Raw genomic sequence first — 57,671 nt, forward strand, 5'->3', positions numbered from 1 at the left:
CTATCAAGGCCTCGGACAAACTTTCTAAACGCTTTATTTTTCGGGTTATAACGGCTTAGTCCACCTCCCCATGTCCCCGCCCAAACTACGCCAGAGTCATCGACTAACATGGCGCCCATGGTATCAAGTGGAATGCTGTATTCATTTAAGGGCTCATGGCGAATGTGCCGTTTCACAGAGGCAGATACCGCATCCACCACTGTGATACCGCCACCAGAGGTCCCTAACCAGATCTCATCTGCAGTCGGCTGTGCAATACCATTGACCCAATGATGACTTAGCGACTCGGGATCATTAGGCTGATGAGTTACCCATTGAACGACATCCATCTGACTACCCAGCCTTGCAGCACCATCGTCAGTTGTCCCCACCCATACAGAGTTATCTTTAGCTAAAAAGAGCCGAAACACATTTTTGCCGTTAAACTCCCCATAAGTTTGCCCTGTTAATGCCATCTGGTTGACTGTGAATATCTGAGAAAAATTGTCTGGTAAAGTGATCTTGCAAAGTCCCAATTGGGTGCCAAGCCATAAAGTATGAGGTTGTTCAAAAAGTACAGAGCGCATGCGAGTTGTCTTCAAAGGCATATCGCAGCCTGCAATATTGTCTAGCCTTGCAACTTCACTGGTGTCGCTATTGATATAATTTAAGCCATCATTGGTGGCGACAAAAATATTGCCTTGGTTATCTCCAATTAATGCACGAATGTTGTTATTTGAAAGGCTATTGTTAGTGGCAGGATCATATTTAAAGTGTCGAAATTGCTCTGTTTCAGGTTCAAACACCGAAACGCCGTCAGAAAAGGTGCCAACCCACACTTGACCATTGCGACCAGCCCATAAAGCTCTGACAAAATTTCCTGGTAGAGATGAGGAGTCTTCAGGGCTGTGTCCAAAACGTTTAAATCGATATCCATCATATCGGATCAGTCCAAACTGCGTGCCTATCCATAAAAATCCGCGACTATCTTGCACAATGGCTGTGATCACCCCTTTAGGGATTGTTTCACTATCACCGACATGTTGAAATATTAACTCACCCAGCTCAAAAAATGAGGGAGCCTCTACATGCGAGTTATTATGTTTATGTGCGATGGCATAAGAAGAGAAGTACACACAAAGTGCAATTAATAAATGAGTAAAAATCCGAAAGGTTTCACTGGCGTTCACTACAATATCCGCTTGAAAAGTTCAACGAAGGTAAAGCTCGCACAGTCATTGAGTATAGATAAGGGATGGAAAGTTGAAAAGAAATCAGCAGACAGAGATGTTATATGAATTATTGCAATTTAATCGAGCCCGCTGCCGTCTTTACCCACCACAAGACAACCTAACAAGCGATATAATAAGCGTGAGATCCAAATAACACATTCCATTGGAAACAGAACAATCGCTTCAAGGATATCTAACACAGTACTGCCTTTATCACGGCTTTCATGTCTCGGCCAGATGAAATATGCCCCCACAAAGCTAATCGGGACTAAAAAGCAGAAAAGAAGATTAAAACCTCCTGAAAAGAGAATATAAAGCGCCACAATAGCAACAACAAAAAGCATCGTAGCCACTACTTCACGAATGAACTCAGTCATAGTTATATTCCTTATATGAATAATTAGCGTTTGAAGCTGACAAGACTCTGCAAAACGAATCCCTTCGTTTTTTCAAAACACGAGTCCTGTCGCTTTGCGCCAAATACAAATCCTGTTGCTTTGCGCCAAATACGAATCCTGTCGCTTTACGCCAAATACGAGTCCTGTCGCTTTACGCCAAATACGAGTCCTGTCGCTTTACGCTAAATACGAGTCCTGTCGCTTTACGCCAAATACGAGTCCTATCGCTTTACGCCAAATACGAGTCCTGTCGCTTTACGCCAAATACGAGTCCTGTCGCTTTACGCCAAATACGAGTCCTGTCGCTTTACGCTAAATACGAGTCCTGTCGTTTTACGCCAAATACGAGTCCTGTCGTTTTACGCCAAATACGAGTCCTGCCGTTTTACGCTAAATACGAATCCTGCCGCATAATACTAATATGAATCCTGTCATCGAATTTATAAAACGACCTTGTTTGATTTAAAAAACGCAATAAAAAGCAAAAAATAACACGCTACGAAAATTTTTTTGAAAAAGTTTAATGAAAGTTTCGAGACTTGCTCTCAAAACCTTGTAATAACTGGCTATGGTCAATCAGCCTACCTGCAATAACATGGATAACTTCCCCCTCCTTCTCTACAATTCCTTTGACTTCTAATAACTTTGCCCCTAGATAAGCCTGCTTTTGAGCCCGGGCAGTTCCAGCCCATACCACAACATTTATATTTCCCGTATCATCTTCAAGAGTAAAAAAAGTAACGCCCGCTGCCGTTCCTGGAGACTGCTTACCTGTGACGATACCTATTACAGTGACTAAGCTTTTATGCTGTTTTTGACAAAGCGCATTCATACGCGTAAACGCACTCAATTTGCCTTGTTCATCAAGTAAAGTGATCGGGTGTTTACTCAAGCTAACCCCTGTTGATGTATGATCTTCCAAAAGATCCTCAAATGCGCTTGGCATTTGAATATGCGAAGTTTGCAGCTGTGGTAAGTCACTAAAAAGTGGCAGCGTCGCTTCTTGGTTCATCAACTGCCATCTAGCTTGATATCTATTATCGCTAAACTGTTTTAACGCATTAGCCGATGCAAGACGCTCAAGTGTTCCTTTATCTACCCCTAACTCACACAAGCTCTGGACACTGGTAAAACCCTGCTTAGGACGCTCATCCACTATCAAGGTAGCCATTGTTTGATTCAGCCCTTTAATAATTCTAAGCCCTAATTGAATCGCCCATCGTCCTTCAAACTGGCAAACCGTATGGTCATAACTCGATTGATTCACGCATACAGGAAGAATCGTGACAAGGTGACGTTTTGCATCCTGAAGCAGCTGAGATGCGCTATAAAACCCCATCGGCAAACTGTTGAGTAAAGAGGTATAAAACATGGCCGGATAATAATATTTAAGCCAAGATGACGCATACGCTAGCACAGCAAAAGATGCAGAATGACTTTCAGGGAAACCATATTCCCCAAACCCGCAGATCTGCTCAAAAATACGCTCAGAAAACTGGTGCTCATAGCCTCGCTCTGTCATACCTGTCAGTAACTTATCTTTAAACTGCATCAGCTCACCGTTCTTTTTCCAAGATGCCATTGCCCGTCTTAACTGATCAGCTTCTCCCCCTGTAAACCCAGCAGCCACCATAGCTAGCTTTATCACTTGTTCTTGAAAAATAGGTACTCCTAAAGTCCGCTCCAACACGGCCTGCACAGCCTCCGATGGATAAGAGATCCTCTCTTCACCACTGCGACGTTTTAAATAAGGATGCACCATATCACCTTGAATTGGCCCAGGTCTCACAATGGCGATTTGCACGACCAAATCATAATAACAACGAGGCTTTAACCTTGGGAGCATGCTCATCTGCGCACGAGATTCAATTTGAAATACTCCCACAGTGTCTGCTTTTTGTATCATCTCATAAACTTTGGGGTCATCTTGTAACCGAGTCAGCTTCGCAATACTCAAACATTGCTTGGTGTGTTTTTTAACTAACTCAAATGTTTTTCTAATTGCGCTAAGCATACCCAGTGCCAACACATCTACTTTTAGCAAGGAAAGGCTTTCTAAATCGTCTTTATCCCACTGGATCACAGTGCGCTCAGGCATGGATGCATTTTCGACCGGTACCAGATCATGTAAAGGACCTGCAGAAATCACAAAGCCTCCAACATGCTGGGATAGATGTCTTGGAAAGCCCATTATTTCATTGACCAACTCAATAAACTGCGCACCTTTTAACGAGTCAGGCTCAAGCCCTAATTCAACTATTTGCGCTTGCCAATTCAGACCTCGGTCGCGTCGATTAACATTTTTAATAAAATAAGTCAGCTGCGATTCGCTTATTCCAAGCGCTTTACCGACATCGCGTACTGCGCTTTTAAAACGATAAGTGATCACTGTCGCAGCCAGTGCAGCTCGCTTTCGACCATATTTTTGATAAATATATTGAATTACCTCTTCGCGCCTTTGATGCTCAAAATCAACATCAATGTCCGGCGGCTCATTCCGCTCTCGGCTAATAAAACGCTCAAAAAGAACTGCCACTTGGCGTGGGTCAACCGCGGTGATCTCCAAGCAATAACATACGACTGAATTCGCCGCAGATCCTCGCCCTTGATATAAAATGCCCTGTGCTTTAGCAAACATCACAATGTCATAGATCGTCAAAAAAAAGTACGGATAATCGAGCTCTTCTATTAAATCCAACTCTTTTTCTATGGTCAGTGCAATGTCTTTGGGTACCCCCTTTGCAAACCGACGCTTAGTCCCCTGTTCTACCAGCTCACGTAGGTAGCCCATCGCAGATTGGCCTTTTGGTACTAACTCGCTCGGATACTGATACCGTAATTCATCCAAATTGAAATCACATAGTTGGGCTATTTTATTTGTTTCAACCAGCCATTGTGGCTTATATAACTTTGCGATTTTGTCTTTTGCACGCATCGCACGCTCACAATTAACCAATAACTCTGCTTTGCTTTTTTCAACACTTTGATTTGCTTTAATCGCCCTTAAAACATCTTGTAGCGGCTTTCTTTTGGCAACATGCATGAGCACAGCACCCACTGCACACACAGGAAAATCAAGCTGCTCAGAGAGCATTTCACAGTGCTGGGTATATCGCTTTTCATGATTACTTAACTCTCTTTGAACGCAAATCCAAGTGCGTGTGGGGTGATGGCGCGTGAGTAATTTTCCCCATTCCTCATCTACTTTATTACCTGTCGGTAACCACAAAATGAAGCAGTGTTTTAATGACAGTAAATCCCACTTTTCAAGTTGATATTCTCCTTTGCTCGCTCGGCGTCTGGCATTGCTAATCACACGGCATAACTCGCTATAAGCGAGTTTATTTGGACAAAGCAATACGACCTTGAGCGACTCAAAATGCAGCACACTGCCCACAATCAACTTTAAATTAAGCTCAGTATTTTTAATTAAGGTATGTGCTCGAACGACACCCGCTAATGAGCATTCATCAGTGATTGCCAACGCTGAATATCTTAGAAAATGCGCTTGCTTGACCAGCTCTTCAGGATGGGATGCTCCCTCCAAAAAAGAAAAGTTGCTCTGGCAAAAAAGCTCTGAGTATTGCATCAGCTGAATACCCCATGTATAAACCAGCGTTTTTGCCTATCTCTGAACACCCACAGCTGCCTAAATTGCCTGTCTTGTGCAACAAAATAATCTCGTTCAATGTCATCACCATCCCACCAGCCAGTAGAGATCCGCTCCGGTCCTTGAAGTAAAATCACCTTATCATTGAGCGGTTGAATTTCATTAAATAACAAGTTTGGTCTAAGCAACGGTGCGGTATGCTCAGGTGGCTTTGCTGGTGCTGCATGCAAAGCGGGCTCACTTCGAACTGAGGCATACTCAGGGCGAGCATCTGGTGTGGTTTGAATACCAAATACGGATTCTTCACCTAGTTTTGCTTGTAACATAGAGAGCAAGCCAGCACGTGTCATAGTGCCGATGCGCTCAGAAAATAAGTCTTCGCTGTGCGCCTGTGGCTCACAGAATTTATCCACCTTTAAAGCCACAGCTTGTAATGGCGCTAATAGTTGCGTGCGCGCTAATACCAGCTGACATAAATCTAGCCATTTTTGTGCTCGATACTCTCCATGTGCACAGCCTATGGTTAAGCAAAGCGGCTCGATATCTCTTTGCATTAATACTAATGCTATCGATGATGTAAGCTTATCGCGCAACCTTAAAAACACCTCTAACTGTTTCAGTAATTTGAATAGAGGCTTTATCAGATAGTCGAGATTTTCTAATTCATACAACAAGGTGATCTCGCGCTCAAATACCTCAGGTGGCTGATAAAACTCGACCGGGTGATGTAGCTTACCTTGCAGTCGGCCAACATACTGCACCAGTTCATTATCAAAACGCCTTCCCAGTTCAACCAAAGGAATTCCAAAGAGAGCTTGCACTGTGTGTATACCAACTCGATTAAGTTGCAGTGTTTGGCGTTCACTCAGTAAGAGCGACGAAATAGGTAATTTACCAAGCTCAGTTGCCAGTTGTACTCGGTCGTCACAAAGTCGATTAAAGCCCGATTGCGCGAGCAACTGAGCCGCCAGTGGAGAATAACCGAAGCTGAAGTGATACTGCACATTTTGCGTTACAAGGCGGGCTTTTATAATTCGCCAATAATGTGCTAAATCAGTATGTAAAGACAGCATGTTAGACACTTTGATAAGTAAGCCACAAGGTTTCGAAAGATGAATTTCTGCGGTATCTAAATACAGCCACTGAGCCAGCTCTAGCAATCGTTTTTGCTCATAACTGGCTTTGAATTCATACACATTTAATGACGCACTCATCGACGAAGCAGCACCTAGCCCCATCCCTCGCTTAACACCAAGTTTGTGAGCTGAAGCATTCAATTGCATAACCATATTATTCCTACCGGACACAATAATAGTCGGTACGAGCTGATCATCTTGAACTAACAAACCATCTAGCTGTAGCTGAGGAAAGTGCAAATAAAGCCAAAGCATCGTAACTACCTGCTAACACTCTGCTTAAAGGGCAATACCTGCCCTTGTAAAGACTCAGAATGACTAACAATTTGCGGCCAAAGTAATGACCATGCAAGCGTCATATTTGGCTTTGCCCATCCCCCTTTTAACTTATTTACTTTGATATTTAACCCAGCAGAACTAGGCACCAGCTGCATAGATAGACTGACAGGAAGTGCGCCACCTTGCACCACGTTATGACGTAACAAACAACACATGCTTTGCCCAGTTTGCGCACTTAATAACAGACGTTTTGCTTGATGAATTTGTACTTCTTGGTGCCATAACAACACACTGCTGCACACGCCACTTTTTAAACATTGCTCAGCCGCCCAAAGCGCTTCAATAGGTTTGGAAGTGGTCACCCCCCATATTAATTCTGTGGACATATTTTGATGCATCAATGCATGTGCATTCACATTAGCAGGAGGGTTTATCATCACACACAAACGTGTTTGCGAACGAATAAAGGGCAGCAGTAGTTGCAGCTCACCAACGCCTGTTTCGCTTTGCATATCCACCACCCCTGGGAAAGGAAAGCCGCCATCAAGGTGATTATCTAATGCCTCATAGCCTGTGCTGTGCTTTTCACTCACGCACTGAGACAAGGGCGCATTATCGGTGCCTTGCCAAACAAGGTTCTGATGCTGTAAAAAATCAATTAAATTGGCCATATCACACACTTTACTGTATATATATACAGTATTATAGATCATAACTAAAAGTGCAAGTATGATCATTTCTTATCATTTACCGCTAAACTCAAGTGAGTATCACTGATGTGTGAAGTGGAACTGAGGAGTAAAATATGTGTGGCCGACTCAATATCACTGACGACCCATTTGTGATCCAAATTCTATTGGATTTAGGCATTGAGAACCCAACGGAAAAAATACAGTTTTCACGCTTCAAACGGGCAACAGATAAGATAAGTATCGTATTTCAAGAAAATCATCAGCGTTTTCTCAGCGATGCCATTTGGTGGCTGTTACTATCAGAAACGGCGACAGGATTTAAACCTTCAAAATACACGTCGTTTAACAGCCGATACGACAAACTCAATGTGAAAGGCAGCGCAGCATACTCTTCATATAGGTACCGCCGCTGCATTGTGGTAGCAAAAGGGTTTGGTGAAACCCAATATAAACATGGAAAGCCAATCCATTATCATGACTTTCAAGCGCACAATGCGGGATTGTGCTTCGCAGGATTATATAAAAAGTGGCTGCATCCAGTGACAGGCGAACACACGCTATCTTGCTCAATTATTACTCTCCCACCTCACCCGAAACTCACGCCTTTTCACGATAAAGCCAGTCCCTTGATATTGCCACAACAGCCTGAACTCCTTAATAAATGGTTAGATGAGCGCTATCATGAAGTCAGTGCATTTTCCCACCTACTTACACCATCTATGCCACAAACACTAATCGCTCAGCAAATTGATAAACCAAGTTTGTATAACCCAGTCAGTGAAGAAATTATTATCGAACCTGATAGATAACGCCTATTAACTGCATAAAAAACAGGCCCACCCATCAAAAAAAGCAATACTAAATCAGTATTTTTATTTTTTATTTAGAATAAATACTAAATATTTTATTTAATCTACCGACAAATGCCTTGAAGTTACAACTAAAATAAGGAAAGGAAAATGAAAATTAAGCCTTTAGTGCTTGCTTTGGTCAGCGTATGTAGCAGTCAATCTTATGCTCAATCAGTCGCCCACCTCAACTTTGAACAGTCTCTGGAAAATATAAAGGTTAACTATGGCGATGTAACGTCTATCGCTAGGACAAATATCAGCCCTATCTCTGGAGAATACAGCCTGCAAGTGAACGCGCAGAGCCATTTTGAAATTGAGCGATCTTTCGAGCTTAATCAAACATTTTTACAATCTACGCCATTCAAAGTCAGCTTTGATGTGCAGCTACCAGAGCTTGCAAGTGCGCAATTTGCCCAAAACATTTTATTCTATTCCTCATTTACCATCGAGTTTAGCGATGGCAGTGAAATGCAAGTTTATGATTCTGATGCACATGTTGTCCCGCCACAAGCGCAAAGCGTCCACTCTTTTGACGCTAAAACCACACTGCCAAAAGGCAAAAAAATAAAACAAGTATCAGTGCAATGGAGCATGCATCTACTCGAAGAAATGCCCGTCATCTTTGACAATATTTCAGCCACATTAGGTGAAAACCAAGGTAAAGCCAGTACGGTGATCACTCACTTCCCCATTCAGGGTGACTTTGAGTCTGCTACACAGGCACAGTTGAATAAATATTTTATTGGTGCACCTTCGCTTATTCATCACCCAATAGCGTCAAGCCAAAATGCAGTGCAAATTAATCCAGATGACAATGGGCGCTTCAGACTAAGATTTGAAAAAAACAACCTATTTATTGTCCATTCAACGCCAGACTACTTGGCCACATATATCACTGTACATAACCCAGGCGATGAATCACTTGCAGTCAATTTTTCTGGTCGAGCAGATTTCACCAAAGAACTTTCAGGGACTGCGAATACCATCGCAAATTACAACACCCTCGTACTGGCTGCAAATGAAACAAGACGCGTACCTTTAGTGCTTGACTTCAGTGATGACTATTACACCTCAGCCATTTCATCTGTACATTTTGAAATTGAATCAAACGATCACATTGTGATCGATGACATTGATATGTACAGTGCATCTACCAAAGTCGATGGAGCGATATATCAGGTATTCAATGATTATGAATCTGGCCAAATTGATTTCACAACACGCTATCCAGATGATGTCTCAATCGCCATTAACCAAGACGCACCACTTTATGGCGACAAGAGCCTTGCAATCTCTCTATCACCATGGCGACAAGCAAGTTACTCACATTTTATCCCTTGGGGCCAAGAGATATTTGCAAGTCAGATCCACACGCAATTAGACCTCAATGCCACCCAAGCAGATTATGGAAAACCAATCCAAGTGTGTACGGATGTTTATTACCACGGCGGGGAACGCGCTTCATTTTGTGAAGAGCGCACATTGGGTAAAGGCAACTTCCAAATAAACGAGCTATATCAGCTTGACCAAAGTAAAGCACTATATCGTTTATTAGTTAGAGTCAGATCATTTAGCAGCTCACCAGCTACAGTAAATGTTGATAATTTCTCATTAAAGTACTGGCGTCATTTTCAGTAAAGTATAAACACTATTTTTCTTGAATAAACAAAAATTAGAGCCTGTAAACTTCGTTTTTGTTTTTCTTATATAGGTGTTATTTCACTAAGCGATACGCCTGAGCAAATTGTATTCTTCCAACTTGCTCAGGTGCAGCGTTACAGGGCACAGACAAAACATTATTAGTTAAGCCTGGCAATAAGGGATAACCCAAATGATATGAGTTTTAGCACTTATAAAAGTGATTACTTTCCAATTTTGCAGGGCTTATCAAACTCTGCTTATCAATTCATTTTAAGATCATTTAAAATGCGAAACTTATCTTTGAAGGATCTTCAGTAGCAATATAGACTGCCCTCACTTTATCTTCGTTATCCGGTACATTCTTATATTGTTCGAAGATATAGTTTTTGGCAAACTCAGCGATGTGAGTAAATTGGTTTTCTGGGTCATCGACACTATATGTAAACTCTAGGGCACACACACTGGCCGCACACTCCAGTTCATAACTCGTTATTCCCTCTACTGTCAGCAGTTTGTTTTCCAAAGCTATTTTCCTTTCTTCGGCTTGCTCTGTGTATTCAACGTTGCGCATTTCATTGAATAATTCCTGAAAATCGTTTGCAAAAACATCATCAATTGTTTGCTTTGAAACAGCTGGAAATTGGTGTTCACCGATTAGAAAGCGTTGTTCAAATACAGTTGCCTTTAAATCTTGATTACTTACTTCATCACGCTTAATAGCTTCATTGTCACTTATATTAATAGCTTCATTGTCACTTATATTAATAGCTTCATTGTCATTTATTTTTGGGGTATGGGGTGAAGAAGCAATCACAGCCATATCATCAACAGAATGAGTGATTTGTTGTTTCAAGCTCTCACCAGTGGCACCCCCAGTGTTTTGCTGGGAAGTAACCTCAGGCGTTGAGTTATAAATAAAAACAAAAGACGTTATTGCAAAAATAACCGAAGTAGTGATGACAATTCCCTTCATAAAAACTCCTTTACATTTTATAAAGCCTTACGGCTATATCAAACTAACATATTGAGAATATCTAACTTGATGAGGTTCACATTTGATATTCATGCTTTCGGAAGCGCAAAATATTACATGACTGTATTTGCTTTAAGTAAAGAAAGCACAACAGTTGATATTACGATTCCAATAGATGCAGGCACCATCAAGCTACCCAATACCATCCCATGAATTCTCAAAGTAAACAAAAAGAAACAAGATGTTACTTTTCAACCCGCTTGATGTAAAGATATTATTAGGCCTCTCGGTTTTAGTATGTACTATGTTTTGATTTAGAACAAAGCTCTTAAACTGCCTCAACAGGGTATTTTATATGCATATCAAATTACAAAATATAAATTAATTAGATAAGCTTTGATATTATCATCATCCTATACAAACCTGTTTATGCCCAAAATGCGATCCACCTTTCACCGCCCAAAGCCAAAACATATAATCAAAGTGATAGAATAATAAAAGGCTTGTTCATTGTCGCTGGCTTGCTTACTGGGTCAATTTTGTTCATCATTAAGTAAGTTTTAGAGCAAAGCTGCTTTCAATAAAACAAACTATTTACGCTAACTAAAAGCAAGCGAGATATCGATTATTAGTTATATCAAGATAATTCACCAGCTCACCAGTTACGATATATATTAATAATCTTTCATTAAAATACTGGAATAAATTTTAATAAGCTTTCAGTATTTAATTGGCTTACCAAGCAATTAACTTCGGCATTTAAAAACAAAAAGCGGCACCATCAGGCGCCGCTTTTTAGCAAATTTCATTTTTTTAACACGATAAATTCAAATTAACTTTGACTTATCGTACCGTAACCACTTACACACATTGTGCAAAAATGCTTCCTGCCGACTTGAATTAAACTCTCAATAGGCAAGTCAACTTTCTTGTTATTCAATTAAGCGAATTTGTGATTTTTAGTTTTAACTTATTTGCAAAATCCTTTTATTTTGCAACTTTGTAAAAGTATGCGGAAAATACAATTACCAGCTAAAAATAACCAAAATTAACGACAAACACAAGCAAACAACGAACAAATAAAAAAATAAAAAACGTTTATAAATAAAATAATAAAACCCAAATTTTCATCATGTTACAAACATTTTTTCATCTTTCACAAGTCTAAAAAAAGACCCTAGACATAATTTTGCCATGTTTCTGACAACGCAGTTTCACTTTTGGGAAATACACTGCTTTTTGTCAAGCAGGAAGCACCCCACTTACATATCTCTAAGGGCCAAATCAGCAGGGAGGACGAATAATAATTTTTTAGGAATTACAATGAAGCAATCTAAATTAGCATGCGCAAGCATACTTTTAGGTAGTATGAGTTTACATACCATCGCCGCCCCTGAAGTACCTTATGAGCAATGCCAATCCAACTTTAGCTACCAACTTGCTCGCTATCAAGGCACTACAGATAAGAATAATAGTAATAGCCAGTGGTGCTATTTAAAACAAGCTATCGATGGGCAAACTTGGGGAAATGTTCGTACTGAAACCATCCCTGAATTCAAAACAGTATCTGGAAAATCATGCCAAACACCTTCCATATTTCAAGGTGAGCGCTTTTATGGTTGTGCGACCATTAACAACGATGAGCCATGGTGCTATACCGATGAGCAAGGAAGTTGGGAAGCATGCGCCCCCGTTGAAAATGAACCGCTGTTGTCACATACCCACCCTCAAGCAAGTAAACGCCTAGACAGAGTTGCACTGGGCTCGTGCTTTAAAACCAAAGGTGATATGCCTCAAGCGCTGGCCAAATTAATTTCACATCAGCCAGATTTATTTCTTTGGTTAGGTGACAACATTTATGCTGATACCACAGATATGGATACCATGCGGCAAAAATATGATGATAAAAAGCGTAACATCGATTATCAAAAGTTTTTGGCTGCAAAAATTCCTGTCATGGCAACATGGGATGATCATGATTACGGCGCGAATAACGATGGAAAACATTATCCACAGCGTGTCGCAAGCCAAAAGGAGTATCTTCGCCACTTTGATGCACCAGCAAATGATCCAAGGTTAAATGGACAAGCTGGCGTTTACGAGGCAAAAATGCTCGGCCCTGCAAATGAGCGTACCCATGTGATCACTTTGGATGCCCGTTATTTCCGCTCGCCGACATTTACCAACTATGGTACCTGTGAAGGAGATAAAACCACCATATTAGGTGAGCAACAATGGCAGTGGCTTGAGCAACAGCTCAATACGCCGTCTGAGATAAAGCTCATTGCCAGTGGTATTCAGTTCTTACCACCGCTTTATCAAGGTCGCAGTCGAGATAAATATTGTGCATATGGTGATGGACAACAATTCGAACAAGCCATTGCTGAGCTTAATGAAATAGGTCTGTCTGGAACCAGCTACGAATCTTGGGCAGAAGTGCCGACAGAACGCGCTAAACTACTGCGTTTAGTACAAAAGTCGATAAATTCAGGCAAGACCAAAGCGGTTATATTCCTCTCCGGCGATCAGCATTGGGGCGAGTTGTTACAAAAAACAATTCCAAAAAGCGCAGAACATGGCGATGCTGTCACTGTCTATGAAGTCACCGCCTCAGGTTTTGGTCAAAATTGGCCATATCACATTGAAAACCCGTTAAGACTCCCTGTTTATGCGGATACCAAAGGCAGTGGCCAATATGACCAAGCTTGTCAATTCCCATTCACTTATGGAGGAACCACCTATCGAGGCTGTACCACAAAAGATCATGACCTGCCTTGGTGTTACACCCAAGTGGATAGCAATGGTAAAGGTATTGCTGGAGAATGGGGGAACTGTGCGCCTTCAGGTGCAACTATTCCTACAGGCCAAGTTGGTATTGTCAGTGATAACGTTAGTAACTTAACCACCAGCGACAGGCATCTCATTAATAAGTCTGGTAGCAACTATGGAATGGTTGATATCGACTGGCAAAACAAACAAATTAAGCTGTCGATTCAGACGACTGAAGAAGAAGCGGTATCGACCATCATCAACTTCTAATTCATAAAAAAAAGCTCCCATCACAGGAGCTTTAATCCTTGGCACTTTAACTTACTTCCTATTCACTTGCACTTTCTGCTAACTTGTAAAGGTAAAGTGCTTTTACACTGGCAATCGCCATCGCAATGAACAACACAGCCCCATTACCCCAATCAAGCAGTACACCACCAACAAGTGGTGCAAATGCAAAACCCAATGAACATAAACCAGCAGCACCAAAATAACTCGCTTTTAAATGGGAGGGTGCCATACGGTCAATATGAATATTGATATTTGAAAACATAATGGCTTCACTGAAACTCAATACTGCGATAGCGCCGATCCATCCCCAAAACCCATCAACCGGATTCAGTGCCATCATCACTTGCGATAAAACCAGAATACCACCACCACAATATAGGCGAGACTGAATGCTCCAATTGCGCATCACATGTAATAAAGGAAATTGGAAAATAACAATGACCAATGAGTTGGTAATAATCAAACTTGAAACAAGTACTGCAAGCTCAGGAACCTCAGCTCGAGTCAGATACTGAACTAAGCTTGAATCGCCCTGTCCATATACCAAATACACTAGGAATGTCGCCAATAAAACCCATAAAAAACGCGTGTCTTGACGCAAAATAGCAAGCCAAGATTTAAAGCTCGGCACCTGAGCTTGCTGCGCATTGTCCTCGTTTTTCACTGCACTTGATTGCTTTAAAATTAGTGAAAGTAACAGTCCTAAGTACGCAAATGCAGTGTAAATAAAGCTAAACTGTTCACCATTGAGTCCAGCCCATAGACCAAACAGTGGACCAATTGCCGCGCCCACATTCACTAAAAAGTACAATAAATGCAAGGCAAGCTCTCTATCTTGGCCATTGCTGAGTTCATCACTTAATAGTGCTTTACTTGGTGCATCCCACAACGTTCTGGGCATACATGCAAAAAAGACGGCGAGGCAAAATGTCCATAGCTGATCTGCTAATGCTAGCGCTGTAAAAGCGAGCACACCAACGATAGCTGCCGTGTATAACAACGCAAATCGACCAAATCTATCCGCTAGATTACCCGTATAAAAACCAAGTAATACCGCAAACACCGCAGATCCTGTGAGCAGTACACCGACCTCTGTGGCACTTAAGCCATATTTGCTGTAAAGAATTACCGCGAGAAAGGGCCAAACCATATAGTAGCTGGCTCTTACAAAAAAATTACCAAGTAACATGACCCATACGAGCGGCGTGAATCGACCTATTTGCGAAGAGACTTGAGTGAGTTCCATTTGAATATCCTGCTGTTTATTATTTATTTTTCACGGCCAGACTAAAACCTCAAGTTAAGTTCAGGTAAAGGTGTTTTTTTATTTTTTCTAAAAAATCCCCCGCAGATTAACAAACGGGGGGAATGCGCTTTTACATGCGGCTTTTAACTTTGTTAGTGGCAGTCGCTGTCGCGGGGTCATCAGGCCAAAAATGTTTGGGGTACCTGCCCTTCATTTCCTTTTGTACGTCTTTGTAGCTTGATTGCCAAAAATGTGCGAGATCTTGCGTCAATTGCAACGGCCTTTGCGCAGGTGATAACAGCTCCATCAAGACACTCACTTTCCCCTCGCAAAGTGTGGGGCTTTGTAACATACCGTAGACTTCCTGCATTTTAACGGCCAAGCGCGCAGGCCCCTCTAATTGATATTCAACTCGGATTTGAGAACCACTAGGTACCTTAATTCTCTCTGGTAACAACGTATTTAATTGTTGCTGCTTTTGCCAATCTAGGCGAGTAAGCAAGGCATTTTTCAAATCGAGTTTTTTAAGTTGATTATACTGTTTAACCTCACTCAAAAATGGTGCTAACCACTGGGATAAATCTGCAATTAAGTCTGACTCAGTGCTGGTTGGAAATGTATCTGGACAATGCTGTGCAGCCAATTGCATGCGTATCAGCAACTGCTCAACGTCGCCATAAGCAGAGAAGACGCTTAAGCCCTTTTCTTTAATAATAGACACCCATGCTTGCGTTCTTGCAGCTTCATTTAAAGGTGACGAGCTCGGCTTTGCACTGAGTACCCATTGCCCTAAGTACACTCTGTCTTGATGTAAGAACTGAGTCTGCTTTTGGTCAAACTCACAAACCGTTTTTTGTTCAAATAAGTAAGGTAAAACCGCTTCAAGCAAAGCCGGATGGAACTCAGTTGCACTAAAAATGGTTTGACCTTGTTGACCGCCCAACTCTGCAATGGCCAAATAGTCGCTATCTTGCCAAAACTCACTGTGAGCGTTTACGCCCGCACCATTTGCTAAAACAAACCCATTTCCACGTCGCTTTGCTAACCTATCAGGGTAAGCAAGCGCCACAACAATAGCCAAATGCTCAAGTGCAAGCTCATTGGTCTTATGCGATATATCGGCACGCTTACACCAATATTTCAACTGCTTAGTAAATGTTTGAGGCGCATTGTGGTGCAATTGATTGAGCGCAAGGCTGAGCTCCGGCGCACATTTCACACGGCTATCTTGTAGCGCCATAAAATAACAGGCCAATAAAGTGATGCCTGTTAGTTGTGCTTCAAGCGCTTGTGCCTTAAGCAGCATATGCGCAAACCTTGGCTCACTGCCCATTTGCTGCATGCGCTTACCAAGATTCATTAGCTTTCCTTGACTATCAATGGCCTCTAAATTTATCAGCAATTGCTCAGCTTGCTTGCGCTGGGCACCCGTTGGCATATCCAATAATGGTAAATCAGATATCTGAGTCCCCCATACTTTGGACTCTAAAATCAGCCCACTGATATCTGAGCTCAAAATATCCGGTTTATCATGTGCATCGCGCCGCTCAAACAATGCTTGGCTTCCTAAACGATACACTACGCCCGGCTCTATTCGCCCAGCACGACCCGCTCGCTGCACTGCGGATGCTCGCGAAATGGAGACGGTTTTGAGCTCAGTAACGCCCGTTTTTAAATTGAATACGGCTGCACGGCGCTTTCCTGAGTCGACGACAACTCGGATCCCTTCAATCGTGAGTGATGTCTCAGCCACATTCGTTGTCAGCACGATTTTACGCTCGCCGTCAGGTGATGGCGCAATGGCTGCTTGCTGTGCGCTTTTATCTTGCTCACCGAATAGAGTCGCTATATGCACTTTAGGCTCGCTATCTAGCACGCCTTGCAATGCATTAGCCACGTAACGTATCTCTTTTTGACCGGGTAAAAAAACCAAGATACTGCCATTTTCTTCTTTTAAAGCTTGGCGTATCACCGGAACGATTTGCATCAACCACTGGCTTTCGTCTTTGACTGGAATATATTTTTGCTCGATTGGGAAACTGCGCCCTTCAGAGCAGATCAGCGGGCATTGTAAAAATGTTTGATAACGTTCACTATCAAGCGTTGCTGACATGACTAAAATCTTCAAATCATCTCTCAGCGCAGCTTGCGTTTCGAGCGCAAATGCCAAAGCTGTGTCTGCAGCCAGTGAGCGCTCGTGAAACTCATCAAAAATCAGCAAATCAATACCCGTAAGTTCAGGGTCTTGCTGTATCATCCGCGTCAGCATTCCCTCAGTGACAATTTCCAGCCGAGTTTGTTCTGATACTTTGACTTCTTGACGTATTCTCAAACCTACTTGCTGACCTAACGACTCATTCAGCTGACTGGCTAAATATTGGGCGATATTACGGGCAGCTAAACGCCGCGGCTCCAACATCACAATACGTTGATATTGACCTGACTTCATTAGATTAAGAGGCAACCAAGTGGATTTACCGGCCCCAGGGGGAGCTTGTAATAACACGGTTTCATGGGTATTGAGGTGGTCGACTAACTCGGAAAAAACAGCTTCAATTGGGAGCACAGCGGACTCAAGTTTTAACAGTGTATAGATGCAACTAGTTTACCATGCTACTGGTCTTGTTATGTCAATTTTTACGCTTAATAGCTGGTTGACGCGATCACTTGACCACTATTTATCAAGCTTCGATAGTCTTCATTTAACTGTTTAATAGAGGAGTTTAACGGCTGATTAAGGCTTTGTAATCCAACCCAAGCATTGCGATGCTCTTTTTTCGCCATATATAAGCCATTATCTGCAAGCTCAATAACTTGCTCCCAACTTAAGGTACTCTTCGCCCCATTCATCAGTGGGTATGGCGCAAACCCGATAGAGCAGGTTACTTGAATAGGCTGCTCATTAACCACAAATGGAAAGCACTCAACTTGTCTGCGAACACGCTCTACTGCCTCTATGGCCTCATTGTGCGTCATGTTCGGCATCACGATTAGAAACTCTTCTCCGCCCCAGCGGATCACCAAATCACTTTCCCGAGTACACTGTTTCAAAATGTCGGCAATTGTTTGCAGCACAATATCACCAGCAGCATGGCCATAGGTATCGTTTACTTTTTTAAAGTGATCGATATCTAGCAAACAAAATATCATTTCTTGTTTTTCACTATTAGTAGAAGCGTCTGGCTTAATCTGAGCGTCAATCACACTAAAAAAGTAATGACGATTGTTAAGTCCCGTTAAGCTGTCAGTAAAGCTCAATGCTTGCAGGCGCTTATTGCGTTCGGCAAGTTCTTCTGTGCGCTCTGCAACCTGCTGTTTGAGTGTGATGAGATAACGCTTATTGTGCCAGCGCCAATAACCAAAGCCGACGACTAACACAATTAAAAGTAGCCCGAGTACGCCACGCTGCTGCGCAAGATGTGCATTATCAATCTGTTGCTGATGCTGAATCAGCTGTTGCGCTTGAAGCGCATTGTCCTTCTCTAATACGCTTAACTGCTGCTTTTGTGCCGCGAGAGAATACTGGGCCTCTAATTGTAAGAGTTTATTATTCCGCTTTTGCAAATTAAGCGCTTGCTGAGACAATGCAAAACGTTTTAAATACAAATGTGCTTGCTCAAAATCGCCAAGTTGTGCATGCGCCCCGGCTAAGATATTTTGTAATAAGGATTGCTCAGTTAAAAAGCGAGTGCCAAATGTGTCATTCAATGCCTGTTTGGCTGTATCGATGGCTGTTGCAAAATTACCTGCTTGCAAAGCTGCGGTTGCACTCGTCAATTTATAGCGGACCCGCAAATGCAAATTACGCTTGAGTACAGACTGCTTTACTAAGTCAGAACCGAGCAGCTTACTGGCCTTTTGATACTCTCCAATGCTCAAGTGCGCCCAAGCTCGCGCCAAGGCTAATTTGCTCGTGAGTAATGTATATTCTGCTAATGTGGCGTCATTTAGAGTCACCAGTGCTTGACGATAGCTGCCTTTAAGTAAATATAACGAACCCTGCCAAAGCATATACTCACCCATTAACGCGTGGGCTTTATCGGCTGCAACCTGCTTTGTAATTAAAAAGTAAGCTTGGTCGAGTAGCTGCTGAGCATAGCGGAATCGTTCCAAATCCATTTCAAGCTGCGCCATTGCAAGATAAATTTGTACTTCTAAAGTAGGTAAATTAAGAGGCTTAGCGATATTTAATGCATCATTATGTAAGACTAGGCTGTGCTTGTAATCTCCAAAATGTTGACGGATCAGACCCTCTAACAATAAAGAACGCGCCTGTAAGTCTTTTGCACCCAGCTGCTTTGATTGCTCTCTGAGTACTCGCACTTGAGGTAATAAATTGAGATCATAATCTTCTTTGAGGCTATCAGTTAAATGCATCAACATTTTTGACAAGTCTTCACGCTGTGAGGAATTGGACTCAATGCTCGTATTGGCCCAAGATCCAAAACTCAGCAAGCAATACCCCAATAAAAAATACACGCTTCTTATCATCGTGCAGCCTTACTCGGATAAAGCATTTGCTGATTGACATATTGCCAGTCTTTGACTAAATCACTGATAAACCCGGACTGCTGCAGTGCTTTATCCAACACGCCTTGAGCACGTAATATTTTTAAGCCGCGATTAAGCGCGGCAAAAATCATTTCGCCCTGCGGATGATTTTTACTGACGATGAAATGACGAGAATCAGGCAACATCATTTTAATATTTTGAATAGGTACATACTCTCGGCCTTCAAAATTGAGCAACAGATCCTGACTGACACTAAAGTTAATGAGCATGGCATCTACGACCTCCGTTTCAACCATATTCAGCATGGTTTCCCAAGGTCCTATAAAGCTGACAATATTAATTTCTGTGTTGTTTAAAGCACGCCAATCAACCCGCCATCTCGGATTAGCGACCACAGTCAATTGTTCTAGTTGCTCTTGTGGCAAATTTTGCAAAGCGACATTGCGCCTAGTCACATACAAACCAGCCTCGTACTGACCAAATTTAACCAGTGCGTCACTCACATAGAGCGACCCTCTATAGTTAATAATATCTTCATGCCAAACACTACGCGCCAAAATTAGGCTATCCCCCGAAATCATATCCGAAAACTCAATGATATTTACCGAAGGCTTAGGATTAAAAACGACCTCCCGAGTTTCTCCTCCCAAAAACAGTGCTTGCTGTAGCAATACCATTTCTATAATTTCAATATGGGAACCTTTGGTCGTGGGATAAAATGATTTGACGTCTAAAGGGGAACGACCATTAAGAAACTCATTATAACGCTGACTGAAGTTTTCACTACTCATGATATCAACTACTAATTGATTGTGAGCATAGAGATTACACGTATATAAACTGAGCATTCCCCAAATCAGCCACTTCATGCCTACCCCGCAATTTATTACCCACTCTACAAAGAGTATACTAAAACCAATTGCTAAATGTTAACTTAAAGCAAATACAAAAATAAGCTTTTTTTACTACTTTATGAAATTAGGCACAATAACAAGCACATAAAAATTTAAATTAACTTATGCGAAGGAAGTGGCAGAAGTGATATAGATTATTGAGAAGCACACTCCATCAAAGAAAATGATGACTTTGATGGAGTGTGTATTAGACGCTAAACAGATCGCGTTGCTATTGCAGGGGAAGTATTGGCTGCATTATACGCTGTTGGTATAACAGCTATTAGACTTGCAACAAAGACGCTGAGCCCACCATACAGAAAGTACTCATACGGAACAGCATCTTGTCGAAACAACTCTATCAACTTAACGTTTGCTATTACAGCGCACAAACAGCCTAAGATAACGCCTATACCAACCACTATTAGATTCTCTAAAATATAGAATCGCATAATTTGGAATTTACTCGCTCCCAACGCTCTTCTTGTACCTATTTGACGACGACGCTTCATAAGGGTAAAGCGCGCTTGCCCAAATACTCCCAACATAGTCAACATGATCAGTGCAATCGTCACACTGGTCAAAATAATAAACGATGACTCCATCGATTTATATCCAGTTTCCCGGGTATGTTTAAACGTATTGAGATCTGTTACAAACCGACCAGGTTGCTGCATCAACAAGGACTTAACATCATCCATTGCCTGCTCTAGTTGCCCAGGCTTAGCTCTAACTATGAACCTATTTTCGCCAGTGAAAATATAAGCAGGAAACACTACACTGCGTTCATTACCGTGCCATTCTGGCCATGTAGCAATCAATCTATCTATAATACCGACTATTTGATATGCACGAGCATGGATATAAACTGTGCTGCCTACCGCAGCTGACCAGTCATTAGGTGAAATACGTTTTGCAAGTTCCTTTGTTACCAAAATAGAGTTCGAAAGGTCATCAAAGCTATCACTGGCATATGCAATTTCACTTTCTTCAAACCAGCGCCCCATAATAATTTCGAAACCGAGCGTATCCATATACTCACGAGATCCACTGTAAGCCCCAGCGCTAGCAATATAACTTTCAGGGTCTTCATTCTCCGTTAATAAGTAAAATACCCCCCAACCAGCCAGTGGAACTGAGTTAGTGACGGTGATACGCTCTACGCTATTTAACTCTTTAATATCTCGCAAATCTTGATCTAGTAGCGCGACATAGTCGCTTGACTCAACGGGTAAATTTGCACGAAAAGAGAAAAGTACATCTTCATCAAGACCACTTGGTGCAGTGAGATCATGTAGCTTTGAAGAGGCCATAAACGAGACATTAGTGAGAATAGTAAAGGCCACTGCAATTTGCAAAATCAATAGCATTGGGCCCGTTTTATTTTTCCATAATGTCTTAAATATAGGTGAGAAATCCTTCATCAATGACTCCTAAAGACTTTTTAGTTGGCTAGATAATTGGGTTCGGGTAGCTCGATAAATTGGCCATAAACCAAATAACAGAGATGTTCCAATGGCCAAAGCAACGGTACTGACCATGAGCGTTAAATTCATCGTCATCACATTCGCATGATACTCTGGATACATGTCTGTCAAGGCTGCAAGTCCAAGCTGCGCAAGCGCCAACCCTATTACTCCCCCCAAAAAACCAACTAATATAGATTCACAGCCAAATTGCACTGCGATATGTTGTTTCGTGGCACCAACCGCCCGACGTAAGCCGACTTCACCACCTTTACCATGGAACTTAGTCATCATTAAGCTCATAACATTGCACAAACAAGCAAATAAGAATGCCAACGCATAAACAATACCGAGTTTGTTTTCTTCACTCACTGCGCCCTCTTCTTCTAAAAACTCAGTAACAGTCATCAAACGATTAGGCTCTGGCCTCAAAAAACGACCTACTTTTCTTTGCTCTTCTGTGTAGTCCTCCATGAACTGAAAATACGCTTGTTTGCTCTGTTCTGACTCAAACTCCACCCAAAACCTGATCCATACACATTCAGATGACATTACCTCCTGAAGCGTCGATGATGCATCATCACCCCAGCAATACCATCCCATAGTCGTTGGAGAAAAGAAGTTGTTTCTTATTTGAGACTCAAGTGGCACGAAATAAGGCAACGTAGGAGTATACATATCGAAAGCGTTTACATAGAACTTGGGGGTTGGTTGCCAATCATCTATCACCCCAACGACACGGTATAGTTGGGTACCCAAAATAATATTCTCTCCCACGGAGTTGGCACCATCAAAAAGACGATCATTCTCTCGTTTGGACAATACAATAACAGACTGCCCTTGTTGATCAGCTTCCGCACTCCAAGTTGAGCCATAAATAAACGGTGCACCAAAAACACTAAAAAAATGTCTACTTGTAGAACGAATATTGTGTGTTTGAGCACTTGTTACATCATCAGCTTCAGCCCTAACCGATGTGTTAAATGATACAAATGGAACATGTTTATCAGCTTTGTCTGCAGCTAATAAAGCCATTGCATCTTGGTATGTCAGCATATTTGGTATATCAGGCTCACCATTTTTTCTGTAACTAATTGGCTGACTGGGGTCCCAAGAGTTTAGATGAACCATTGCTACTCGCTCACTTTTATCAGGCAATGGGTTTTTACCCATCATATAACCAACTGTAATTGTGATCATTGCGGCCGCAATACCAACTGAAATGGTGCCTACCATTAACAAGCTCAGTAGAGGCGTCTTTTTGAAGCTGAGCCAAGCCAGCTTAAAATAATAATTGCCCATTTGACTCACCTCTATGCAGTCTTTGCCACTTTTTGCTCATTCAGATAGCCATCTCGTATCTCTACAATTCGACTCGCTTGCTGGGCTTGATCCATATCATGAGTCACCATTAAGATACTGGTACCCTGTTTATTTATATCTTTGAGCAAAGACATAATACCCTCAGCCATTTTCGAGTCTAGGTTTCCGGTCGGTTCATCTGCGAGTAGAAAGGAAGGGCTACCAGCTAAGGCTCGAGCAATCGCAACGCGTTGCTGCTGACCGCCCGACAACTGTTGGGGGTAATGAGATTTGCGACCAGCTAAACCAACTTGCTCTAAAGCATTTAGTACTCTTTCAGAGCGCTCTTTAGCGCTAAAATCCCGATATCTAAGTGGCATTTCAACATTATCAAACAGATTAAGCTCAGGGATCAGATTAAAACTTTGAAAGATAAATCCTATTTTTTGATTTCTTAATGATGATTTAAATTTGTCAGATAATCCAGTTGTCTCTTTTTCATCTAGAAAATATTGCCCTTCAGTATGCTCTTCAAGCAAACCAGCAATATTCAAAAATGTCGTTTTCCCTGAACCAGACGGCCCTACTACTGCAACAAACTCCCCTTGCTGAATCTCTAGATCAAATGGGTGTAATGCCTGCGTTTTGACCGTATCCGTAATGAAAGATTTTGCAACTCCCCGCATTTTTAACATGACATTTCCTTTAACTTTATATACCAAATATTTACAGCCATTTACAATTCTTACTGACGGCGTCGCGTACTGAAAAATATAGTTAACTGTTCCTTATGCTTTTTATTCAACAGCATTGCTAGGATGGGTCGCTAAGTACCCAAAAGAAAAACTTGAATTATTGTAGAACAAAAAAGATAAAAGAAACACAAAATTAATATCACATTCACCAAAAAGAACATAAATTGATAAAACAGCTCTAAAAAATAACGCTAGATAGAGACTGAGATCACTGTGTATAAGCTCTCGGATTGTTAAACTGTTCGTGTTGCTTCTGCAGGTGAAATATTTGCTGCGTTTATTGCCGGTTGAATAGCAGCAATCAGCCCAGATAAAATCACGATGGCGCTACTATATGCTAAGTATGGCCAAGGAACTGGTGAAAGCTCAAGGTGAGCAACTACTAGATTATTTGCTAGTATGGTTAATAAAGCCCCTAGAGTTGCACCACATAAAGTAATAAGAAGGTTTTCAATAGTAAAGTATCTTATAATTTCCATACGACTAGCACCTAAAGCGCGCCTAGTGCCAATTTGTTTTCGACGTTTCAAGACTGAAAATCGGGTTTGACCAAATACCCCCAGCATGGTTATTAGCACCAAACCAACGATAACAAACTGTAAAGTTGTATACGCGGCATTTTGTGCTTGATAAGCCGCTTCTTTAAATTCAGTAAACGTTTTGAGTTCATCAATATGGAGGTGTGGGTCCTGCATCAACAATTCAACGACATCTTTCATAGTTTGCTCACGCAAACCTTCATGGGATCTTACGAGAAAAGTGATATCCGTCATCAAGAATATCGTTGGCAAAATAATGTTGTTTTTCTTGTATTGCCAAAAGCTCCATGGTCCGGCCAAATGCTCTACAACTCCTCGAATGTTATGAGGAACTTGATTTAAATAGATGGTACTGCCTAATGCTTGATGCCAATTTTCAGGGAATAAACTTTGCGCAAGTGCTTTAGAAATGATAACACCTGTCGATCGACCCAAGCCTAAGTCATTTAGCGCTTCTTCATCGACCAAGGAAAAGCTTTCACCCGCAATAAGCTTAACGCCCATTGTGTCAATCAAGTCATAGCTGCCTGTAAATGCAGCGGCTTTACTCACATACACGGGATCATCAGGGTTCATCTTAATATCAAAGCCACCACCTCGATTAGAAAGCGGAATAGAATTAATAATACTTACGCGCTCAACGCTCTCGAGTGCTCTTATTGCCTCTAAATGTTTATACATATTTGCAATTTTTTGTGACTGTTCTTCACCTTGATGTGGTATCTGGAAAGAAAAAAGAACATTTTCTGATAGGCCTGTGGGCGCTGTGATATCCGCATGCTTTTCAACCATCAGATAGACTGAATTTACTAGTACAGTGAACGTTACCGCAATTTGTAAAATCAATAATAATGGTGCCATCTTTGCGCGTAAAAGCGAAGATATGATCGGCTTGAGATCTTTCATACGACGCTTTCCTATAGGCTTTTTAACTGGCTGGATGGTTCGATTTTACAAGCCCTATAAATAGGGTAAAGCCCAAATAGAGTGCTTGTAACAATCGATAGTAATAAAGTTGTTATCACTATCTCTATATTCATTTTCATCAACTCGGCATTCAAGTGACTGTATACTTCAGCGGTTACCAATAAGCCTAAATTGGCGAGTCCTAAACCTATAATACCACCTAGCAAACCCACTATGAACGTTTCTAGCCCGAACTGTAGCGCTATATCCTGCCTACTTGCGCCAATTGCTCGCCTTAACCCAACCTCACCGCCTTTACCATGAAACTTTGTCATCATTAGACTCATGCTATTTAAGAGACAAGCAAATAAAAATGCTGCAGCTAACCACACTGCTACTTTACTGTCATCGCCCATAACGTTGCTATGATTAATCGATTCATTCACATCTAACACTCGATTCATCTGCTCACGTTGAAAACGACCCAATAAACGCTGCTCCTGAGCGTAATTATTTACAAAATCTAGGTATTCATCACGATGCTCGGCGGACTCTAGTTCTATCCAAAAGTACAACCATACACACTCTGAGTTGATAACTGAATGAAAATCACTTAACTCAAACTCCCCCCAACAATATATACTCGAATCTTTACTCGCTACCCACTCATTATTCATTTGGGTACGAAAGGGAACGAACATATCACGCACTTCAGTCAATGCGTCAAACTCTTCTAAGTAAAATCTCGGGATTAATGGCCAATCATCAAACACTCCAACCACTCGATGTAAAATGCCTCCAATTAATACTTCTTTCCCAATAGAGTTTTGGCCACCAAACAATTTCTCATTGCGCTTCTTCGATAAAATGACAACTTGCGCACCTTCTTCATCCTCTGATGCCGACCAACCTGATCCATATATGAAAGGTGTATTAAACATTTCAAAAAACTCATAGGTGGTTGATCTAATATATGTTGACGTTGCATCTTTAACAGGTTGCTCACTGCTGCGAGTCATTGCTTTATAACTACCTATGATAGTTTGCTTGGGTGCTTTTTGTGCATTGTATAAATTCATTGCATCTTGATAAGTTACAAAAACAGGGATTTCTTCTTTGCCATCTCGCATTCGATACATATTATCTATTCCCCATGTACTTAGGTGAACTGTAAATAAACGCTCACTTTTGCTTGGAATTGGGTCTTTATTCATCATATAACTCACGGTATAAGTTATCATCGTTGCTGCAATTCCAATTGAGATAGTTGAAATCATTAGAAAACTTAAAAGAGGTGTTCTTTTTAAGCTATAAATGGCCAGCTTTATGTAGTAGAACAGCATGCTCCCTCCCCAACGCTATTTATTTTTCTTTTTGTAACATCTAAGAACAACAAGCCCACCCGCAAAAGTTGTGCTGTAAGCGGGTAATGAAGCTTGACTCTGAAGCCAATTAGTCACGTTTTCGGTAATCAGATTTGATTTATGTAACATTATTATTCCTGATAGTTCCTTGATTCTTTGTGAACCCATCCTTGATTCACGTATCAGCAGGTTACTCCGCTTTACTCCCAATCTCCTGCAAAAAAGGTAGAGAAAACATTTATCATCCACTTAAACTATCAGATTGAGAAAGCAAAAAGATACATAATAAAAACTAAAAAGTCACCTTAGCAGCCTCTTAAATGTTAATTTAAAGCACAACCTGTTAACTTTGCTGTTTGCAAAGATTTTATGCGAATCAATAAACTCTTTTTTGAAAGTGGATAATGTCTTTACAGTTCGATTCCCCATCGACTTGCATAATGGACAAGACAACGTTCTTTGATTACTCCATCCCTTACCTCAATGACCCGTTTACTCTGTTGAGCTAAATCCAAATTATGCGTTGCCATTAAAATAGTCGTCCCCTGCTGGTTCAAAGTCGTCAATAATGCCATCACTTCAGCGGAGCTGTTTAAATCTAAATTGCCTGTTGGTTCATCCGCAAGAATAACTGCAGGCTCAGTAACAAGTGCACGTGCTATAGCTGCTTTTTGTTGTTGTCCGCCTGATAACTGAGAGGGTTTATACTTTGCAAAATCACTTAAACCTACTTGCTCTAATAATCCCCACACACGTTTTCTGCGTAAATTAGAATGCATCTTACTGTAACGCAGTGGCATTTCAATATTGTCATAAACACAGAAGTCAGGCAGCAAGTGAAAGCTTTGAAAAACATACCCAATCTCTCGATTTCTCAAACGAGACTTTTCCTTGTCATTTAGAGTGGAAACATTTTTTCCTGCAAATACATAATCACCGCTACATGGCGTTTCCAATAACCCCAGCACATTAAGAAGCGTCGTTTTACCTGAACCTGATGGTCCTATAAAGGAGATAAATTCACCCAACTGCACTGTTAAATCAATCGGCTGTAAAGCCTGTGTAATAACGTCGCTATCCCTAAAGTTCTTCGAAACACCAATTAACTCAAGCATATTTGATGACTACCTAGATTGGTTTAATTATTGGGAAATACTACTTTTAGACAATACCTGAGCAATAGCCAGCTCCATTATCTAGTCGTTACCTAAAATATTAACAAAGGTACACCAAGTCTACCTTTAAATACAATTGAGTAAGTTATTACGCATTTATGAAATAAATAAAGCATGTAGTGCGCTCAGCAGGAAAGCAAAGCGCACTTGAGGGATTGATTTAATCGTCATAGCCTAGGTTAGGAGATAACCAGCGCTGAGCTTCTTCCACAGACATACCACTCCTGTGAGCATAGTCTTCAACTTGATCTTTTTGAATCGCGGCAACGGCAAAGTACTTTGAATCAGGGTGTGAGAAATACCAACCTGAAACCGCAGCGCCCGGCCACATGGCATAAGAGCTAGTTAATTTCATATTGATACGGTTTTCTACATCCAATAGCGCCCAGATTTTTTTCTTCTCTGTGTGCTCAGGACAAGCTGGGTAACCTGGTGCAGGACGAATACCTTGGTAATTTTCACGGATAAGCTCTTCATTGGTCAGCGATTCATCCGCCGCAAATCCCCAGTGTTCTTTTCGCACCTGTTCGTGCAAATACTCAGCAAAGGCTTCTGCTAATCTATCTGCAACCGCTTTAACCATGATCTTGTTATAGTCATCTTGCTGCGCATCAAATGCATCCGCTAAGTCATCCTCTTCGAGACCACCTGTCACCGCGAATGCGCCAAAATAGTCATCTATACCTTTTGGCGCGACATAGTCTGCTAAGCAATAATTCGGAAAATCCGTTTTTTCTGTTTGTTGACGTAGCTGACAAGATTTCAGAATGACTTCTGAACGAGACTCATCAGTGTAAATTTCAATATCATCATCCACACGGTTTGCAGGGAATAAACCAATGACGCCAAGCGGTTGTAATTTGCCTGTTTGCTCCAAATCATCGAGCATGGCATTGGCATCAGCAAATAACTTTTTAGCCTCTTCACCGACAATCTCGTCTTCTAAAATACGCGGATATTTACCCGCTAAAGACCATGTCATGAAATAAGGCGTCCAATCTATGTATTTACGCAATGTGGCAATGCTGACATCTTTAAACTCAGTAATACCCAGCTTTTTAGGTTTTGGTGGGGTATAGTTATCCCAATCCAATTTCGTCGCATTGTCACGCGCACGGGCGAGCGTCACCGGCTTTGAACGCGGCTTTTTACGCGCTTGTTGCTCACGCACTTTGACATATTCATTGGCTGTTTTTTCTAGGAACACAGGCTTTTGAGTATCACTTAGTAGGCTAGACACCACCCCAACAGCTCGGCTGGCATTATTCACATAAATAACACCTTTGTCATACTGAGGCTCAATCTTCACCGCAGTATGGGCTTTAGATGTGGTTGCACCACCAATTAATAACGGAATATCAAAGCCGCGACGTGTCATTTCTTTCGCCACATGTACCATTTCATCCAGTGATGGAGTAATAAGGCCAGATAAGCCAATGGCATCTGCTTTTTCATCAATGGCCGTTTGCAAGATCTTTTCAGCAGGGACCATGACACCTAAGTCAACCACTTCATAGTTATTACACTGCAACACAACCCCCACAATATTTTTACCAATATCGTGAACATCGCCTTTTACGGTAGCCATAACGATTTTACCGTTACTTGCGCCCTCTTCTTTTTCAGCTTCAATAAACGGGTCAAGATAGGCTACGGCTCGCTTCATTACGCGGGCCGATTTAACCACCTGGGGCAGGAACATTTTACCGGCACCAAATAAGTCACCGACCACATTCATACCATCCATCAGTGGTCCTTCAATCACTTGGATAGGCTTATCAAAGCTTAAACGACACTCTTCTGTATCTTCATCGATATACTCAGTGATCCCTTTTACAAGGGCATGCTCTAACCTTTTCGCAACCGGCCATGTACGCCACTCTAAATCCTCTTTTTTCTCAGCTTGCGCCATACCTGAGTATTTAGGAGCAATATCCACTAAGCGCTCACCAGCACCTGGGTCAGTATTGAGGATCACATCCTCAACAGCATTTCTCAATTCAAGTGGAATATCGTCATACACCGCTAATTGACTGGCGTTGACTATCCCCATATCCATACCTGCTTTGATGGCATGGTATAAAAAGACTGAGTGGATAGCTTCACGAACTGGGTTGTTGCCCCTAAACGAGAACGATACGTTAGACACACCGCCTGATACCTTACAGTGTGGTAGGTTTTGCTTTATGCGGCGGGTACCCTCAATAAATTCAACGGCATAGTTATCATGTTCTTCAATACCGGTGGCAACGGCAAAAATATTCGGGTCAAAGATAATGTCTTCTGGCGGGAAGCCAAGCTCATCCACAAGAATTTTGTACGAGCGTTGGCAAATTTCAAACTTACGATCTGCCGTTTCAGCCTGACCGACTTCATCAAACGCCATCACAACAACAGCGGCACCAAAACGCTTTAACACCTTGGCCTGATGTACAAAAGGCTCTCTGCCCTCTTTCAACGAGATAGAGTTTACAATGGCCTTGCCCTGAATACATTTCAGGCCAGCGACGATGACATCCCACTTAGAGGAGTCAACCATAATAGGCACTTTTGAGATCTCGGGCTCAGAGGCAATCAAGTTTAAAAACTTCACCATCGCCATTTTTGAGTCCAACATGGCTTCATCCATGTTGATATCAATAACCTGCGCACCACCTTCAACCTGCTCTCTGGCAACTTCAAGCGCTGTTTCGTAATCTTCTTCTAAAATGAGGCGTTTGAATCGCGCTGATCCTGTGACATTGGTTCTTTCCCCAACGTTGGTAAATACAGCTGTAGATTGCGTCATAATGATACTTCCTAATTCAGATTACAGGCTTCAAGACCTGATAAACGCATACGTACTTCAAGCTCAGGGAGCTTACGCGGTGGCACAGTAGTCAAACCATCCGCGAAGGCTTTAATATGCTCAGGTGTCGTACCACAGCACCCGCCAACAATATTAATAAAGCCTTCTTTACCCCAGTCAACAATCTCTTTACTCATATCATCAGCTTCTAAGTCATACTCACCAAATTCATTTGGTAAGCCCGCATTAGGGTGTACGGATGTAAAGGTTTCACATACACGTGATAGCTCTTCAACATAAGGACGAAGTAGATCAGGTCCTAACGCGCAATTTAAACCAATAGAAATCGGCTTGATATGACGAATAGAGTTATAAAATGCTTCTGTGGTTTGCCCTGATAAAGTACGACCAGACGCATCAGTAATAGTGCCTGAAATCATTACAGGCAAACGAATTCCTGCTTGCTCAAATGCCTCTTCTACCCCGTAGGCAGCCGCTTTGGCATTGAGCGTATCAAAAATCGTTTCAATCAAAATAAGATGCGCGCCGCCTTCGATTAAGGCAAGGGTTGATTCAATATATGCTTCCACCAGTGCATCAAAGGTCACATTTCGATAACCCGGATCATTTACATCAGGAGAAATAGAACATGTTTTTGACGTCGGACCAAGTACCCCGCCTACATAACGTGGTTTACTTGGATCTTTGGCAGTAAACTCATCACAGACTTGGCGGGCTAATTTTGCTGACTCGAAATTAATTTCGCGGCTTAAACTCGCCATATCATAGTCTTCCATCGAAATAGTCGTCGAGTTAAACGTATTAGTTTCGATGATGTCAGCACCGGCTTCTAAGTATTCACGGTGAATTTGCTTAATCACATCAGGCTGCGTGAGGCTCAATAAATCATTGTTGCCTTTGATCAACACATGCCAATCTTTAAAGCGCTCACCACGGTAATCCTCTTCCTCAAACTTGTGTTTTTGGATCATGGTACCCATAGCACCATCTAAAATGACAATACGCTCTTGCATGGTTTTTTTCAGCGCTTCAGATACGGCTTGGCCATCGACAGGCTCAAATGGCACACTGTTATTCGGCATAATTGTTAGTCCTTACGTCTTGGCTAACGAGATTAATATCGTACGGAGTTGTTTGGTAAACATAATAGTTTAACCAATTTGAAAATAATAAAAAGGCGTGACTTTGCCACGTTTTGGATGGCTTGGCGTCAGCATCATTATTTGGAAAATAATTGTCAGGCATAGGGGCATCCGGACCATTTTTTAAGTCACGCAAATATTCTTTTTGCAGTGTATCAGCATCATATTCAGGGTGCCCAGTAATATACACCTGACTGCCCGTTTTATTCTTGAGAAGGTAAGCTCCCACTTTGTCGGAACCGGCCAATACAACTAGATCTTCATTATTGTTAATCTTGTCAATGTCGATATGCCCATAACGAGAATGCGGTACTAAAAATTCATCATCAAACCCACGTGTCAAAGCTCCGTGATCAAAATACACTTGATGTTTAAACACACCACACAGCTTTTGCTCTTTGAGATCTCGCTTTAAACCATGATGATGATACAAACCGGCATGAGCAGCCCAACAAGAAAATAAAGTTGAGGTCACGTGATTTTCAGCCCAGTCAAAAAACGCTTGTAATTCTTGCCAGTAGATTACATCCGTATATTCCAAATGTGCCAATGGTGCACCGGTCACAATTAAAGCATCGTAGTTTTCGTCTTTTACTTCAGAAAAGTAGCGATAAAACATATTTAGGTGCTGTTCAGAATTTTCCGAACTACGATGCGTATCGAGACGCAATAAATCAACATTGACTTGTAGTGGGGAGTTAGCCAACAAACGAATAAATTGAACCTCAGTTTCTACCTTATTTGGCATTAAGTTCAATATGGCTAAACGCATCGGGCGGATCTCTTGAGACATGGCGCGGCTTTTTGGCATCACAAAAACATTTTCGTGACGTAGCCTCGCAATGGCGGGTAACTCGTCTTTAACAGTGATCGGCATGAGATCCTCCCCAAATTGGATAAAACTAACAATATTATAGTGGCTGACATTATGAACGAACGCCATAAAATATCAACTTCTAGATGTTCAGACGTCCAAATGTAGATAACTCCGTATTAATAAAATCAAGAGGGAAGAGATAAACCGAAATAAAAGCTATCAGTAAATGTAGGCACATGGATCATAAAAGGACAATTTAAGGAAGAGGTAAGCTACATTCAGCTTAGTTAGTAGGAAGGAATTAGAAGAAAAGAATATAGGGTGCTCAAGCAATAAGCACCCTGTCATGCAAGTAGATGATCAACCGAAATAGCCGTAGCCTAACACAACACTCGCTATCAACCCTGTCACTGCAAAAATGCCATATTCAATGCTCACTTTTAAACGCTGCTCTCCTGCAAATTGCTTTGACTCCGTCAAAGCCATAATGATGCATGAGATAAACATACAAAAGCCCAAAATAATTAAGTTAATTTGGATTGCATCTAGGATCATTTCACTCTCCAGTACGAGGCCATAGGCCGATTTAAGCACACGACTATTTCAACGCAAATGAGTGTAGCAAATTAAGTTTTAAAGTTTCAATAAAAATTGAAACTTTATTTTTGAGTGGAATAAAGTAAAGAAGGGAACAAGATACTCACAGGCGGTTAAACTCAATTTTATTGCATATATATACAAAATAATTACAGTACCGCCACATTAACAAACAAGTAACTAAGTAAATTTGTGGGTATTGGAGAGATCGCTGCATTTTGTGCAGCTGCAGTATGGGCGTTTTCGACCCTGCTCTATAAACGATTTAGTCATCATCTAAATCCATTAGAATTGAACGTCGCTAAGGGAGTTATCGCGGCTGCATTAATGGCGGCCGTACTCCTTTTCACTTGGGATACGCAATTGCCATCTAGCTATACGAGTTGGGGATGGTTGATTGCCAGTGGCATTGTCGGCATTGCCATTGGTGACAGTGCTTATTTTGCGGCACTGCGAAATATTGGTCCAGCTCGCACTCTGGTGATTGAATCACTCGCACCAGCCATCGCAGGGCTACTAAACATCGTTTTGTTAGGAGTTTATCTATCTGCAACAGCTTGGTTCGGCATTATTATTACCACTATCGGCGTCATTATCGCGGTAAAGCCAAGCCAAAAATTGCCAAAACTAGATAAAGATATTTATCGAACAGGCGTGCTCTTCGCACTTGCAGCAGCAACTTGCCAAGCGGCTGGCATGGTACTTTCGAAAGGGGCACTCAATGATAACAGTATCAGTAGCCTTTGGGCTGCAATGATACGACTTGCTTCGGGCACCTTAGTCGTCGCTATGATAATTGCCATACTCAAACAATCGTCATTGACTCGCTCAATCACACTTAAAGGGATTGATGGCAAAGCTTGGTTGTTTGCTGCAGTCTTTTTTGGCACCTTTATCGGGCTATGGCTGCAACTTATCTCAGTCAACAATACAGATCCAGCGATTGCACAGACGATTTTTTCAGCGGCTCCTTTGATGGTGATGACCATGAGCTTGATACGAAGAGAGCATGTAACACGAGGAATGATATTTGGTGGGGTAACCGCATTGAGCGGTATTATTTTACTTTTGAGGGGATAAGAAATTAGGAAAGAGGCCATCTCAGCCGGTTTATGCATAGAGCAATGCACGTGAGAAAACCACTGAGACAGCCTTGGAGGTAGGAGGTTGGGAAGGAAAAGTACCGCATGATCAGCGGTACGGCATGAAATATTTAATATAAGAGACTATAAAAGAGACAGAAGAGGTTATTCAGATAAGGTTTCGCATTGCAAATAGGACAAAAATCCATGCCCATTGATAACATGCCGGACCTCTTTCACAAACCAAGCTTTATCAAGTGCACTTTGCGTGCCTTGCACTTCAACAACTGCACCTGCCACAATATCTGGATTGCCATATATCACCATATTCGCACTGACATGTGCTCGGGCAAGCTGTGCCAACTTACTATCTGCCGCTTGCCGCGCACTCGTTTCACCTGCGTACGTATAAGGTAACGTCAAACTGGGGGTGCCACCGCCTGCTGAAACCGTTTGTAATTGCGCGATATCCAAATCATAATATTTGGCCACCACTTCTTTGGTTAAGCGATAATGTAAGGTATTAAACCTCCAATCGACAATCCATTTAGGCTCAAGGGTTACTTGTGGTAGAGGTTGCCCTGATAACGAACGTCCCGTGCCCTTTTTCATAAACACTAGGTTATCATTAATGATTTTCATCACTGCATCATGCTGCTCAGCAAGCTTGCTCATCAACTGCATATCGCTTTCACTTTGCTCAATATGTGGCAAAGTGATGCTATCAAGCGCAGGTGCGATACGCGGTGTTAGCCCATACTCTTGTGCAATCTGCGAGATCAGATCACCAAGCGTCAATGGGTTGTCTGGGTCACTGGGCCAAGATTTTAACTTCGCCGCTTTTAAATTCTGATCCCAAAACACTTTGTTGCCCACCAGCTCCAGTGCTCGCACCGGACCCACAATTTGATATTCACCAACTTGAAACTCGCCAAGGACAACGCTGGGTGCCTTGCCATCTTCAGTGCCTTGTTTATAGCCCATCGCAATTTCAAGCTTGTCGGTTGGCTCAGGTAAGGTGATTGGCGCTTTTTCAAGATTATCGAATTTAACAACGCACATGTCACTCAACAGCCCTGTACGAAGCGTCACACTGACTTCTGCGATTCTATCACGTAGTTTTTCTGCGACTTCGTTGCCATTGGCCTTCACTGAATATTGTGGCTGTAGTTCCATTGCCTGTTACTCCCAAATATTGATCTCGCGTTGCACTTTTGGTTTAGGTACATCCGGTAAGACAATTTTAATATTTTCAGGGTAAATAGGCCCCAGTTCAGCGAGGCCATAGTTGGCTTCGAGTACACGTTCAACCATCCCTGAGCTGCGGCCATAATGACGAAAGCAAATCAAATCGAGACAATCACCATCTCGTGTAATGTAGCTGACTGCGCTCATTATTTATTCCCCTCATTGCCATCATAGCGTGACAGGCTCATGCTAAATTGAATCTCTCTTGGAATACCGTCATTCAAAAATAGCGTGCGCGTTTCATTTATTGATTTGATGACCCACTTACCAAGTACTCGACCGACACTCGGACTAGACTTACCACTTTCTTCTACATAGGTCAGCGTAAGAGGCACTCCTTTAGTTGCCTCTTCTCGCATAAAGTCCAGCTGCTTTAAGCCGTTTTCAACCAGTTGAGGAAAGATAGTCCCGTCCAGTTCTAAAGTTTGCTCACCAACCCCAATAAATTGCTTTACCGGACTGTTTTTATCAGTTTGCGACTCTAGATCTTTCCAGCGATATTCAGTGTTAAACTGTAATTTTTGAAATGCCGCTGTACTGACAGAAAACTTATACTCACCCAGCTGCATCATGTAATTGGCATGATTGATCTTTGCCATCGAAAGTCCTCTTATAAAGGCTTAAGGGGGCTTCCCCTTAAGCTACCTCGTTATAATATCGCGCGCGGTAATCACGCATCGCTTGTTGCTGTTGTTGATCTAACACTTGTTTCACTTGCTGTGCTATCTCATGTGCTTGCTGCTCAGACTGCGCATTCACAGTAATATTTGCATTCACTGTGATATTGCCCGCGACTTGCTGCGCTTGCACATCGCTACTGATTTGCGAGTTCGATGTATTCTGCTCTGCAAGGGCCTGAGGTGTTGGCGTTGATAGCGGTGCTTTAGTCTTTAAATCGTCCGCCTTTTGCGGTTTATCATCACTAAACAGGCTCGCAAAAAAATCGCCGCCCACTTGTGACATCACGGCATTGGTCAGATACCCTGCAACAGGACCAAGGAACTTGCCATATTTTGGAATTTTTCCAACAAGGTTAGAAACCAATTCAGAGCTAAGTGCGCCAGTGGCAGTGCCACCTATGGTGTGTGCTTTTTCCTTCGTTGATAAATCATCATTAGCTGCTGCCTGATAAATGGTATGGCCATTTAATGCATGCCCGAATAATTGTCCCTGCTGAGATGCTCTATTCCACTTTCCATGGGGCTTACCTGAAGCCTGCTCGACTGCAGCCATAGTGCCAGTCAGCATATTGGTTTCATTGATGACATTGTCTTTAACAAATTGCAGTGGCGAATTCGCTGTTTGTGACGCATTAAACTCAGTATCAACCTGCCCTTGCGCTAAGGTGTTTGATACTGCGGTTGCATCATCCGCTTTCGCCGTTTCTTTCTGAGGTTCATCATCAAAGAACCACCCACCGAGCGTATCGCCTAAGAAAGTGCCAACAGACTCCCCGCCAAACGCGCCGATAGCACCACCTACAATGCCACCTATTGCAGTACCAACCACAGGGATCACTGACCCAATCGCGGCACCAGCAGCAGCACCAGCCATAGCACCACCCATGCCACCTACTGCACCACCTACTCGGCTGGTTTTCTCTTGGTTACTTAAAGAATCATCACTCAGTGCTGAATACGCATCCATAGCGCCCATGGCAACGGTCAAAGGTGTAGTCAGTTTACCTAAATACTTACCAGGCCCCTTTGTTAAGCTTGATAACGCACCGCCTTTCTTGCCCAAAAACTTACCAAGCTTAGAAAAGGCTGAATCATTCGCAGCTTTAGGCGGCTTACCACCAGGGATCCCTTTAGTATGTTGATTTTTTTTAGACTTAGTGACAGGTTCAGATTTACTTTCTCGAAGCTGCTTTTCTACCGGTTGTGACTTTCCACCGTCCAAAATCTTCAAAACGGGCTTTGAGTGCAGCTTACGTTTGCCCTTCTTTTTCTCAGCTTTCTGATTTAGCTTGGTTTCTTTGTGTTGAGCAGAACCGTCGTTATCAGCACCTTGTTTTTTACCTCGCTTAGATTGCTTTTTACGCTTCTTTTTGGAGTTTCTTTTCGATTTCTTTTTAGACTTTTGCTCTTCCTCAGCTTCACTGTCAAACAGTGATTCAAGGCCTATATCACCGAGGCCAAATTCAGCTAATAGGTCAGGAACTGCGCCAGTTAGAGAAGATAAGTCACCGTTCAAAATTCCTTTGAAATCGAGTTTTTCAATCAACGCAGAGTGCTTGGTAAAGAGACTAGCTGCATCTTGCAATCCAAACGCATTGAGCAATTGCGGCGCTTGCTGCATCAATGAACTTAAATCACCTTCCAAAATCGCTTTGGTATCTAGCTTTTGTAAAGCTGGCAAGGCGGCACCCAATGTTGCCCCAACTTCATCTAAACCCGCCGCTTTGAGCAACCCCGGTGCTGCGGACATTATGCTTGAGACATCCCCACTCGCAATACCATTTAAATCAAGCTGACGCAGCGCTGGCAACGCAGCGCCAAATGTTTTTGACGCTTCATTCAAGCCTGCCGAGGCCAACAAATCAGGTGCCGCTGACATCAAACTTGAGATATCGCCATTAGCAATACCCTTCAAATCAAGTTGCTGTAGCGCGGGTAGTGCTGCACCCAAAGTCTCGGATGCTTCATTCAAACCAACCGAGGCTAGCAAATCTGGCGCCGCTGACATCAAGCTTGAAACATCACCACTGGCAATGCCTTTTAAATCAAGCTGCTGTAATGCAGGCATGGCTGCACTGAGCGTGTTCGAAACCTGCTCAAAGCCAGCCGACTTTAATAATTCAGGCGCAATGCTCACAACTTGACTTAAGTCGCCGTCGATAACGCTCGCCAAGTCCAACTGAGACAAGGCAGGAATATGCTGTGCTAAAGACTGCTGAACCGATGATAAATCAACCGCTTTAAGTAGCTCTGGCGCCGCACTTTGTAACGTACTCAAATCACCTTGCATTACCGCTGCAATATCGACTTGTTCAAGCGCGGGCAGTGCTGCCTCGAGTGTTTTTGCTGCCTCTGAAAAATCAAACGCATTTAAAAGTTCAGGTGCTGCACTTGCTAAGCTTGTGACATCACCCTCAAAGACTTCTTTGAAATTAACCGAGGCAATTGCTGGCAACGTTTGCTTAACCACATCACTGGCTTTATCAAAGCCGAACGTTTCTAGTACCTGCGGGGCACTTTGGATTAATGTATTTAAATCGTCGTTGAAAGTCGCACTACTAGTACCTTGGGCAATGCCCTGCGTAGCATTGATGATATCGCCGCTCATTTGCGCAATACCCAGTGCATCAACCATGACAGGTGCAGCTTGGCGTAAGGTATCAAGCTGCAGATCTAATGTATTTTGCGTATCCGCACTTTGCACCTGCGCGGTTGCCGTCGCCAATGATTCGCTCAATGCATTGATGGGCAAGCCTTCATAAAGCTGCGGCAGCGCGGCCTGCAATTGCGCAAGTTCATTGCTTGCTGCCGTTTGTAATTGCTGAAAATCTAACGCCGACACTTGTTGTGCCAAAGATTTAATGGCACCACTTAAACCAGTGCCGTCACCAATTTTAGCATCCACTTGCGCTTTAAGCGTTTCAGCTTGCTGTGCATTTTGAGCACCTTGCAGTGCCTTTGCACTGTGAGTAACCGCATTATTTGACTTTGCTTGTACGCTGGAAAATTGTGTCAGATGCGTGGAGATTATATGGCTAGTGTTACCCAGTAGCTCATTGACATTAACATTAGCTAATTGCCCTATCACAGCCTCTATCGAGCTGGTATCTAATGGCTTTTTAGCTTTAACCAAATTCGCAAGCAAACTGCCTAATTGAACATTTGGATCAACCTGATCCTGCTTAGGTAGGCGATACTTTACTTTGTTCTTTGAACGGTCTTTTGCAGACAATCCTTGATGTTTCATAATCATACCTAGGAAGAGAAATAAGCGGGAGTGTGTGGATTGCACAGCGCAACGAACGGCACTGTGCCAAGGTTGATAGCTCAAGACCCTAAAACTGCGCTTAAGTCCTTGAGCTATCAAACTTGCGCTGGTGAAAAAAAAGGCGGGTTACCCCGCCTCTGTTGCTTCTTTATAATCAACCGCTGCTTCAAACCACTCGATGAGTTCGTCTTCAGTCAGCCCGTTGAGTTCTTGCAAGCCCCACCCTGTGTACTTAGCTAGGGCAATCACCATTGCTTTTAGACGCTTGGGCGGGATACGAGAAAAGCCTGGAGTGCCTCGCGTAACTTAACGAAGTCGCTCCAATCTAGCTCTTCGATGATATCTGGAGACACTTCACACAAATGTGAGAAGTAGCGGATTTCACTTTCAGACTCACTAATATCCGCTTTATCAACCATTAACCGATCGCGCACTTTAGGTCGTCTCATTTTTAGTTCTGCATACTCATGCCCATCGACCGTAACAGGGAAAGTCAGTTTAATGATTTCAGTCATAGATTAAGCTCCAATAGTCTTGCGTAGGTTAGCCATGTGGTCAACACCCGCGATTTCACGAATATCGTTGTACAGGTCAATGTTGTAAATAACTTCATTGTTTATTTCTAACTTGTACTTTTGAACAGCATATTGCAGCGTCATTTTCGCTTCTTCGCCGTCCTTCCAGCTGCCCATGTCTACTTCTTTGAAGAAGCCATGTAATGTGACAACTACAGGCTCAGGTGCAGCACCTTGCTTTTGAATCGCACCACGTGCAGTCAGATTAATTGTTCTGCCAGTACCACCCCAATCACCAAGTAGCTTAAGCACATCTGCGTTGTACTCTAGTAACGTGATTGAGCCTTCAAGCTTTTCAAGTTGACCTACATCTAGCTCGATTGGCGCTTGGAAACCCGAAGTCACTTCACGTGTTTTGACAGTGACTTTAGGAAGCGAAATTTCGTCTGCAATGCCAAGGTAACCCTTACCATCTACAAACAGCTTTGATTTCTTTAGGATTTTAGGAGACATTGCCATTATACGATTTCCTCTAGGTAGTTGTTAGTTAAGATGCTCTTGAACGTGATGTGCTCAGCTGGTGTTGGCGGAGTGAAATCAAAACTGAAGTACACTTTACCCGCTTGAATATTTTCAGGCGTGTTAAGATCTTCATCAGCCCAGATTTGGCCACCTAGGATAGCGCCTTGCGCTTTTAAGCTATCAAGGTATGCTTGTACGCTTTCTGTCACATCTTTGATGTAAGTTGACGTGATGTTACGGTCAACAGCCCACATATGTGCACGAAGTAGCGAGTCGTTAATCATGTCCGCTGTACGAACAACTGATAGGAAAGCCCACTTAGGGTCTGTCGCACAAGTACGGTTACCCCATAGCTTGAAGCCATTTTGACGGATGATTGTAGACACTTCTTTTTCATTCAATAAGTTTGCACGAGCATTCTTATCACCAAGCTGGAAATCAACTGGTCTTGCAGTGCCCACAATACCATTCATGGCAGTGTTACTCGGGCTCCACCAGAAACCACGGTCGTTGTCAGATTTAGCGATCATACCCGCAACACGCGCACTTGCTGGCTCGTTTACAACTGCGCCTGCTTTGAATACTTTCACTTGAGGGTCAACTACAAACACACGGCGCGATGAACAATCGCCACGATATGCAATCGCATCAGCATCATTTGTGTTTGGACCATCCGCAATGATCACAGCGCGAAGGCGCTCTGCAATACCAACAAGTTCTGCAACAACTGGGTTAGCTGCACCAGATGGACGCTGATGTGTAAATCCAGGTGCAACTAGGATGCGAGGTGTTACACCTAATACTGATTCAGCACCCAAGAAAGCATATGCACCTTCATAACTGCCATCTGCAGCAACGCCACCTTGGATGTTAGTCATAACCGCACTATCATCTGCACCGTCTACACGCACTACAACCACGACCGCGCCCGCTTGATCAAATACACCATCAATTGCCGCAGGCAATGTGCCTTGCTCACCTAACAACGCAGCTTCCGCACGTTTACCAGCAATTAAAACCGGTGTGTTAAGAGGAAACTTTTCAGCATCTGCTTGTGGAGCAGTACCAATTAGACCGATTACTGAACTTTTTACTGTTTTAATTGGACGCGTACCAGACTGCGCCTCGATGACTTCTACACCGTGTAGAAATTGCGACATAGATATCTCCTTTAAAGGTATGTCAATTAGCTAATAAAAAAGCCATGCGGCCTAACTTGAAAATTCAAGGAAGTCGCATGGCTTTCGTTGATTATTTATCCGCACAAGATAAGTACAGATGGAAGTTAAAAGTTGACCGATACGCCAACCCGTTTTGATTTAAAGTAAGATCTCTTCAATCATGACCTACTCATTATTAATTAAAGATAGATCTCCTATTTTGCGACTGGCCCATTGCTAATTAAACCTGGATCCCCTCTATTGTGACCGGCTCATTGTTAATGAGGTATAGACCTTCAATTGTTATCTCGACCTTTCCTTCACCTGCCGGATGCACAGACACACCTTCTAGACGAAAGCGAGGCTCCCATCTATCTAGCGCGTTGGCAATCGACATGGTGATATCACCAACTAGATTGTGAGAAAACGGTCTATCGACGAGTTCAAATAACCCACAGCCATAGTCACGGCGCATAACTCGACTACCAAGCGGCGTTGTTACAATGTCGCGTATACTTTGCTTTAAATGCTCAACGCCACCTAAGGGCTTGCCTGTTTGCGCATTCATTCCAATCATGATTTATCCCCCAATAGTAAAACTGCCAACACCAACAGCGATTTTGCCACCACAATTAGTTGGGTCTTCAAGCCTTGCAACTGGTTTTCCTGCAAGAGTAAAAGTAGATGCCCCTGCAGCCACAACCATCCCTGAGTGTTTAACCTTAGGGTCAGCAATAAGCACATGGTCGCTAATACTGTCACCTACTCGTAATGCGGGTATTCCTCCGACGGTAAAAAAGGTCTGAGAAGCAGAAATAACACCCGGAGCAAACCCCACGTGCACATCGGTGATTGCACCGTCTACTGAAATAGCTGGCATCATTTACTCCTGTGCACTGATATGTGCACCATTGAGTTTGAGCGTTGCTGCAGCGAGCACTTCGACATTACTGCCTGTTGACGTCACGGAAACCGAATCTCCAGTCAGATTTAATGCGCCTGAAGCAACAATATCGATATTCGCACCGCCACTCACTGAAACATTATCACCGACAGTAACATCCGCAGTACCTGTTACATCAACCTGCGCAGCACCGCCAACCTCAACCGTGGCATTATTGCCAATGGTAATATTCGTATCGTTATGACACTCAACATTAATATCACCACCTGAATAGATGTTAATCTTCGCCAGCGGATCTGTTTGAGGCACAAAAATATCATAAGCATGGTTTTCGCGGTCGTACTGTACAATGGCGCCATCTTGATAATGTGCACGATGCACATGCTCCCTTGATTCAGGCGCAATTGCGGACAATGCTTGAACAAGGGCTCCACCTGTGCTGGTCGCATCCACCACATGATTCATTTTAAAATGCGGTTGCTCATGGCCATTGGCATACAAACTACCCAGCACAATGCCTTGTGCCATATCTCCGCTGGGAGAAAGTACTAACACTTGCTCACCCACTTCTGGGGCTTGCCATGTCATGTCTTGGGCAGCTTGATTGGTCAGCCAAGGTAATTTTGCGGTCAACCATTCACCGATCCGTACTTTGACCCTCGCCAAATCATAGTCAACTTCTTCAACCGTACCGATTGAAATCAATTTGGCAAAGCGATGCTGCATGTCAGACACAGCCAGTTCTGACTGCTGTTGATTTGCTAACATAAACGCTCCTAAGTTGTAGTCGGTGCTTTATTGATCAGCTTATATTCTCCCCCTTTAGGCCCTAAATACACTTCGGTAATGGCAGGTCCTAGTGGGTCGTCTGGATATTCCACTTGATAGTAAAAATCCCAGTAAAGCTGTGCTTTCGCCAGCGTTGAGCTGACTTGATGACTAAACGATATATCGCTTTTTTGGGCGATAAAGTGCTGCCAATGGATGGGCATTTCGTCCACCATCACAAGTGCCTCACACTGGGTTATCAACTGATCAAGTCTTTGCAGCAACTGTGCGTTGTCGGCATCTTCCAATTCTATGTCTAGCTGTAACTGCAACACTCGTCTGTCGAGTGAGTTTGGACTGAGGTTTTTATTGTACGACGGTCCATATGCGACGGCTTTGTCGGCACCTTTCGCCTGCAGTTCACTGGCTTGACGTTCGCCATTCAGCTTGACTGTAAGTTGGGCTTGCTGCGTCAGATCTGGGTAGGGTTGTGCGGCTTTAAGTAGCCCCACATGTGCCACCCCTTGAAGTCCAGATGATAAGCATTCAAGCACCTTATTGATTAAGGTACATCTTTGCATGAGGTATATTACTCTTTGAAGTTAAAACTTATGATGGTTGTGACTCGAAGGAAAAGGCGAGTCGAAATGGACGAAATGCCCAAATACTTTACGCGGGGAATGGATAACGAGCTTTAATTTCTGCTACTTTATCCTGCCAAGCTTGCTTACTAGCATCCGTTTGATCATATTGCCATTCCATAAATAACGGATCTGACTCCACAAGATAAGCCGTTCTGCGTGCTTCCAGCGCTTCCCCTTGGGAGTATTCAAAAGTTAAGTCTTCCAATGGGACATTGATTTCATTCGACTTCAGAAATTGGGCCACTTGAGCTGAGCTCAAAGCTTCACCAATCGAAGCGATCAAGATGTCATTGTGTTTTATTTGCACAGTATTTACTCCTGTATCACACCAGCTGATTGTAGCGTCAAATCAGCTTGCAATTGCGACATAGCAGAGGATACATCTGCTGGCCTTGCAAATTCAGGATATACACCCCAACCAGCCGTTTCAAAATCCACATAACCGCTGACTGTACCGAATAAACAAATCAATGCTTCACCTTCTTCTAATAGTGAAGTAGATAACGCAAGCTTAGTATGCGGCGCATAAAAAGACTTTGCCGTATTATCCGCTTTTTGGCGGTAACCCAGTAACTGCCATCCGTTGTTAAAACTTTTCACAGGCTGCATGGAGCCACCAACCGTCCCTGAGAGCAACTTAAAATAGCATCCAGAAGTCATTGCTCCTTGTTGATAACGAGTGTTCCAGTTGTTATCTAATCTCGCTGGGTGATTAACGTTGTTTCTTTTCCATTTAATTCTCAATATATGGAAAGCGCCATTTACATAACCATTGTAAATATTCGAACGAAAATCTCGTGCAATGCCATTACCTGTGTGATCAGTATCATTTGCAGCCGCAGCATGAATAGTGGCTTCTTTGATAACTTCAAATCTTTCTAAACCAATAGTGGTGAACCCTTTTATTGCACTGCCGTCATCATTAGGTTCCATGCGCTGATTTTTACTCATCAAAATGTGAGACAGTTCAGCGCGAGCCCCACTCATGTAGTTATCGAACTTGTTCTCTGCACTCGTTACTGCATTATTTATTAATCCAATTTGGCTATTTACAGTGTCGCACAGGGCGTTAGCTCTCGCTGCTACATTAGTAAGGCGCTCAGTGATTGATAAATTATCATTAGACATGCTTATTGTCCCAATCTACTTTAGCGATGGAGAATGAATTTGATTTCTGGCAAATTCACGCTGTGCTTTGATTTCTTCAGGCATGGCAATTCCAGTCTCCGACTCTCTAATCACATACCAATCTGTATCTTTCAAAAAAGCTCTTAGGTCGATGTCGATATCAAATTGACTACGAACTCCGCCAAGCTCATCTTCTTGATTAATAATTTGCTCTAACATTTATTGCTCCCTCTCAAAAACAGGTCTTTCGAAATAGCCCCAACGCCCTTCTGGGACCTTCCCTAATACAACACCAGGCAATGCAATTAAGCAACTAGCGCCTTTACTTAGATAAAAGTGAGGGCCAAAGTTATAGTATGCTCCACCAGATAAGACTGAGCCCGTATACATTCTCTCGTGCCATGTATTGTCATTGGGTAGCCGCGTACTGCCGTCGCTATTAGGGTATCCCATATGAACCTCCCCCTGCTCGACTTTTACCCAAGCGCCAAATGTAAATATGCCATTTTGTGGCAAAGCGCCTTGATAGATTGAATATGCCTTAGACATAATTGTTGGATAATCAGCAACGTCCTTTGCTGTCAATCTGATAATTGCAAACTCTGGCTGGTTATGTGTCGGGATAGTATGATGAACTTCCGACCACATTTTTTGGATTTCCGGATTCTTCTGATCTGGCTCTACACCATGCTGAGTGTGTGCAACAATTTCACACTCATAGTGTCCAGCTCTGTTACCAAACCCACTAGGGGTGCCTTTAGTTCCAGGGGTTAACACGCCATTGATTTTTAATTCTTGGTTTTTCGTCACTCTAAAAAACGGGATCTCTGAACGGAAACCATTTTCTACAAGCGTTTCAATTTTTTCTTTTGACTCAGTAATCGCTGCGTTTGTAAGCGAAGTCAACTCAGTCGTTTTAGCCGCCATCTTTTGCTTTTCAGCGGTCAAAGTGGCATTGATCACAGATAATTGCTCATCAACAGTATTGCAAAGTTCATTAGCTCGTGTCGCGACATTCGCTAAACTTTCAGTAATGGTAGTATGTTCGTTTGACATATATTTTCCTAATTAATCTATTAAAGCTGTTCCAGTGCTGCCAAGCGTAACTCTTGTTTTAATTGCCGATGCATTGTATCCAGCTGCACCAAGGTTAAATCTGCAAGCTCGTTATCAAGCAATACATTAAAATTATCGATACTAGGTTTCACCTCCACGCTACCTGATGGGAGCTGAGCAAGACTCAAGGTCACACTTTGTAGAATTTTTACATCGGGGGTTCTGTAACCTAATGTTCGATTAGGTTCAGAGTACACTCCTAAAAGAATTAAGTTGTCATCGCTACCCACAGGCTCATCGATTTGGATAAACACACCCACTTCACGAATGGCATATTCGGGTGCAGATATGGCTTTATCAAACAGGGCAACCACGGTAACTTGGTGGTTTTCATCTGTTTCGTAATTATCATCCCGAATTGACTGAAGTTCTTTAAGATTGCGCAGACTCGTTTGAGTTTGCGACGGCGTATAACTTGCGTCACCAAATGCCATATGGCTGATCTGTGCTTTTTTACCATTGGCTTTAGCTGCTAACAAAGCATCTAAGCCAACTTGGGTAAACTGCAGCGTTAATGCAGACATTAAGCAGCTCCTTGTAAGTTAAAATGTTGATAAATAATTTGTCTCGTAACACTGAATACCCCCTCATTCCCAGTGCTATTTGGAGGTAGAACGGTTTGGCCGGTGATGTTTACATGGTGCGATTGATTCATTTTAGACAGGCCAAATACACCATAGAGGCCTTTACTATTTCCGGGCTTTATGCCGCCCCCTGCCACTTGCCAGCTACATAATGTATGAGACTTAGTTGCACCAAATGAATGATATGCCCCTTTAGATTTTGGCGGTTTGACGCCCTTTCCCGCTATAGCTAAATGTTTGACGCTTCTGCTTTGACTGACGCCAAATGTCACGTTTTTTTGCGTTGCTGCGCTGGGCTTAACACCACTACCAATAGGTGCATCCACACGTTGTAAAATAGTAGATGGCAAGGCGCAAATAGCGCCTAAACGCTCACTGAAAGAAAGCCCCAGCTGCACATCCACATGAATAGAACCCCGTTTAACCGCTTCAATAATACGGCGCACTCGCTTTAACATTTGAGGGGTCAGCATTCCTTGCTGTTGCTCATCCAAATTGCTATTGATAAGTGCCCATACTTGCACAGTGCCTCGGGGCACCTCTTCTAAATTGTCTCCCTGCCACCACTCTTTAATTTCGGTTTTGATATTTAAACTATCGAGCGCTTTTTGCAGTGCGTAAGGCGTCCCCTTTACTTGGTGTACAGCGAATGAGTCATTAATAACTTGGCGCTTTAACACCTCATTCCATGCTTCATCCCACTCGTCCACAGACACGGACCAGGCTAACCAAGGTAGCAGCGCTTCTGGGCACAAAAAAGGATCCCAAACACTGGCAATCAGCAAGCGGCTATCATTCAACACACATGCAGATTTGACTTGGGCGCGCTTCAATGCATCAGCATCAATCGGTTGCCAGTTTTCAATATTAAGCTGCTTTGCAAATTCATCCAGCTGCTGTGCATCACAAAACTCTGGGTGATCCACCAGCACTAACAACTGCTTTGTATTGCATTGCAATAACACATCTGGATTTGCTAATACCGTATTGGGTTGCATGCCACACAGCTTTGCTAGCCAAACCAACTGGGCATCACTTCGACTAGACAGCGCCAATAACGAGATCAGTAAATTGCGAACAGTTTGATGGGCTGGAAACTGTTGGCTTAGCGCCTTTACCAGCTCACTAGCATTGGCTGGAATAAGTTTATCCATAGATATTTTCCATCAATACCGAAATAGACTCGCAATACGGTGCTTCTGTTGCCTGACAAACAATATCTTCAATTGGGCTCAATAAAGTGACATCTTCCACACCCGATTGGTGCAGTGCAGCATAAATCCCTGCCCGCGTGACTTTTTTGCCAAGATAATGTCGTGAATCACAATATGCTTGTACCGCTTGCTCAGCCGCTGCAACAAGCGCATCGCCGGATGGGCCATGCAAAATAGAGAGTTCTGCGTTAACCGAAAATGGTTTTATTTGTGCTTTGTGTACCATGACTCTGTCCCCAAGTGGACGCACTTTGGATGCCATTTCATCGATACCTGCCTGCCTATCGCCTTGTGCAGAGAAATAGTGCTTAACCCTATCAATTAAAGCATCACTCGGCTGACCAGCATCAAGGTGGCTCAAAATGGTCAATTCAATATCACAAGGCTCTGGGCTAAGTGCTGCAACATCTTTTATTTGCGGATCGCATGACATCGAGTGATAAATGTATGACTCACGACTGCCAGCCGTATTAAGGCCATTAAATGCCAACTGAATACGTTGCCTAAAAGCTGCATCAGATTCCACTGGAGCAATTTTGCGTGCTAGGTTGTACCGTGCTGCAATGGCATCTAAGTCATCCCCTTGAGCTGAGGCCAACATATTGCCCTTCACTGCATCATTAAGCTTTTGTTTTTGTAATACTTGTTGATACGCTAAGGTTTGCAACAAAAGTGCAACAGGGTCGCTTTCTAATGAAAGGGCATCTTGATACTGTGGGTTTTGCAATAAAAACTGGGCTTTGAGTTGCTCATACTCTTGTTCATAATCAAGCGTTGCAATAACGTCTGGAACAGGGACTTTCGATAAATCTAATTTAGTAAAGCCACTCATAATCTTCCTATTTAAAATAAAAAACCCACACTCATTCAAGTACGGGTTTTGATTCATGGGATAACTGTGTAAAGCTCTTTCAAGCTTAAGATCATTTTACTGATTTTAAGAAGGTGAAACAGGTCATTTATGACCGCCTTGAAATCGTTAAATTCGTGCCTCATACAAAAAACGCCAAGTGCTCGTTTATCGTAATAAAGAAGCTAAATGGCGCTTTAATAGTTGGGCAGTTTGTCAGCTTAGTATCAATCAGAAGCTATTTAAGCTTTTCTCAAGCTTAGGTGTATTTTACTAATTTTAAGGTTTAGAAACAGGTCATTTATGACCGCCTTAAAACCGTTAAATTCGTGCCTCATACAAAAAACGCCAAGTGCTCGTTTATCGTAATAAAGAAGCTAAATGGCGCTTTAATAGTTGGGCAATTTGTCAGCTTAGTATCAATCAGAAGCTATTTAAGCTTTTCTCAAGCTTAGGTCTATTTTACTGATTTTAAGGCTTAGAAACAGGTCATTTATGACCGCCTTAAAACCGTTAAATTCGTGCCTCATACAAAAAACGCCACTCGCTAATTTATCGTAATAAAGAAGCTAAATGGCGCTTTAATAGTTGGGCAATTTGTCAGTTTAGTATCAATCAGAAGCTATTTAAGCTTTTCTCAAGCTAGGTCTATTTTACTAATTTTAAGGCTTAGAAACAGGTCATTTGTGACCGCCTTAAAACCGTTAAACTCGTGCCTCATACAAAAAACGCCACTCGCTAATTTATCGTAATAAAGAAGCTAAATGGCGCTTTAATAGTAGGCAATTTGTCAGCTTAGTATCAATCAGAAGCTAATTAAGCTTTTCTCAAGCTTAGGTCTATTTTACTGATTTTAAGCATCTCGAACAGGTCATTCCTGCCCTATACGCAACAATTAAAAAGAAGCTTAAAACTCAATAAAAAGAAACCCGCTCGGCACGGCTAAGCGGGTTTAGGTTGTGGAATAACAAGTCTGTTGCTTTCTCAAGCAACTTTGATACTAACCCGTTTATTGGGAATAAAACGGGTCATTGCATCAAATTTATAATGAAATATTTACATCAAAAGTAAATTCTTTCAATTCTTCGTACGTTGATATATCCGCAAGAGCCTGTTCTGCTTCATCACTTGCTAAACGAAGCTGCTCGCGCTGTGACAATAACTCTGCCAGATGCGCTTTGCTCAAACCCATCTCAGCTTGATCGCCAGCAAGCTCAGCCATCAGAAGGTGTTCCTGCGCTTTTTGTACACGCCACTGCTCATCATTAAGCTTGTTAAATACGGCTTCTTTAATCGCTGCAAGTTGCTCTGCTTTATCAGCTTTAAGCCTTTCCTCTGCTAGAACGATTTGCTGCGCCTGATACGCTTGTTTAAAATCCTCAATCGAAGTATTGTTCCAAGCAACGCCTGTTTGAGGGTGAACCAACCAGTAATTTCCATCAATTTTCATGCCTTTATCGGCAAAATATTCACAACTCATGTTTTCTCCTTAAAATGCACGACAAGTGCGGCCAAGACCATACTGATTATAGGTGTAATGTTCATTCAAAATACCCGCGCCAGAATATGGGTTAATGCAACTAATTGCGCCGCCTAAAATACCGCAGTCATAGCCAGCGTGGTAAGGTCTTGCTCGATATGAATACATACCAAGCAGCTCACCAGACATACTTTCCAATACAACTTTTACTTCTGCATCAGGGGAGTATGTACCATTGGAGTTTTGCGCTTTATAATGACCTGCACTACAACTAAAAAAGTAATTAATTGGTTCTAAGCGCCTTTCGTGGGTAAAGCGATAATGCGCACTGCATTTGTTTTCGCCCATTTTAGTCACACCATTATATCTACCAAAATAGCCATAATAACTCACACCGTAGCTACTCATTGGCGTTTCAGTATGATTGTAGGAATGAAAGCCATTTGAATGTTGTAAGTTATGATAGATAAATTTAACAACCGTAAAATCTCCGGCGTCCACATAAGCTTGCAACTCTTCACTGTTAGCTATCGCTGTATTTGTTACAACATTACCATCGCGGTACTTCTCTACTAACACTGAAGTACCTTCATCAACCATAACTAAGCAATGTTTCGCATTGTCATACAACACACCCACTTCGTTATAGCTGTGCGAAGTCATCGTACTGATACCAAACTGATCAGTTGCATCTAAGTTTTGTTTAGGCTTAGTAATTGACGTAAACCCTGATGACTTACAAAATACACCACCATAGTTTGCCACTGCTGTGGTCTGTGAGTCTTGTGTGCTATAAACAATTTCATACTGTATGTCAGCTGCATTGTTTTTACTTGCCAGCGGCAAATAAGCACTTGTACCGTAATAATAAATTTTACTTGCTGGGTTTTGCTCAAACGCCGTTGTATATATAAAGCTGGTATGTGTAGTCGTTTTCTCAGCTCCATTTGCACTTAGCTTTAAGTATTCCAGTCTGCACTGCTCAGTATCAGCGTTATGCGAGAACCCAGGTCTCACTACAAAAGTTTCACCACTATTATCATACACAGCGAAAACAGGAGTTGCTCTTCTAAAATTGGCATGTGAATTCGGCGTATCAATTGGCGTCATAGCCATCAAAGGGCGGATCTGTAACGCATTATTAGAAGCCTGAAGGCCCTCCACTCGATTTAGGTTTGGCGCCATTGAATCTAACAAATCTAATTTGCTAGACTTAGTATCGAGTGTTGTACTGGTTTGGGTTAGAGAGTCCGTCGCTGACTGTAACGCAGCCCCGGTAGACTGTGAAACTTGCTGTAATGTCGATGCAGCATCATTAATGTGTGATTCTGCAACAGCAACAACGGCTTGTTCAAGTTTTGCATTGTCGGTTAACTTGGTGATTGCATTACTTACTAATGCTTGTTCTTCGGCTGTAAGTGGCTGAGTGCCTTCCATATCGGCAACTAGCTTATCTACCATGACTTGCACGGCATTTTGAATACTCGCCATAATGTCCTCTTATAAAGTTAATAGTGTTTCGCCGAGTAGCTGGTTAAGCTTTACTCGTCTAAGTTTCTCGTTCAGCAGCATGTCTTGTTGCTGGTCAAGATTGGTTTGCATATAGAGCAGCTGATCAATATCTGTAATCGCTTGGCGAATCCGCTCTACGTCTTGCTGCAATAAATTGTCGGGATGTGGGAGAGGTAATGCATAAGAAAGGGTTTTATCGTCTATCATACCTCCTCCTAAATTGAGAAGGTTCTAAGGGAGCGCACTCGGGGTCTATCTATATGCGTACCAGACAACACCAACTTCACACGTGCTTGTGACTCACTCAGGTTAGAAAACTCATAGTTACACAATAGCCAACCATCGCCCTGAGGTTGTGTGGTTTTCAACGGTATATTTACCCATTGGCCTTGCTGCTGGATAAATACATCTACTTTGGCCGTTCCTGGAAGCTGACCTTCAAAGCTTACTTTTAAGCTGCCACCCACTTGGCATGGAATAGCACGAGTTACATAGTCAGCTTCGTTACTCACTTTACCCAATGCAGTTTGCACACTGTCAAATAGCACCGGTGTTTGAGTTTCAGTCCCTGTGAGTCTTGCACTCACTTGTAAAGGCTCTTTGACCTTATTAGCCAAACGCAATGCTTGCCATTCTTGAAGATTAAATTGGCCTAATTGGGCACCGCTGAATTCAAAATGAAGTTGGGTTTCACTGCTAGGACGCTCAATCACTGCCATTGCTAAAATATCACTATGCTCGTCCAACTCTACTTGACCAAGTGAAACTGTCTGGGCAGTTTGTGTAAAGCGCGCAGCTTTCAAGCGAAAAGTTAAATCGCGATTTTGATGTGGAGTCCACGTCGAAGCATTACTCGATGACAATAATACGCCGACTTGATATGGTTGAGTCGTAACCCAACCACTCTCACTATCAAACTTACCGAGTTCCGCAATCGCAACTTCGTGATCAGGGTCGTCGGTTAAAACTACAATGGCATATTCTTGTCCTGCATTGAGAGAAACTGGGTCAAATTCAAACAAAGTAGGCTCACCATTCAATTTAAACATGCTACGTTCAAGTGACGCTTCGGCTAACACGGTTTGATTGGGAATACCTACCTCAGTTTCGCGGATTTGAACGCGGACTGGTTTATCCCCTCCTATTTTTTTAAACCACAAATCAACACCCGCAATAAAGCGTCTTTGTGGCAAAGTGAACGTTTGTGCTAGAGGATCAAAACGTACCGTTGTGATCGTAGTAATACGGCGCGCAGTTTCACTGACTATGGTACCGCTGCCCGTATAAGTTGCCTCACCAAATGATCCCTTGGCTCCCTCAAACCTGACCGTTTTACTTCCAACAGGAATATTTTCTGGAATATAAAAACGGCCGCTTATGCGGCCGTTTGGATCTGCGTTAATCATTATGTCTCCTCTGGCGTGACCGCAATACCATCAAAAATTACACGTGCTAATACTTCACCTTTGCCAAATCCAGACAAGGTAAAGTTAACCCAACGTCTTCGTAAAAATTCTGCACTTCGTGTCGTACGACCAACAACTTGTGTTTGTGTTGATTGTGTTGTGCGAGAGCGCCACCCACCGCCTCTAGTGAAACGTTGCGTTATTGGGCTAGTCCAACTACGCTGTGTCTGAGTCCAGTGGTCCAGACTTGGCGTTAAAGTAATGGTTGCCGGGATCGGCTCTACTGCTTGATAAGGGTTTATCTTCATGCTGCCTGTTTGCTTAGGCTGCTCAAGTACATTTTCTAATTCATAAGGTAAGGTCAGCAGGCCGCCGTTAGGTACTGGCAACTCTGCAACATCTGCACTGAGCGGCAATATCAGCTCACCATCAACAATAGCAGCCGTTTGTGTAATGCCAGCATCACGCATGTCGTCATCAATAAACGGATCAACAAACACCCCATATTTACTGGCTGGATCTTGGCTATTAGCATCATTGCGAAGACGTTCTATTGCCAATAACTGGTACAGATCTCCAATTTGATTTTGCATTTGTTCCAACTGTGACATCGAAACTGCTCGTACAGCTAAGTTCTCAATCGCAGGTGCTTGGTCACTCAACCAAGATTGTGTGACTTGTGCCAATGCTAAATGATGTGCCGGTGCTTTAGGCGCCGTAGGGAACTGATGCGCAGCTTGCCCTTTGATCCGCTTGATGTGGCCATAGCGGTCAAGCACTATCAAATCAATGCGTGGACGGTGCCACTGATAATCAATTGTCACCAATGTATTATCAACAATGACACCACCATCAGCCAACTGCCTATCAAGATTAAAGCCATACTCATCAAAGTCGAGCATGAGCTGTTTTCTATACCGATAGGTTACCTCATATTGACTTCCGCCTGCGGGCTCTTCGCCACTAAGCTGCCAACTTATATGGTTACGCAAAAAGATAAAGTCCGCCCCTTGAATATAGGTCGTACTTTCTTGAGAGTTTGTATCCCCTTGCGTGATACTCAAGATCTCCAAAACCGAATCATCCGGCAATAAATCTTCTCCACCAGCAAGTTGACCACGCGTCAGTTGAGTTGTTTTTTCGACGGTTACATTAACTTCTTCTACCTGTTTGACTGGAAAAAAGTCAGTATCAATACGCATGATACCTTGGCTATCCGATTGGAAAGTCTTAGGCTCTTCTTTTACTTCACCCACATCAGGATCATAGTCAAATTCAGCAGTTCTAGACGTTGCAAATGCTACTTCATACCCCTCAATATGCGCTTTGCCTTCTTCTAAGCTAAAGCTTTGCACTGTTTGGTCTGCACCTCGGTAGCTTAAAGACATACCTTCAACAACATAGCTCCCCCCATTTGACTCTCTGTCATAACGGGCAAGAGCTTGAGTCACAGCGTCTAACTGCGGCGGTGGCTGTTTAATAATTAACGTACCCTGCTCTACTTTATGTACAGGATAAAATGCATCATCTGGACCAATGGCATCACTCAATAAGCCCCACTGACAAACTTGCTGAAGGCGCGCAGCGCCTGGTTCATCAAAATTAATAGCATCAACAGCGGGATCTCTAAGGCTGGGATCTTGCTCTTCAGTCACTACATTGTGGGTCAACCAAACACCAATATCGACACTTCCAGTCATATCGATTGATACCACACTGCTAGGCACAGGCCGAACTTGGCCTGCAATATACACTTCACCTTCAGTCACTAACGCGGTAGCAAGCTTTGTATCAATGATCACTTCGCCACCTTTGACCAAATCACCATCTTTTAAAAGGACATCTGCTACGCCCTTTAGTTGGTGATTAACTTGCGACTGTAAGTCGTTGAGCTCTCTACTTTGCAGACCCTTACCTGCCCTGAACAATAAACGTTCATAACCAGAGTCCGCATGAAATTTTTCATAGTAATCGTCAAGCATAAACACCTCTAAAAGCTGACAACAAATTCAAAGCTTTCTCGTACACCTTGCTCACGAATAAGCGGAGCGCGATGCTCAAGAAGCATTAAAGTACCGGGATCAGCTACTTGATCAGGCGTTAGATACACTAAACCATTAGGTAACTGAGCATTGGCTTGTAGACCTGACATTAAGCCAAGTTCACGCACGGTTTCACCTGCACCATCAATAAAATCAAATGTGAATTCACAGTAAATATGCTGCGTTGGCTCTGAAGACAAGCTAAAGCGGCCACCTTGAATAAAGATGTCACCTTGAGCATCGGGGTAACAAAACCCGACCTTTTTTGCTTTACGATAACCTATTGGTGCTGCAAGTGATGTCGCAGCAATAGGTTCGGCCGGTGGTGTCTGCCACTGAGACTCTCCACGTCCCCAAGCCAAATAGATTGGAGTTTGTGCAATCGTTTGAGCGAGCATAGTTCGCCCTGCACGGGTAAGAATAGCCAAAATATTTCCTTATCAGCCTTCACTCGGTCCATTTATCGCCACTCACTTAATAACCGTATGTCTGTGATTGCCATCCTAGGCCTGACGTCACTATCCTTAAAACACGCACAGAGGTGTGCAAATCAACCAAGTTCAGGGTTCATTAAAAGTTAAAAAGAATTAGCGATTTTTTTGGTGTGCAATCACCACTTGAGGCGATTGAGTTGCAGACCAACTACTCGCTTGCCAATGACCAAACCATTGCGCTTGGTCAAGAGAGTAAGCACGACTAGACTGGCGACTGTGCACAGAAGTCGCACCAAATTGATGTAATAGCGGCTCACTCAGGCGCAATACGCCTAAGATATCAGAGGTATAACTACGCCAAACACTATTGTGCTTGCGCGTTAACCCGCTGTGGGCATGACCACTAAAGCTAAATTGATTTGGGTGAGTTCGCTTGGTACTTATCCGGAGTATCTTGCCATTTTGAAGCTGATGCCTAAATCCAGAGTGATCACTTAACAACATGCCAAAAGGCTTTGCTGACAAAGTAAGCTCTCTAATATCAAGTTGATAAGTAACTCGCGTAAGCTCACTTCTGGCGGGCGCGCTGAGCTCAGCTAATTGAGACATGCGCTCAACATCATTTAAACTGGGTAGCTGTTCAAGGTGACATTGGTAACGGTAAAAATGGCGATAAGATTCAGACTCTTCAACACCTTTAAGTGAAAAGCCAAGCCATCCATACGCCATTTCAAGGCTTTTTCTCGTCCCTCGGATCCGCTGCCATGCCAAGCCTTGCTGTAACACTTGGTCAAGATCATCTAGGTAAGGAACCAAAGCCCCTAAGCCATACTCCCAAATAAGCCAAGGTAGCAAAGATTGTTTAGGATGAGATTTAAAGCCACGTAATAGCGCAATGCCATCACCTAACATCAACTCTAACTGCCCATGTTTTACTACAGCCGCTTGCAAAGTGCTTTGGTTATAAGGCAACAATACGTCGCTATTGGTATCTAGGTTATGAGACATAATTGAATTTGCCCTAGTTGAGCATATTGATTGGACGCGATATCAATCAAACTGTCAGGCGTATGTATTTCAACATGCTTTACGCCTTCAACATGCAGCTGAGCACTCAACCAACTCGGCGTCATTGCAACACCTAGCGCCATGGCATCTTGCCAAGCTGCACGTAACTTACCTTCAAGCTGAGTAAATACCCAATTAGGTACATTGTGCTGTAGATAAATATCGGCTTTCACATCAATAGGCACTTCTTCAGCATGGTTTACTTCGACTTGGTCAGTCAGAACCTTAACTTGATCACTTAATATATACTCTCTCACTTGCTGTAAGAGAGCATCGGCAGAGTGCGCATCTTGAAACAAAATAGATACTCGAACACGTCCGGAGGCAGGGCTATCCACTTCTACATCACGAATAGCATTAGGGGCAGCGGTGAGCGCTGCATTACGGTAATGATCTTTGCTACCAGCGGTACTGGAGGCCAGAGTTTTTTGCCGAATGCGAAGACGGTAATTACCGTCTTCTTCACCTTCGGCACGCCCCAGACCATAAAATACACCAAGCTGATCTAAATCACCGCCTTGCGCCGTCGCTAATAAATTAGCATACGCCGCTTCGTTAATACGCTGGCGCAACAACAGCTCTCGATAGCTTTCCACTTGTAAACATACTGTAAGTGGATCACTTTCGAGTTCTAGTGCATCTGCGTACTGAGGTGCTATAGATTTAAACCTT

The 57,671-nt window shown here is 42.7% G+C and carries 51 protein-coding genes (2 of these 51 cut by a window edge); 4 read left to right on the forward strand and 47 right to left on the reverse strand.

The genetic code is table 11. The annotated features are described in order from the left end of the window. From QNM16_RS08945 to imuA, 5 genes are all read right to left on the reverse strand, one after another. On the reverse strand, nucleotides 1–1,169 hold the start of the coding sequence (locus QNM16_RS08945; protein ID WP_284020160.1) for a two-component regulator propeller domain-containing protein. Its footprint begins 2,713 nt before the window's first position; 1,169 of the gene's 3,882 nt are visible here — the first part of the coding sequence; its start codon is at nucleotides 1,167–1,169; the stop codon falls past the left edge of the window. 119 nt (nucleotides 1,170–1,288) lie between these two features. Further along, nucleotides 1,289–1,588 (reverse strand): hypothetical protein, encoded by a 300-nt coding sequence (locus QNM16_RS08950; protein WP_284020161.1) that lies wholly within the window; start codon nucleotides 1,586–1,588, stop codon nucleotides 1,289–1,291. A gap of 541 nt (nucleotides 1,589–2,129) precedes the next feature. After that, nucleotides 2,130–5,198: an error-prone DNA polymerase gene (locus tag QNM16_RS08955; protein ID WP_284020162.1), complete on the reverse strand. Its 3,069-nt coding sequence runs from the start codon at nucleotides 5,196–5,198 to the stop codon at nucleotides 2,130–2,132. Continuing rightward, nucleotides 5,198–6,610 carry a Y-family DNA polymerase gene (locus tag QNM16_RS08960; protein ID WP_284020163.1) on the reverse strand — a complete coding sequence of 471 codons (1,413 nt, stop codon included), beginning with the start codon at nucleotides 6,608–6,610 and terminating at the stop codon, nucleotides 5,198–5,200. The genes QNM16_RS08955 and QNM16_RS08960 overlap by 1 nt, the downstream gene beginning before the upstream one ends. Before the next feature lie 5 nt (nucleotides 6,611–6,615). Continuing rightward, on the reverse strand, nucleotides 6,616–7,305 hold the full coding sequence (imuA, locus tag QNM16_RS08965; protein ID WP_284020164.1) for a translesion DNA synthesis-associated protein ImuA: 690 nt from the start codon (nucleotides 7,303–7,305) through the stop codon (nucleotides 6,616–6,618). A gap of 134 nt (nucleotides 7,306–7,439) precedes the next feature. On the opposite strand from imuA, the gene QNM16_RS08970 reads away from it, so the two are divergent. After that, nucleotides 7,440–8,135, forward strand: coding sequence for an SOS response-associated peptidase family protein (locus QNM16_RS08970; protein WP_284020165.1), 696 nt, complete (start codon nucleotides 7,440–7,442; stop codon nucleotides 8,133–8,135). A 150-nt stretch (nucleotides 8,136–8,285) separates the two neighbouring features. Continuing rightward, on the forward strand, nucleotides 8,286–9,815 hold the full coding sequence (locus QNM16_RS08975) for a hypothetical protein (RefSeq protein ID WP_284020166.1): 1,530 nt from the start codon (nucleotides 8,286–8,288) through the stop codon (nucleotides 9,813–9,815). 283 nt (nucleotides 9,816–10,098) lie between these two features. Here QNM16_RS08975 and QNM16_RS08980 read toward each other — a convergent pair whose 3' ends face one another. Continuing rightward, nucleotides 10,099–10,791, reverse strand: a complete 693-nt coding sequence (locus QNM16_RS08980; RefSeq protein WP_284020167.1) for a hypothetical protein — start codon at nucleotides 10,789–10,791, stop codon at nucleotides 10,099–10,101. A gap of 1,323 nt (nucleotides 10,792–12,114) precedes the next feature. Between QNM16_RS08980 and QNM16_RS08985 the strand changes: the two genes are divergently transcribed. Then, nucleotides 12,115–13,830 (forward strand): alkaline phosphatase D family protein, encoded by a 1,716-nt coding sequence (locus QNM16_RS08985; protein ID WP_284020168.1) that lies wholly within the window; start codon nucleotides 12,115–12,117, stop codon nucleotides 13,828–13,830. Between the two features lie 58 nt (nucleotides 13,831–13,888). On the opposite strand, the gene QNM16_RS08990 is transcribed toward QNM16_RS08985, so the two are convergent. The 14 genes from QNM16_RS08990 to QNM16_RS09055 form a co-directional block, all read right to left on the reverse strand. Next, complete coding sequence (locus QNM16_RS08990) at nucleotides 13,889–15,097, reverse strand: MFS transporter (protein ID WP_284020169.1); 1,209 nt, start codon at nucleotides 15,095–15,097, stop codon at nucleotides 13,889–13,891. A 130-nt stretch (nucleotides 15,098–15,227) separates the two neighbouring features. Further along, the gene (gene hrpB / locus QNM16_RS08995) at nucleotides 15,228–17,663 is read right to left on the reverse strand and encodes an ATP-dependent helicase HrpB (protein ID WP_284020170.1); all 2,436 of its coding nucleotides are present in this window, start codon (nucleotides 17,661–17,663) and stop codon (nucleotides 15,228–15,230) included. Nucleotides 17,664–17,740: 77 nt separating this feature from the next. Beyond that, nucleotides 17,741–19,588 (reverse strand): tetratricopeptide repeat-containing diguanylate cyclase, encoded by a 1,848-nt coding sequence (locus QNM16_RS09000; RefSeq protein ID WP_284020171.1) that lies wholly within the window; start codon nucleotides 19,586–19,588, stop codon nucleotides 17,741–17,743. Next, the gene (locus QNM16_RS09005; protein WP_284020172.1) at nucleotides 19,585–20,478 is read right to left on the reverse strand and encodes a hypothetical protein; all 894 of its coding nucleotides are present in this window, start codon (nucleotides 20,476–20,478) and stop codon (nucleotides 19,585–19,587) included. The genes QNM16_RS09000 and QNM16_RS09005 overlap by 4 nt, the downstream gene beginning before the upstream one ends. A 239-nt stretch (nucleotides 20,479–20,717) precedes the next feature. Continuing rightward, nucleotides 20,718–21,926, reverse strand: coding sequence for an ABC transporter permease (locus QNM16_RS09010; protein WP_284020173.1), 1,209 nt, complete (start codon nucleotides 21,924–21,926; stop codon nucleotides 20,718–20,720). A gap of 9 nt (nucleotides 21,927–21,935) precedes the next feature. After that, on the reverse strand, nucleotides 21,936–23,270 hold the full coding sequence (locus QNM16_RS09015) for an ABC transporter permease (RefSeq protein WP_284020174.1): 1,335 nt from the start codon (nucleotides 23,268–23,270) through the stop codon (nucleotides 21,936–21,938). A gap of 11 nt (nucleotides 23,271–23,281) precedes the next feature. After that, the gene (locus QNM16_RS09020; RefSeq protein WP_284020175.1) at nucleotides 23,282–23,965 is read right to left on the reverse strand and encodes an ABC transporter ATP-binding protein; all 684 of its coding nucleotides are present in this window, start codon (nucleotides 23,963–23,965) and stop codon (nucleotides 23,282–23,284) included. Nucleotides 23,966–24,258: 293 nt separating this feature from the next. Next, nucleotides 24,259–25,470 (reverse strand): ABC transporter permease, encoded by a 1,212-nt coding sequence (locus QNM16_RS09025; protein WP_284020176.1) that lies wholly within the window; start codon nucleotides 25,468–25,470, stop codon nucleotides 24,259–24,261. Between the two features lie 11 nt (nucleotides 25,471–25,481). Then, nucleotides 25,482–26,747 carry an ABC transporter permease gene (locus QNM16_RS09030; protein WP_284020177.1) on the reverse strand — a complete coding sequence of 422 codons (1,266 nt, stop codon included), beginning with the start codon at nucleotides 26,745–26,747 and terminating at the stop codon, nucleotides 25,482–25,484. 497 nt (nucleotides 26,748–27,244) lie between these two features. Beyond that, the gene (locus QNM16_RS09035) at nucleotides 27,245–27,949 is read right to left on the reverse strand and encodes an ABC transporter ATP-binding protein (protein ID WP_284020178.1); all 705 of its coding nucleotides are present in this window, start codon (nucleotides 27,947–27,949) and stop codon (nucleotides 27,245–27,247) included. Nucleotides 27,950–28,169: 220 nt separating this feature from the next. Continuing rightward, entirely contained in the window at nucleotides 28,170–30,797 is a 2,628-nt protein-coding gene (metH, locus tag QNM16_RS09040; RefSeq protein ID WP_284020179.1) for a methionine synthase, read from the reverse strand. A gap of 11 nt (nucleotides 30,798–30,808) precedes the next feature. Beyond that, nucleotides 30,809–31,831 carry a homocysteine S-methyltransferase family protein gene (locus QNM16_RS09045; RefSeq protein WP_417709681.1) on the reverse strand — a complete coding sequence of 341 codons (1,023 nt, stop codon included), beginning with the start codon at nucleotides 31,829–31,831 and terminating at the stop codon, nucleotides 30,809–30,811. 58 nt (nucleotides 31,832–31,889) lie between these two features. Further along, nucleotides 31,890–32,837, reverse strand: coding sequence for a homoserine O-succinyltransferase (locus tag QNM16_RS09050; RefSeq protein WP_284020181.1), 948 nt, complete (start codon nucleotides 32,835–32,837; stop codon nucleotides 31,890–31,892). Between the two features lie 300 nt (nucleotides 32,838–33,137). Further along, nucleotides 33,138–33,332 (reverse strand): hypothetical protein, encoded by a 195-nt coding sequence (locus QNM16_RS09055; RefSeq protein ID WP_284020182.1) that lies wholly within the window; start codon nucleotides 33,330–33,332, stop codon nucleotides 33,138–33,140. Nucleotides 33,333–33,566: 234 nt separating this feature from the next. Between QNM16_RS09055 and QNM16_RS09060 the strand changes: the two genes are divergently transcribed. Next, a complete protein-coding gene (locus QNM16_RS09060) occupies nucleotides 33,567–34,454 on the forward strand; it encodes a DMT family transporter (protein WP_284020183.1) in 888 nt (295 codons plus the stop codon). 167 nt (nucleotides 34,455–34,621) lie between these two features. Here the strand turns inward: QNM16_RS09060 and QNM16_RS09065 are convergent, their stop codons facing one another. The 27 genes from QNM16_RS09065 to QNM16_RS09195 all read right to left on the reverse strand — a co-directional run. After that, nucleotides 34,622–35,632 (reverse strand): phage late control D family protein, encoded by a 1,011-nt coding sequence (locus QNM16_RS09065; protein WP_284020184.1) that lies wholly within the window; start codon nucleotides 35,630–35,632, stop codon nucleotides 34,622–34,624. Between the two features lie 6 nt (nucleotides 35,633–35,638). Continuing rightward, nucleotides 35,639–35,851, reverse strand: a complete 213-nt coding sequence (locus QNM16_RS09070) for a tail protein X (RefSeq protein WP_284020185.1) — start codon at nucleotides 35,849–35,851, stop codon at nucleotides 35,639–35,641. Beyond that, the gene (locus QNM16_RS09075; RefSeq protein WP_284020186.1) at nucleotides 35,851–36,303 is read right to left on the reverse strand and encodes a phage tail protein; all 453 of its coding nucleotides are present in this window, start codon (nucleotides 36,301–36,303) and stop codon (nucleotides 35,851–35,853) included. The genes QNM16_RS09070 and QNM16_RS09075 overlap by 1 nt, the downstream gene beginning before the upstream one ends. Before the next feature lie 37 nt (nucleotides 36,304–36,340). Further along, complete coding sequence (locus QNM16_RS09080) at nucleotides 36,341–39,631, reverse strand: phage tail protein (protein ID WP_284020187.1); 3,291 nt, start codon at nucleotides 39,629–39,631, stop codon at nucleotides 36,341–36,343. A gap of 147 nt (nucleotides 39,632–39,778) precedes the next feature. After that, the gene (locus QNM16_RS09085) at nucleotides 39,779–39,904 is read right to left on the reverse strand and encodes a hypothetical protein (RefSeq protein ID WP_256370531.1); all 126 of its coding nucleotides are present in this window, start codon (nucleotides 39,902–39,904) and stop codon (nucleotides 39,779–39,781) included. Nucleotides 39,905–39,909: 5 nt separating this feature from the next. After that, entirely contained in the window at nucleotides 39,910–40,167 is a 258-nt protein-coding gene (locus QNM16_RS09090) for a phage tail assembly protein (protein ID WP_039608579.1), read from the reverse strand. Nucleotides 40,168–40,170: 3 nt separating this feature from the next. After that, nucleotides 40,171–40,686 (reverse strand): phage major tail tube protein, encoded by a 516-nt coding sequence (locus QNM16_RS09095; RefSeq protein WP_052961078.1) that lies wholly within the window; start codon nucleotides 40,684–40,686, stop codon nucleotides 40,171–40,173. Beyond that, the gene (locus tag QNM16_RS09100) at nucleotides 40,686–41,849 is read right to left on the reverse strand and encodes a phage tail sheath subtilisin-like domain-containing protein (RefSeq protein WP_284020188.1); all 1,164 of its coding nucleotides are present in this window, start codon (nucleotides 41,847–41,849) and stop codon (nucleotides 40,686–40,688) included. The genes QNM16_RS09095 and QNM16_RS09100 overlap by 1 nt, the downstream gene beginning before the upstream one ends. Nucleotides 41,850–42,090: 241 nt before the next feature. After that, nucleotides 42,091–42,426, reverse strand: coding sequence for a GPW/gp25 family protein (locus QNM16_RS09105; protein WP_284020189.1), 336 nt, complete (start codon nucleotides 42,424–42,426; stop codon nucleotides 42,091–42,093). A 3-nt stretch (nucleotides 42,427–42,429) separates the two neighbouring features. Beyond that, entirely contained in the window at nucleotides 42,430–42,732 is a 303-nt protein-coding gene (locus QNM16_RS09110; RefSeq protein ID WP_284020190.1) for a PAAR domain-containing protein, read from the reverse strand. After that, complete coding sequence (locus tag QNM16_RS09115) at nucleotides 42,733–43,521, reverse strand: phage baseplate assembly protein V (RefSeq protein ID WP_284020191.1); 789 nt, start codon at nucleotides 43,519–43,521, stop codon at nucleotides 42,733–42,735. Between the two features lie 8 nt (nucleotides 43,522–43,529). Continuing rightward, the gene (locus QNM16_RS09120; protein WP_284020192.1) at nucleotides 43,530–44,102 is read right to left on the reverse strand and encodes a hypothetical protein; all 573 of its coding nucleotides are present in this window, start codon (nucleotides 44,100–44,102) and stop codon (nucleotides 43,530–43,532) included. 88 nt (nucleotides 44,103–44,190) lie between these two features. Beyond that, a complete protein-coding gene (locus QNM16_RS09125) occupies nucleotides 44,191–44,472 on the reverse strand; it encodes a hypothetical protein (RefSeq protein ID WP_417709620.1) in 282 nt (93 codons plus the stop codon). A 5-nt stretch (nucleotides 44,473–44,477) separates the two neighbouring features. After that, nucleotides 44,478–45,293: a hypothetical protein gene (locus QNM16_RS09130; RefSeq protein WP_284020193.1), complete on the reverse strand. Its 816-nt coding sequence runs from the start codon at nucleotides 45,291–45,293 to the stop codon at nucleotides 44,478–44,480. Between the two features lie 15 nt (nucleotides 45,294–45,308). Next, nucleotides 45,309–45,512: a hypothetical protein gene (locus QNM16_RS09135; RefSeq protein ID WP_284020194.1), complete on the reverse strand. Its 204-nt coding sequence runs from the start codon at nucleotides 45,510–45,512 to the stop codon at nucleotides 45,309–45,311. Continuing rightward, entirely contained in the window at nucleotides 45,513–46,349 is an 837-nt protein-coding gene (locus QNM16_RS09140) for a hypothetical protein (RefSeq protein ID WP_284020195.1), read from the reverse strand. 20 nt (nucleotides 46,350–46,369) lie between these two features. Further along, nucleotides 46,370–46,933 (reverse strand): phage tail-collar fiber domain-containing protein, encoded by a 564-nt coding sequence (locus tag QNM16_RS09145; protein WP_284020196.1) that lies wholly within the window; start codon nucleotides 46,931–46,933, stop codon nucleotides 46,370–46,372. Continuing rightward, a complete protein-coding gene (locus QNM16_RS09150) occupies nucleotides 46,933–48,147 on the reverse strand; it encodes a phage tail protein I (protein ID WP_284020197.1) in 1,215 nt (404 codons plus the stop codon). The genes QNM16_RS09145 and QNM16_RS09150 overlap by 1 nt, the downstream gene beginning before the upstream one ends. Beyond that, nucleotides 48,140–49,039: a baseplate assembly protein gene (locus tag QNM16_RS09155; RefSeq protein ID WP_284020198.1), complete on the reverse strand. Its 900-nt coding sequence runs from the start codon at nucleotides 49,037–49,039 to the stop codon at nucleotides 48,140–48,142. Before QNM16_RS09155 ends, QNM16_RS09150 begins: the two co-directional genes overlap by 8 nt. A gap of 1,060 nt (nucleotides 49,040–50,099) precedes the next feature. Then, a complete protein-coding gene (locus QNM16_RS09160; RefSeq protein WP_284020199.1) occupies nucleotides 50,100–50,537 on the reverse strand; it encodes a hypothetical protein in 438 nt (145 codons plus the stop codon). A 9-nt stretch (nucleotides 50,538–50,546) separates the two neighbouring features. Beyond that, the gene (locus tag QNM16_RS09165; RefSeq protein WP_284020200.1) at nucleotides 50,547–52,028 is read right to left on the reverse strand and encodes a hypothetical protein; all 1,482 of its coding nucleotides are present in this window, start codon (nucleotides 52,026–52,028) and stop codon (nucleotides 50,547–50,549) included. Between the two features lie 9 nt (nucleotides 52,029–52,037). After that, nucleotides 52,038–52,256, reverse strand: coding sequence for a hypothetical protein (locus tag QNM16_RS09170; protein ID WP_284020201.1), 219 nt, complete (start codon nucleotides 52,254–52,256; stop codon nucleotides 52,038–52,040). A gap of 8 nt (nucleotides 52,257–52,264) precedes the next feature. After that, nucleotides 52,265–53,455 (reverse strand): hypothetical protein, encoded by a 1,191-nt coding sequence (locus QNM16_RS09175; RefSeq protein WP_284020202.1) that lies wholly within the window; start codon nucleotides 53,453–53,455, stop codon nucleotides 52,265–52,267. Further along, nucleotides 53,455–55,437: a DUF4815 domain-containing protein gene (locus tag QNM16_RS09180; protein ID WP_284020203.1), complete on the reverse strand. Its 1,983-nt coding sequence runs from the start codon at nucleotides 55,435–55,437 to the stop codon at nucleotides 53,455–53,457. Before QNM16_RS09180 ends, QNM16_RS09175 begins: the two co-directional genes overlap by 1 nt. A gap of 8 nt (nucleotides 55,438–55,445) precedes the next feature. After that, nucleotides 55,446–55,925 carry a hypothetical protein gene (locus QNM16_RS09185; protein ID WP_284020204.1) on the reverse strand — a complete coding sequence of 160 codons (480 nt, stop codon included), beginning with the start codon at nucleotides 55,923–55,925 and terminating at the stop codon, nucleotides 55,446–55,448. Between the two features lie 159 nt (nucleotides 55,926–56,084). After that, the gene (locus tag QNM16_RS09190; RefSeq protein ID WP_284020205.1) at nucleotides 56,085–56,939 is read right to left on the reverse strand and encodes a phage tail protein; all 855 of its coding nucleotides are present in this window, start codon (nucleotides 56,937–56,939) and stop codon (nucleotides 56,085–56,087) included. Beyond that, nucleotides 56,924–57,671, reverse strand: partial view of a baseplate assembly protein gene (locus QNM16_RS09195; protein ID WP_284020206.1) — the 3' portion only. It continues 92 nt past the right edge of the window; the window shows 748 of its 840 coding nt (coding positions 93–840); its start codon lies off the right edge, out of view — the gene reads right to left on this strand; it ends in the stop codon at nucleotides 56,924–56,926. Before QNM16_RS09195 ends, QNM16_RS09190 begins: the two co-directional genes overlap by 16 nt.

It is taken from the genome of Pseudoalteromonas umbrosa, assembly GCF_030125375.1.
GTDB lineage: Bacteria > Pseudomonadota > Gammaproteobacteria > Enterobacterales > Alteromonadaceae > Pseudoalteromonas > Pseudoalteromonas umbrosa.

What these genes read in the sequence shown, in the direction of transcription:
- QNM16_RS09005 (WP_284020172.1), bottom strand. Translation starts at nt 20,478, where the DNA reads ATGAAGTGGCTGATTTGGGGAATGCTCAGTTTATATACGTGTAATCTC.
- QNM16_RS09180 (WP_284020203.1), bottom strand. Translation starts at nt 55,437, where the DNA reads ATGCTTGACGATTACTATGAAAAATTTCATGCGGACTCTGGTTATGAA.
- QNM16_RS09115 (WP_284020191.1), bottom strand. Translation starts at nt 43,521, where the DNA reads ATGTTAGCAAATCAACAGCAGTCAGAACTGGCTGTGTCTGACATGCAG.
- imuA (WP_284020164.1), bottom strand. Translation starts at nt 7,305, where the DNA reads ATGGCCAATTTAATTGATTTTTTACAGCATCAGAACCTTGTTTGGCAA.
- QNM16_RS08960 (WP_284020163.1), bottom strand. Translation starts at nt 6,610, where the DNA reads ATGCTTTGGCTTTATTTGCACTTTCCTCAGCTACAGCTAGATGGTTTG.
- QNM16_RS09075 (WP_284020186.1), bottom strand. Translation starts at nt 36,303, where the DNA reads ATGGCAAAGATCAATCATGCCAATTACATGATGCAGCTGGGTGAGTAT.
- QNM16_RS09100 (WP_284020188.1), bottom strand. Translation starts at nt 41,849, where the DNA reads ATGTCGCAATTTCTACACGGTGTAGAAGTCATCGAGGCGCAGTCTGGT.
- QNM16_RS09025 (WP_284020176.1), bottom strand. Translation starts at nt 25,470, where the DNA reads ATGAAAGATCTCAAGCCGATCATATCTTCGCTTTTACGCGCAAAGATG.
- QNM16_RS09145 (WP_284020196.1), bottom strand. Translation starts at nt 46,933, where the DNA reads ATGTCTGCATTAACGCTGCAGTTTACCCAAGTTGGCTTAGATGCTTTG.
- QNM16_RS09170 (WP_284020201.1), bottom strand. Translation starts at nt 52,256, where the DNA reads ATGATAGACGATAAAACCCTTTCTTATGCATTACCTCTCCCACATCCC.
- QNM16_RS08950 (WP_284020161.1), bottom strand. Translation starts at nt 1,588, where the DNA reads ATGACTGAGTTCATTCGTGAAGTAGTGGCTACGATGCTTTTTGTTGTT.
- QNM16_RS09140 (WP_284020195.1), bottom strand. Translation starts at nt 46,349, where the DNA reads ATGTCAAACGAACATACTACCATTACTGAAAGTTTAGCGAATGTCGCG.
- QNM16_RS09000 (WP_284020171.1), bottom strand. Translation starts at nt 19,588, where the DNA reads ATGATAAGAAGCGTGTATTTTTTATTGGGGTATTGCTTGCTGAGTTTT.
- QNM16_RS09095 (WP_052961078.1), bottom strand. Translation starts at nt 40,686, where the DNA reads ATGGCAATGTCTCCTAAAATCCTAAAGAAATCAAAGCTGTTTGTAGAT.
- QNM16_RS09015 (WP_284020174.1), bottom strand. Translation starts at nt 23,270, where the DNA reads ATGGGCAATTATTATTTTAAGCTGGCTTGGCTCAGCTTCAAAAAGACG.
- QNM16_RS09130 (WP_284020193.1), bottom strand. Translation starts at nt 45,293, where the DNA reads ATGTCTAATGATAATTTATCAATCACTGAGCGCCTTACTAATGTAGCA.
- QNM16_RS09165 (WP_284020200.1), bottom strand. Translation starts at nt 52,028, where the DNA reads ATGGCGAGTATTCAAAATGCCGTGCAAGTCATGGTAGATAAGCTAGTT.
- QNM16_RS09150 (WP_284020197.1), bottom strand. Translation starts at nt 48,147, where the DNA reads ATGGATAAACTTATTCCAGCCAATGCTAGTGAGCTGGTAAAGGCGCTA.
- QNM16_RS09155 (WP_284020198.1), bottom strand. Translation starts at nt 49,039, where the DNA reads ATGAGTGGCTTTACTAAATTAGATTTATCGAAAGTCCCTGTTCCAGAC.
- QNM16_RS09175 (WP_284020202.1), bottom strand. Translation starts at nt 53,455, where the DNA reads ATGATTAACGCAGATCCAAACGGCCGCATAAGCGGCCGTTTTTATATT.
- QNM16_RS09120 (WP_284020192.1), bottom strand. Translation starts at nt 44,102, where the DNA reads ATGCAAAGATGTACCTTAATCAATAAGGTGCTTGAATGCTTATCATCT.
- QNM16_RS09055 (WP_284020182.1), bottom strand. Translation starts at nt 33,332, where the DNA reads ATGATCCTAGATGCAATCCAAATTAACTTAATTATTTTGGGCTTTTGT.
- QNM16_RS09080 (WP_284020187.1), bottom strand. Translation starts at nt 39,631, where the DNA reads ATGAAACATCAAGGATTGTCTGCAAAAGACCGTTCAAAGAACAAAGTA.
- QNM16_RS09110 (WP_284020190.1), bottom strand. Translation starts at nt 42,732, where the DNA reads ATGATGCCAGCTATTTCAGTAGACGGTGCAATCACCGATGTGCACGTG.
- QNM16_RS08990 (WP_284020169.1), bottom strand. Translation starts at nt 15,097, where the DNA reads ATGGAACTCACTCAAGTCTCTTCGCAAATAGGTCGATTCACGCCGCTC.
- QNM16_RS09090 (WP_039608579.1), bottom strand. Translation starts at nt 40,167, where the DNA reads ATGACTGAAATCATTAAACTGACTTTCCCTGTTACGGTCGATGGGCAT.
- QNM16_RS09045 (WP_417709681.1), bottom strand. Translation starts at nt 31,831, where the DNA reads ATGCAAGAGCGTATTGTCATTTTAGATGGTGCTATGGGTACCATGATC.
- QNM16_RS09085 (WP_256370531.1), bottom strand. Translation starts at nt 39,904, where the DNA reads ATGGTGATTGCCCTAGCTAAGTACACAGGGTGGGGCTTGCAAGAACTC.
- QNM16_RS09190 (WP_284020205.1), bottom strand. Translation starts at nt 56,939, where the DNA reads ATGTCTCATAACCTAGATACCAATAGCGACGTATTGTTGCCTTATAAC.
- QNM16_RS08980 (WP_284020167.1), bottom strand. Translation starts at nt 10,791, where the DNA reads ATGAAGGGAATTGTCATCACTACTTCGGTTATTTTTGCAATAACGTCT.
- QNM16_RS09105 (WP_284020189.1), bottom strand. Translation starts at nt 42,426, where the DNA reads ATGATTGGAATGAATGCGCAAACAGGCAAGCCCTTAGGTGGCGTTGAG.
- QNM16_RS09065 (WP_284020184.1), bottom strand. Translation starts at nt 35,632, where the DNA reads ATGGAACTACAGCCACAATATTCAGTGAAGGCCAATGGCAACGAAGTC.
- QNM16_RS09035 (WP_284020178.1), bottom strand. Translation starts at nt 27,949, where the DNA reads ATGCTTGAGTTAATTGGTGTTTCGAAGAACTTTAGGGATAGCGACGTT.
- QNM16_RS09050 (WP_284020181.1), bottom strand. Translation starts at nt 32,837, where the DNA reads ATGCCGATCACTGTTAAAGACGAGTTACCCGCCATTGCGAGGCTACGT.
- QNM16_RS08970 (WP_284020165.1), top strand. Translation starts at nt 7,440, where the DNA reads ATGTGTGGCCGACTCAATATCACTGACGACCCATTTGTGATCCAAATT.
- QNM16_RS09030 (WP_284020177.1), bottom strand. Translation starts at nt 26,747, where the DNA reads ATGATTTCAACTATCTCAATTGGAATTGCAGCAACGATGATAACTTAT.
- QNM16_RS09010 (WP_284020173.1), bottom strand. Translation starts at nt 21,926, where the DNA reads ATGAAGGATTTCTCACCTATATTTAAGACATTATGGAAAAATAAAACG.
- QNM16_RS09135 (WP_284020194.1), bottom strand. Translation starts at nt 45,512, where the DNA reads ATGTTAGAGCAAATTATTAATCAAGAAGATGAGCTTGGCGGAGTTCGT.
- QNM16_RS09020 (WP_284020175.1), bottom strand. Translation starts at nt 23,965, where the DNA reads ATGTTAAAAATGCGGGGAGTTGCAAAATCTTTCATTACGGATACGGTC.
- QNM16_RS09160 (WP_284020199.1), bottom strand. Translation starts at nt 50,537, where the DNA reads ATGAGTTGTGAATATTTTGCCGATAAAGGCATGAAAATTGATGGAAAT.
- metH (WP_284020179.1), bottom strand. Translation starts at nt 30,797, where the DNA reads ATGACGCAATCTACAGCTGTATTTACCAACGTTGGGGAAAGAACCAAT.
- QNM16_RS08975 (WP_284020166.1), top strand. Translation starts at nt 8,286, where the DNA reads ATGAAAATTAAGCCTTTAGTGCTTGCTTTGGTCAGCGTATGTAGCAGT.
- QNM16_RS08955 (WP_284020162.1), bottom strand. Translation starts at nt 5,198, where the DNA reads ATGCAATACTCAGAGCTTTTTTGCCAGAGCAACTTTTCTTTTTTGGAG.
- QNM16_RS09070 (WP_284020185.1), bottom strand. Translation starts at nt 35,851, where the DNA reads ATGAGCGCAGTCAGCTACATTACACGAGATGGTGATTGTCTCGATTTG.
- QNM16_RS08985 (WP_284020168.1), top strand. Translation starts at nt 12,115, where the DNA reads ATGAAGCAATCTAAATTAGCATGCGCAAGCATACTTTTAGGTAGTATG.